The sequence below is a fragment of the Streptomyces megasporus genome (genome assembly GCF_000718985.1).
Lineage (GTDB): Bacteria > Actinomycetota > Actinomycetes > Streptomycetales > Streptomycetaceae > Streptomyces > Streptomyces megasporus.
The window spans coordinates 56314-112460 of the sequence record NZ_JODL01000007.1 but is presented as its reverse complement, the minus strand read 5'-3'; the positions used below and the strand labels follow the sequence as shown (position 1 = coordinate 112460).

Annotated in this window: 54 protein-coding genes, 2 pseudogenes and 1 riboswitch (2 of these 57 only partly in view); of the genes and pseudogenes, 17 read left to right on the top strand and 39 right to left on the bottom strand. The window is 71.3% G+C overall.

Annotation, left to right across the window (positions count from 1 at the left end; all coding sequences use genetic code 11):
* The 11 genes and pseudogenes from IF47_RS0109180 to IF47_RS0109130 all read right to left on the bottom strand — a co-directional run.
* Positions 1-75, bottom strand: partial view of a hypothetical protein gene (locus tag IF47_RS0109180; RefSeq protein ID WP_342667248.1) — the beginning only. 477 nt of this gene lie to the left of the window's left edge; the window shows 75 of its 552 coding nt (coding positions 1-75); it begins with the start codon at positions 73-75; its stop codon lies beyond the left edge, outside the window.
* A gap of 40 nt (positions 76-115) precedes the next feature.
* Complete coding sequence (locus tag IF47_RS0109175) at positions 116-595, bottom strand: hypothetical protein (RefSeq protein ID WP_031507949.1); 480 nt, start codon at positions 593-595, stop codon at positions 116-118.
* 126 nt (positions 596-721) lie between these two features.
* Positions 722-1129, bottom strand: a complete 408-nt coding sequence (locus tag IF47_RS0109170) for a hypothetical protein (RefSeq protein ID WP_157839934.1) — start codon at positions 1127-1129, stop codon at positions 722-724.
* 424 nt (positions 1130-1553) lie between these two features.
* Positions 1554-2093: an SMI1/KNR4 family protein gene (locus IF47_RS0109165; protein WP_031507946.1), complete on the bottom strand. Its 540-nt coding sequence runs from the start codon at positions 2091-2093 to the stop codon at positions 1554-1556.
* A 33-nt stretch (positions 2094-2126) separates the two neighbouring features.
* Positions 2127-2972, bottom strand: coding sequence for a transposase family protein (locus tag IF47_RS0109160; protein ID WP_031507943.1), 846 nt, complete (start codon positions 2970-2972; stop codon positions 2127-2129).
* Positions 2973-3194: 222 nt separating this feature from the next.
* A complete protein-coding gene (locus tag IF47_RS0109155) occupies positions 3195-3836 on the bottom strand; it encodes a hypothetical protein (protein WP_031507941.1) in 642 nt (213 codons plus the stop codon).
* A gap of 444 nt (positions 3837-4280) precedes the next feature.
* Positions 4281-4800, bottom strand: a pseudogene (locus IF47_RS31435) (RHS repeat-associated core domain-containing protein); the annotation flags it as partial.
* A 518-nt stretch (positions 4801-5318) separates the two neighbouring features.
* Positions 5319-5795: a hypothetical protein gene (locus tag IF47_RS0109145; RefSeq protein ID WP_031507938.1), complete on the bottom strand. Its 477-nt coding sequence runs from the start codon at positions 5793-5795 to the stop codon at positions 5319-5321.
* Positions 5783-10561, bottom strand: a complete 4779-nt coding sequence (locus IF47_RS0109140; protein ID WP_245641060.1) for a DUF6531 domain-containing protein — start codon at positions 10559-10561, stop codon at positions 5783-5785. The genes IF47_RS0109145 and IF47_RS0109140 overlap by 13 nt, the downstream gene beginning before the upstream one ends.
* Positions 10562-10776: 215 nt before the next feature.
* Positions 10777-10983, bottom strand: coding sequence for a DUF397 domain-containing protein (locus IF47_RS0109135; protein WP_031507936.1), 207 nt, complete (start codon positions 10981-10983; stop codon positions 10777-10779).
* Positions 10980-11855, bottom strand: coding sequence for a helix-turn-helix domain-containing protein (locus tag IF47_RS0109130; protein WP_245641059.1), 876 nt, complete (start codon positions 11853-11855; stop codon positions 10980-10982). Before IF47_RS0109130 ends, IF47_RS0109135 begins: the two co-directional genes overlap by 4 nt.
* 326 nt (positions 11856-12181) lie before the next feature.
* Between IF47_RS0109130 and IF47_RS0109125 the strand changes: the two genes are divergently transcribed.
* On the top strand, positions 12182-12427 hold the full coding sequence (locus tag IF47_RS0109125; protein ID WP_051717297.1) for a WhiB family transcriptional regulator: 246 nt from the start codon (positions 12182-12184) through the stop codon (positions 12425-12427).
* A gap of 17 nt (positions 12428-12444) precedes the next feature.
* Here the strand turns inward: IF47_RS0109125 and IF47_RS0109120 are convergent, their stop codons facing one another.
* The 4 genes from IF47_RS0109120 to IF47_RS0109105 form a co-directional block, all read right to left on the bottom strand.
* Positions 12445-12927 (bottom strand): hypothetical protein, encoded by a 483-nt coding sequence (locus IF47_RS0109120; protein ID WP_037732274.1) that lies wholly within the window; start codon positions 12925-12927, stop codon positions 12445-12447.
* 236 nt (positions 12928-13163) lie between these two features.
* Entirely contained in the window at positions 13164-13505 is a 342-nt protein-coding gene (locus tag IF47_RS0109115; RefSeq protein ID WP_051717295.1) for a trypco2 family protein, read from the bottom strand.
* An 85-nt stretch (positions 13506-13590) separates the two neighbouring features.
* Positions 13591-14769, bottom strand: a complete 1179-nt coding sequence (locus tag IF47_RS0109110) for an MAB_1171c family putative transporter (RefSeq protein WP_106982525.1) — start codon at positions 14767-14769, stop codon at positions 13591-13593.
* Positions 14766-15317 (bottom strand): hypothetical protein, encoded by a 552-nt coding sequence (locus IF47_RS0109105; RefSeq protein WP_031507927.1) that lies wholly within the window; start codon positions 15315-15317, stop codon positions 14766-14768. The genes IF47_RS0109110 and IF47_RS0109105 overlap by 4 nt, the downstream gene beginning before the upstream one ends.
* 329 nt (positions 15318-15646) lie before the next feature.
* On the opposite strand from IF47_RS0109105, the gene IF47_RS0109100 reads away from it, so the two are divergent.
* Entirely contained in the window at positions 15647-16087 is a 441-nt protein-coding gene (locus IF47_RS0109100; RefSeq protein WP_051717291.1) for an endo alpha-1,4 polygalactosaminidase, read from the top strand.
* 102 nt (positions 16088-16189) lie between these two features.
* On the opposite strand, the gene IF47_RS30615 is transcribed toward IF47_RS0109100, so the two are convergent.
* From IF47_RS30615 to IF47_RS0109080, 4 genes are all read right to left on the bottom strand, one after another.
* Positions 16190-16690 carry a hypothetical protein gene (locus IF47_RS30615; protein WP_157839933.1) on the bottom strand — a complete coding sequence of 167 codons (501 nt, stop codon included), beginning with the start codon at positions 16688-16690 and terminating at the stop codon, positions 16190-16192.
* 26 nt (positions 16691-16716) lie between these two features.
* Positions 16717-18177, bottom strand: a complete 1461-nt coding sequence (locus IF47_RS0109090; RefSeq protein WP_031507922.1) for a hypothetical protein — start codon at positions 18175-18177, stop codon at positions 16717-16719.
* 19 nt (positions 18178-18196) lie between these two features.
* Positions 18197-18670, bottom strand: coding sequence for a hypothetical protein (locus IF47_RS0109085; RefSeq protein WP_031507921.1), 474 nt, complete (start codon positions 18668-18670; stop codon positions 18197-18199).
* 331 nt (positions 18671-19001) lie between these two features.
* A complete protein-coding gene (locus IF47_RS0109080; RefSeq protein ID WP_031507920.1) occupies positions 19002-20639 on the bottom strand; it encodes an acyl-CoA dehydrogenase family protein in 1638 nt (545 codons plus the stop codon).
* Between the two features lie 135 nt (positions 20640-20774).
* Here IF47_RS0109080 and IF47_RS0109075 point away from each other — a divergent pair, with 135 nt between their 5' ends.
* Complete coding sequence (locus IF47_RS0109075) at positions 20775-21554, top strand: PaaX family transcriptional regulator C-terminal domain-containing protein (RefSeq protein WP_031507918.1); 780 nt, start codon at positions 20775-20777, stop codon at positions 21552-21554.
* 87 nt (positions 21555-21641) lie between these two features.
* Here the strand turns inward: IF47_RS0109075 and IF47_RS0109070 are convergent, their stop codons facing one another.
* A complete protein-coding gene (locus IF47_RS0109070) occupies positions 21642-22622 on the bottom strand; it encodes a DUF3048 domain-containing protein (protein ID WP_031507916.1) in 981 nt (326 codons plus the stop codon).
* 267 nt (positions 22623-22889) lie between these two features.
* Between IF47_RS0109070 and IF47_RS0109065 the strand changes: the two genes are divergently transcribed.
* Together IF47_RS0109065 and IF47_RS27625 are read left to right on the top strand one after the other, a co-directional pair.
* The gene (locus IF47_RS0109065) at positions 22890-23711 is read left to right on the top strand and encodes a GNAT family N-acetyltransferase (RefSeq protein WP_031507915.1); all 822 of its coding nucleotides are present in this window, start codon (positions 22890-22892) and stop codon (positions 23709-23711) included.
* Positions 23712-23718: 7 nt separating this feature from the next.
* Entirely contained in the window at positions 23719-24774 is a 1056-nt protein-coding gene (locus tag IF47_RS27625) for a lysophospholipid acyltransferase family protein (RefSeq protein ID WP_078591668.1), read from the top strand.
* Here IF47_RS27625 and IF47_RS0109055 read toward each other — a convergent pair.
* The 7 genes from IF47_RS0109055 to IF47_RS0109025 all read right to left on the bottom strand — a co-directional run bounded on the left by IF47_RS0109055 (position 24687) and on the right by IF47_RS0109025 (position 33296).
* A complete protein-coding gene (locus IF47_RS0109055) occupies positions 24687-26087 on the bottom strand; it encodes a GH1 family beta-glucosidase (protein WP_031507913.1) in 1401 nt (466 codons plus the stop codon). The two genes, IF47_RS27625 and IF47_RS0109055, sit on opposite strands and share 88 nt — an antisense overlap.
* Complete coding sequence (locus IF47_RS0109050; protein WP_051717289.1) at positions 26084-27130, bottom strand: ABC transporter ATP-binding protein; 1047 nt, start codon at positions 27128-27130, stop codon at positions 26084-26086. Before IF47_RS0109050 ends, IF47_RS0109055 begins: the two co-directional genes overlap by 4 nt.
* Positions 27127-28179 carry an ABC transporter permease gene (locus tag IF47_RS0109045; RefSeq protein WP_031507910.1) on the bottom strand — a complete coding sequence of 351 codons (1053 nt, stop codon included), beginning with the start codon at positions 28177-28179 and terminating at the stop codon, positions 27127-27129. The genes IF47_RS0109050 and IF47_RS0109045 overlap by 4 nt, the downstream gene beginning before the upstream one ends.
* A 4-nt stretch (positions 28180-28183) precedes the next feature.
* Positions 28184-29164, bottom strand: a complete 981-nt coding sequence (locus IF47_RS0109040) for an ABC transporter permease (RefSeq protein WP_031507908.1) — start codon at positions 29162-29164, stop codon at positions 28184-28186.
* Positions 29161-30303, bottom strand: a complete 1143-nt coding sequence (locus IF47_RS0109035; protein WP_037732271.1) for an ABC transporter ATP-binding protein — start codon at positions 30301-30303, stop codon at positions 29161-29163. The genes IF47_RS0109040 and IF47_RS0109035 overlap by 4 nt, the downstream gene beginning before the upstream one ends.
* A 178-nt stretch (positions 30304-30481) precedes the next feature.
* Positions 30482-32167 (bottom strand): ABC transporter substrate-binding protein, encoded by a 1686-nt coding sequence (locus tag IF47_RS0109030; RefSeq protein WP_031507906.1) that lies wholly within the window; start codon positions 32165-32167, stop codon positions 30482-30484.
* Positions 32168-32294: 127 nt separating this feature from the next.
* Entirely contained in the window at positions 32295-33296 is a 1002-nt protein-coding gene (locus IF47_RS0109025) for a LacI family DNA-binding transcriptional regulator (RefSeq protein ID WP_031507904.1), read from the bottom strand.
* 525 nt (positions 33297-33821) lie between these two features.
* On the opposite strand from IF47_RS0109025, the gene IF47_RS0109020 reads away from it, so the two are divergent.
* Positions 33822-35168 carry a glycoside hydrolase family 16 protein gene (locus tag IF47_RS0109020; protein ID WP_031507903.1) on the top strand — a complete coding sequence of 449 codons (1347 nt, stop codon included), beginning with the start codon at positions 33822-33824 and terminating at the stop codon, positions 35166-35168.
* 137 nt (positions 35169-35305) lie between these two features.
* On the opposite strand, the gene IF47_RS0109015 is transcribed toward IF47_RS0109020, so the two are convergent.
* The gene (locus IF47_RS0109015) at positions 35306-35632 is read right to left on the bottom strand and encodes a GNAT family N-acetyltransferase (protein ID WP_031507902.1); all 327 of its coding nucleotides are present in this window, start codon (positions 35630-35632) and stop codon (positions 35306-35308) included.
* Positions 35633-35759: 127 nt separating this feature from the next.
* Positions 35760-35978 carry a dodecin gene (locus IF47_RS0109010; protein WP_031507900.1) on the bottom strand — a complete coding sequence of 73 codons (219 nt, stop codon included), beginning with the start codon at positions 35976-35978 and terminating at the stop codon, positions 35760-35762.
* An 86-nt stretch (positions 35979-36064) separates the two neighbouring features.
* Positions 36065-36171: riboswitch (ZMP/ZTP riboswitch) on the top strand.
* A 30-nt stretch (positions 36172-36201) separates the two neighbouring features.
* Between IF47_RS0109010 and IF47_RS0109005 the strand changes: the two genes are divergently transcribed.
* The 3 genes from IF47_RS0109005 (at position 36202) to IF47_RS0108995 (ending at position 39099) form a co-directional block, all read left to right on the top strand.
* A complete protein-coding gene (locus IF47_RS0109005; protein WP_031507899.1) occupies positions 36202-37653 on the top strand; it encodes a glycine hydroxymethyltransferase in 1452 nt (483 codons plus the stop codon).
* 218 nt (positions 37654-37871) lie between these two features.
* Positions 37872-38303, top strand: a complete 432-nt coding sequence (locus tag IF47_RS0109000; RefSeq protein WP_031507898.1) for an SCO4225 family membrane protein — start codon at positions 37872-37874, stop codon at positions 38301-38303.
* Between the two features lie 133 nt (positions 38304-38436).
* Positions 38437-39099: a DUF1707 SHOCT-like domain-containing protein gene (locus IF47_RS0108995; RefSeq protein WP_031507896.1), complete on the top strand. Its 663-nt coding sequence runs from the start codon at positions 38437-38439 to the stop codon at positions 39097-39099.
* 36 nt (positions 39100-39135) lie between these two features.
* Here the strand turns inward: IF47_RS0108995 and IF47_RS0108990 are convergent, their stop codons facing one another.
* Positions 39136-40551 (bottom strand): CoA transferase, encoded by a 1416-nt coding sequence (locus IF47_RS0108990; RefSeq protein WP_031507894.1) that lies wholly within the window; start codon positions 40549-40551, stop codon positions 39136-39138.
* Between the two features lie 135 nt (positions 40552-40686).
* On the opposite strand from IF47_RS0108990, the gene mmpA reads away from it, so the two are divergent.
* Positions 40687-40842: a morphogenic membrane protein MmpA gene (mmpA, locus tag IF47_RS30610; protein ID WP_157839932.1), complete on the top strand. Its 156-nt coding sequence runs from the start codon at positions 40687-40689 to the stop codon at positions 40840-40842.
* A 25-nt stretch (positions 40843-40867) separates the two neighbouring features.
* Here mmpA and IF47_RS0108980 read toward each other — a convergent pair whose 3' ends face one another.
* Complete coding sequence (locus IF47_RS0108980) at positions 40868-42070, bottom strand: saccharopine dehydrogenase family protein (protein WP_031507892.1); 1203 nt, start codon at positions 42068-42070, stop codon at positions 40868-40870.
* 72 nt (positions 42071-42142) lie between these two features.
* On the opposite strand from IF47_RS0108980, the gene IF47_RS0108975 reads away from it, so the two are divergent.
* Entirely contained in the window at positions 42143-42568 is a 426-nt protein-coding gene (locus IF47_RS0108975; RefSeq protein WP_031507891.1) for an MmcQ/YjbR family DNA-binding protein, read from the top strand.
* Between the two features lie 59 nt (positions 42569-42627).
* Here the strand turns inward: IF47_RS0108975 and IF47_RS0108970 are convergent, their stop codons facing one another.
* The 7 genes and pseudogenes from IF47_RS0108970 to IF47_RS32110 form a co-directional block, all read right to left on the bottom strand.
* The gene (locus IF47_RS0108970) at positions 42628-44205 is read right to left on the bottom strand and encodes a PQQ-dependent sugar dehydrogenase (protein WP_031507890.1); all 1578 of its coding nucleotides are present in this window, start codon (positions 44203-44205) and stop codon (positions 42628-42630) included.
* A gap of 154 nt (positions 44206-44359) precedes the next feature.
* A complete protein-coding gene (locus tag IF47_RS0108965) occupies positions 44360-45583 on the bottom strand; it encodes a hypothetical protein (RefSeq protein ID WP_031507889.1) in 1224 nt (407 codons plus the stop codon).
* Between the two features lie 121 nt (positions 45584-45704).
* Positions 45705-45884: a DUF397 domain-containing protein gene (locus IF47_RS0108960; RefSeq protein ID WP_211257177.1), complete on the bottom strand. Its 180-nt coding sequence runs from the start codon at positions 45882-45884 to the stop codon at positions 45705-45707.
* A gap of 2 nt (positions 45885-45886) precedes the next feature.
* Positions 45887-46786 carry a helix-turn-helix domain-containing protein gene (locus IF47_RS0108955; RefSeq protein ID WP_031507887.1) on the bottom strand — a complete coding sequence of 300 codons (900 nt, stop codon included), beginning with the start codon at positions 46784-46786 and terminating at the stop codon, positions 45887-45889.
* A 322-nt stretch (positions 46787-47108) separates the two neighbouring features.
* The gene (locus IF47_RS0108950) at positions 47109-47606 is read right to left on the bottom strand and encodes a VOC family protein (protein WP_245641057.1); all 498 of its coding nucleotides are present in this window, start codon (positions 47604-47606) and stop codon (positions 47109-47111) included.
* A 116-nt stretch (positions 47607-47722) separates the two neighbouring features.
* On the bottom strand, positions 47723-48535 hold the full coding sequence (locus IF47_RS31035) for a Gfo/Idh/MocA family protein (protein WP_425423565.1): 813 nt from the start codon (positions 48533-48535) through the stop codon (positions 47723-47725).
* A gap of 6 nt (positions 48536-48541) precedes the next feature.
* Positions 48542-48907, bottom strand: a pseudogene (locus IF47_RS32110) (Gfo/Idh/MocA family protein); the annotation flags it as partial.
* Between the two features lie 280 nt (positions 48908-49187).
* Here IF47_RS32110 and IF47_RS0108940 point away from each other — a divergent pair.
* Positions 49188-50414: an MFS transporter gene (locus IF47_RS0108940; RefSeq protein ID WP_245641056.1), complete on the top strand. Its 1227-nt coding sequence runs from the start codon at positions 49188-49190 to the stop codon at positions 50412-50414.
* A gap of 134 nt (positions 50415-50548) precedes the next feature.
* Here the strand turns inward: IF47_RS0108940 and IF47_RS30600 are convergent, their stop codons facing one another.
* The gene (locus tag IF47_RS30600) at positions 50549-50755 is read right to left on the bottom strand and encodes a peptidoglycan-binding domain-containing protein (RefSeq protein WP_051717282.1); all 207 of its coding nucleotides are present in this window, start codon (positions 50753-50755) and stop codon (positions 50549-50551) included.
* Positions 50756-51247: 492 nt separating this feature from the next.
* Here IF47_RS30600 and IF47_RS0108930 point away from each other — a divergent pair, with 492 nt between their 5' ends.
* The 5 genes from IF47_RS0108930 to rbsD all read left to right on the top strand — a co-directional run.
* A complete protein-coding gene (locus IF47_RS0108930) occupies positions 51248-52165 on the top strand; it encodes a ribokinase (RefSeq protein WP_031507882.1) in 918 nt (305 codons plus the stop codon).
* Positions 52162-53163: an ABC transporter permease gene (locus tag IF47_RS0108925; RefSeq protein ID WP_031507881.1), complete on the top strand. Its 1002-nt coding sequence runs from the start codon at positions 52162-52164 to the stop codon at positions 53161-53163. Before IF47_RS0108930 ends, IF47_RS0108925 begins: the two co-directional genes overlap by 4 nt.
* 109 nt (positions 53164-53272) lie before the next feature.
* Positions 53273-54295 (top strand): sugar ABC transporter substrate-binding protein, encoded by a 1023-nt coding sequence (locus tag IF47_RS0108920; RefSeq protein WP_031507880.1) that lies wholly within the window; start codon positions 53273-53275, stop codon positions 54293-54295.
* Complete coding sequence (locus tag IF47_RS0108915; RefSeq protein ID WP_051717279.1) at positions 54295-55854, top strand: sugar ABC transporter ATP-binding protein; 1560 nt, start codon at positions 54295-54297, stop codon at positions 55852-55854. Before IF47_RS0108920 ends, IF47_RS0108915 begins: the two co-directional genes overlap by 1 nt.
* A 73-nt stretch (positions 55855-55927) precedes the next feature.
* Positions 55928-56147, top strand: partial view of a D-ribose pyranase gene (gene rbsD / locus IF47_RS0108910; protein WP_031507878.1) — the start only. 236 nt of this gene lie beyond the right edge of the window; the window shows 220 of its 456 coding nt (coding positions 1-220); it begins with the start codon at positions 55928-55930; its stop codon lies beyond the right edge, outside the window.

Genomic DNA, 56147 nt, shown 5'->3' with positions numbered 1-56147 from the left:
CGGTGGGGCCGACTCGGCGTCCGGCCGGCGCCGCAGGCGCTCGAACTCCGCTGCCAGGCTTTCCTCGCTGTGCATCATCGAATGGTCGCTGTCGTTCCTTCGTGGCCGGGGAGAATCATGGGCTCGGGGGGACGTCACAGAATTCGAGGGCACTGACCGTCCAAGGGGATTGACACACGCGGCACGACCTCTCGAAGGAGTGCGTACGTGAGCGCCTCACCGCGTCGGCGCCGAAGAGGAGACTCGTGACCACGTTCTCATACGCGACGACTCGCAGGATGCCATGGCATTCGAGGCAGGTGATACCGCGCATCTCGCCCACCACGGCCCCCGAGAAGTAAGCGGGATCTCCTTGGCCGGTGGTGATCAGTTCATCGAGGACGGAGAGGTCGCTGCCGTCGCTCCAGTGCAGGAGGTAGTAGGCGGCCTGCCGCCATCGCGGAAGCAGGAGCAGCACCCTGCGCATGCGCTCGTGGCGGGCCAGGAAGCGATCCTCCGATTCGCCGAAGTTCCCCGCCGGCCGAAACGACAGAGGAGCGCCGGCCGGAAAGTAGCGGACCTCCCACTCGCCGAACCGCAGATTTTGTCCGTCCACTCCTCCACCTTGATCGCATGAGGAATCGGAGCTTCACGCTCACCCGCTCTTGGCAAGTGCTCTGCGGAGGCGGCCGCCTCGGTGCGTGGGCCACTCGGGCTTCGGAGGCCCCCGGCCATCGCTGCTTCATAATGCCCGACCGACCCGCGCGGTCGGGCGCACGCCCAGGCAAGCGATGACCTGTGTTGCCTCCGAGTCGAGGAAAACTTGAAAATAGAAGCCGTTCTGGGGGCGATCGTCCACATAACCGATGAGAACGTGTTCGCCCGTATGGGCACGCAAGTCGGCGACCGCTTCGGGGAAACCAAGGGAAGGTTGTCCGACTTTACGTGTACGACGCTCCCGCCTGGTGTAGACGGCAGTGACGCGGTCGGTTCTGGTCGCCTCTTCCCAGATCATGAATGTCGCGCCCCTCGACAGCGCCTCCGCGCAGAGAAGTTCGACCTCCCTGCCCCCGGCCCGCAACAGCCGCTCCAAATCCTCCCTGATCCTCGTCACGAGACCACCGGGCCCGAGTTCGTCCGCGGCGTCCAAGGCGACATCCTCGTAGTCATGGGTCCATGAGGCGAACACGCTATCGGTGTTGCCGCCGGCGTGCCGCCCCGGGGCATCGTGTCCCCGACGGTCGCCGGGTGGGCCGGGGGCCTGAGGCGGCCGGCGGGCGAGGACGACGGTGCGATGTCGGCGAGTTGGCCCGGAGTGGTGGGGATGAGCGGTGATGAGCGGGCAGGCACGGTCTTCGTTGTGGTGATCAGGGATGTGACATCTCGTGATCACTGGAGGTCGTGCCTGCCTCCGTTCCGCCTCGAGGCACCTGGGCGCGAAGCATCCCGAACCACCCGATCATCCATCAAGCCGGTTGTTCTGCGAGGACGACGCAACCCTGGCCTGCCTCCACCAAGCGATGGGCGGAAAGGTCGGTTCTTCCATGCTCACGTCACGCAGGGTGAAGGCCACATCAGAGGAAGTCGGCGCTCGCCCGGAAATCGTGTTCTTCGAAGGGCATGTCGAAGAAGATGTCGGACTCGACTCCTCCGGTCAAGAGGATGGACCTGAGAAATTCGGAACACGACATCGGGTGACTTTCCCATTCGGGGCCGCGTCCTTCATTGATCATGATCGTCCAGTCGCCAGGTTGCCATCCGGGGTGGGCGAGCCAGAAGAGGTACTCGCCATTCTCCGTGACCGCCCATGCGACGAGCTTGCTCCCTTCTTCATGGAGTTCCGCAGGATTGGGTTCTCCTGACTCCCACAGGGACTCCAGTTCCCCCGGACGGTTCTTGTTCTTTGTCAGCAGGTCGTAGTGGATGTTGGCGCAGTCGGGTTCCAGAAGCCAGATGGTGTCGTCGAAGACACCTCCGCCGTAGATGTCGACGAGCTGCTTGTAGTCCGCCGGGAGGACGGTGCCGAGCCGGCTTTCGACCTGTGTCCAGTCCTTGGGCCGGACACCGGTGGGAGGAGGGATTTCCTCCACGATCCGTGCGACGTCGGGGTTCACTCCTGCTCCTTCTCCGTTGTCAGTGAGGTTTTCTCAGCGCTTTTCGTGCCATGCATTGTTGAGGACGAGGGCGGCCTGGGCGACGGCTCCGATCCGGCTGGGACTGATCGTCACGTGCTGGAGGGCCCGCCAGCGCTGCTTGAGTTCGGCGGCGGCGCGTTCTCCCCGGGCACGGATGCCGCGCAGGAGCCGGTTGTGGGTCCGGTTGTCCGCTGCCAGCGGCGAGGAGATGTCCGGATGCGGGCGGAAGGGTGTGTGCACGCCGATGCCGGCGCCGGTGTAGCCGACATCGGCCAGGGTCGGCAGTCCGGCGCGGGCCGCGGCGTACAGCGCGGGCAGCGCATGGATGCGGGCGGCGCGCAGGTCGTGCACCGAGCCGGGCTCAACGTCGGAGACCCGTCCCCAAGCTCTGCGAGCAGGGGATGCCCCATGCAGCGAGCCGTCGGGAGCCGCTATGAACTGCAGGTTTCCGGCGAAGTGCCGCCCCTTGCCGGAGTACCACAGGTCGTTGCCCTTCTCGGTGGTCCCGGCCACGCGATCGCAGGGAATGAGCGTGCCGTCCAGCACCACATGGCTCAGACCCCGCGCCCGGCAGCGCTCCAGCACCTGGTGCAGGTCAGGGGCACACTCGGCGAGGACGTCGATGCCCTCGTGGAGATACCGGTAGCCGGTGGCCTGGGAGATTCCGGCGTCGCGGGCCAGGCAGTGCACGCAGGTGCGGTGGCGGAACCAGCGCAGCACCAGCACGGCCTGGCGGAACGGGCCCGGCGCCCGCGAACCGTGCGGGGTGCCGATCTTCCGCCGGTGGGCAGCCGGCAGGCGCGCGAGGAAAGCCACCACCGGGCGCGGGACGTCGAGCATGGCAACATGGGGGACCAACGTGAAGCCTCTGGTGTCGCAGGACGATCTTGTGAGAGAGGACCGTCCTACCAGGGGCTTTACGTCTGCCGCCACCGGGGCAGGGCTGCCCGAATCGTCCGGACACCAGAGCCTCATCCGACTTCGCGCAGATCATTTCGCTGAGAAAACCTCAGTGGACATGTGACCGTGCACTCCCCCCGGAGCCCGTGGGACGGGAGACCACCGCGTGCACCATGGAGGTCAATTCGAGCGGATCTCCCACCCGCGGAGTTCGGCCACCTCCTTGGCCGCGTGTGTAATCCGTTCACGGACATCGAGGCAGGAGTCGCGCATCTCCTCGATTGTCGCGTTGCGGAGGAGGTCGCCGGTTCCGTTGACGTAGGATGCCAGGAATCGAGTCTGGGCTTCTTGCTCCAGCCGTTGCAGGTTTCCGACTGGGGAGGGTTCCCCGGCTCTGATGATTACCGCACGTTCTCCGCCGAGCTTGAAATCGAAACCGGCCAGGAAGGTCTCCATGGTCTGCCCCGACATCTCGGCCCGCCCAGGAGAGGGATTGGCGTAGACGGAAAGGGTGTTGACGGCAAGTAGCAGCGACTGGGTAGCGTGAAACTCCTGACTCTCGGTGTCGTCTTCCTCGTCGCTGTTTTGGGCCAGTAGATCTTCCGCTTCTTCAAGGAGCCCGATCACGGCCTCGTCGTCGACCGCACCGTGGGCGGCGTCCCACCCGAGGGACAGTGCCTCCTCGAACAGCGCGGCCCCTTCCGATGCCCCCAGGAGCTTGTGGATGCCGCTGCCCCGTTCGGCGCATGCGGCGCAGAAGGCCACGAGTTCCGGATGGGCCGCGGTCTGCAGAGTGCGGTACAGCTCACTGTTGCGCGCCATGGTCGAAATTATTCCCTTTCTGCCCAGAAGAGAGTTTAAGGAAGAGAGTGTAAGGCGAATTTTGTGGCTTGTGTCCGCGCATTCCTACGCCGCCCAATTCTATGTCACGAGTATTCACCAGTGGGAGGCATCTGTCGTTGCAGAAGTTCCGTGAAGCTGTTCCGAAAACTGCGTGTTAATTTTCTCTGAGGGAATTGAAAATGCCCTCCTCTGCGTGACCGGGAGCCTGGACGAATTCTTCGCCCGGTCGCAGTTGCCAGGTACTCGGCATGGGGCCGTCTCCATTGATGCCTATCCTGATCACGTACTCCTTCGACTCCGAGTTGAACACGCCGATGACAGCGGTAGTGCCCTTGACATCCGTCATGAAGTAGTCGTTCCGGAGGGATTGCAGCTCCTCCGCACGGTTCAGGGCGAGGCGCGCGTCGTCCTCGGTTCCGGGTGAGCAGGGTGCGAGGCCGAGTACATCGGTCCAGGTATGGGGGTTGTGGACGTAGGCGACCGGGTTGGGCGCGGGGGCGAGGCCGAGGGGGTCGGGGGTGGTGTAGCGGGCGGTGTCGGGGTCGTAGTGGCGGAAGTAGTTGTAGTGGAGGCCGGTTTCGGGGTCGGCGTACTGGCCGGGGAAGCGCAGTGGGGTGTGGGTGGTGGCGCCGGTGTTCCAGGTGGTGGTGCCCCACAGCGTGGTGCGGGCGTGCCAGGCGATCTCGCCCGTGGCGTCGATGAGTTCGGTGGGGGTGCCGACCAGGTCGGTGACGATGGCGAAGATCCGGCGGTCGACCTCGGCCTGAGTCGCCTGATGGGTGAGGCGCTCGGTCTGGGCGACCGGGGTGAAGCCGGTGTGGTCCCAGGTGAGGGTGACCGGGTGGGGCAGGTCGGGGGCGGTGGTGGTTTGTTCGATGAGGACCGGGCCGTCCCAGGTGAAGTCCACCTGTTCCACGACGGTCTCACCGTCCGGGGGCAGGCGTTTCCGACGATCGTGTGACCCAGTGGACCACCGACCCAGTACGACGAACCGAGCATCGAGCCGGCCTGGCCACCATGTCTCGCTCCGCCAGGGTCCGATGCCGCACCTTCTGAAGGGCACCTCCCTCCGGGAGAGCCCGGAGGGATGGCTTCTCCTGCTGCTGGCTCCCATGGCGCAGAAGCACACCGGCCGAGTATCAGGCGACGTCTCCAAGCCGGTCCGGCGCACGCCCTACAGGCGGTCCGGTGACGACACGGCGCTGCGGAGCTGTAAGCCGGAGGGCCTGGCAGGGCACGGCGCCGGTCGCTGACTCCCGCTCGGTGGTTCCTGTCCGTGCGGGCAGGAACCACCGAGCGGATCCGGCTGGGCCACGGGCAGGGCATGCCCGCACCTCAAGGGTGATCGTGTTGCAACCCGTCCTCGGGCTCCGCGTTCCCGGCGACCTCTTCCCTCGGCCGGTGGCCGGGACAAGCCGTATGGCTCCACGCCGATCAGCGGCGCGCCGACCGCCCCCCGTACTAAGGCTGTTCCTCCAGCACGACGACAACCTGGACCGGGAGATCGGTGTCCTGCTGAACGACACCGGCGACCAACGTCCGGCCGTTCAGGGACCACTTCCGGAACGCAATGTACTCGTCGGTGTCCTCCGCCGTCCCCTCGACGTCGACCAGATGGGCCGAGAGCGCGGAGGACTCGATCTCCGGGAGGAAGTCGGCCAAGACCCGCTCCCCCTCCGCGTAGACTGCCTCCAGATCCTCGAAGTAGCCCGTGTCCTCGTCCACGTCCCGCATCCAGACGGTGAACTCGACTCGAATTCCGCCCGAATAGAGGTGGATCCAGCCGAGAATGCCGTTCTTGCGCCATGACGTCTCGAAGCCGTTCTTCGGCCGCCCCTCGGCCTCCCAGCCCTGGGCCTCGAACTGCGCCGCCACACCCTCGCCGGTCAGCGGAGAGAGACTCCGGATTCCCTCCAGCAACTCAACTACTTCAGCCATTCGCTCATTCCACTCATGCCATTGCCAGGTACGTGGTACGCCCTGATCTTTCCACTGGCGAACGCTTCGGGGAACGTATCGGCCAGAACCTTGTTCACATGCGCGGCACCCCACTCATTGGACACCATGTAGCGCACTCCCTTGCCGCCCAGCGCCTCGTCCAGCGCGAGCAGCTTCTCCGCCTGATTGGTGATCCTCGATTCGCTGTAGTGCCTGTGTCCGGGGTTGTACTGCGACTTCTCCCACTCCGTGGGCCGGTCACCGCCGGTCCATTTCGCCTCCGTGATCCACCCATCCGCCGGACCTCCGTCGACGTGGACCTCCCGTCCGTCCGGCAGGATCCACTGCTGTTCGTAGTCCTGGTTGGTAACGGTTCGCTGATACCGAAATGAGGGGCGTTCGAGCAGTCTGTCCGTGAGCCACCCCAACCCCTTGAACCGAGGGCAGGGGGACAGCCCGAAGGGATCGCAAAAGGTGTACGGGTTGTGGACGTAGGCGACCGGGTTGGGCGCCGGGGTCAGGCCGAGGGGGTCGGGGCTGGTGTAGCGGCCGGTGTCGGGGTCGTAGTGGCGGAAGTAGTTGTAGTGCAGGCCGGTCTCGGGGTCGGCGTACTGGCCGGGGAAGCGCAGCGGGGTGTAGGCGGTGGCGTTCCGGTTCCAAGTGGTGGTGCCCCACAGCGTGGTGCGGGCGTGCCAGGCGATCTCGCCTGTCTCGTCGATGAGTTCGGTGGGGGTGCCGACCAGGTCGGTGACGATGGCGAAGAACCGGCGATCGACCTCGGACTGGTCGTCGGGGTCGAGGAGGCGCTCGGTCTGGGCCAGCGGGCGGTGGCCGTCGTGGTCCCAGGTCAGGACGGTGTGGGCGGTGGTGTTGGTCTCCTCGGCCAGGCGGGTGCCGTCCCAGGTGAACCGGATCTCCTCGGCGACCTCGCCGTCGGCGGTGAGGCGTTGCTTGGCGGTGCGGCGGCCCAGCGGGTCGTAGCGGTAGCGCCAGACGGTGCCGTCCGGGGTGGTGACGGAGGTCAGACGGTCCTCGGCGTCCCATTCGTAGTGCCAGGTATCGGGCTTGCGGGACAGGCGGGTCTTCTGCCGCAACACGATGCGGCCGGCTCCGTCGTACTCGTAGCGCACGCGACCGGCTCGCATCAGGCGGGTGCCGTCGTAGGTGCGGGTGCCGCGGGCCTCGGGGTGCGGGGCGGCGTCGGGCCAGTGGGCGGATGTCTGGTTGCCCGCCGCGTCGTAGGCGTAGGACTCGCTCCAGCCCTCGGCGGTGACGGTCAGTGGGCGACCTACTGAGTCGAGACCGAAGTTCCGAGTGGTGCCGGTGAGGTGATCGGTGGTCGAGGTGAGATAGCCGTCGGGCCGGTAGGCGTAGCCGCGGGACAGCAGAGTTCGCCCCTGCGTGGTGAGGGTCTGCACGGTCGGGCGGCCGAGGGGATCGAAGACGGTGGCCAGGGTGACCGGCTGGCCGGCGGCGCCGAAGGAACGTTCCAGCTCACGCCCGAGCGCGTCGTGGGCGAAGGTCAGGGTGTGGCCGGAGGCGGTCAGGGCGGTGCGGTGGCCTGCCGCGTCGTAGGTCAGCTCGGTGACCGCGCCGCCGGGGGTGGTGCGGGAGATGCGGCGACCGAGGAGGTCGTAGGTGTAGCGGACGGTGCGGCCGTCGACGGTCTCGGCCAGGACGCGGCCGAGGGCGTCGCGTTCCATGGTGAGGGTGGAGGTGGGTGAGGCGGCACGTATCAAGTGGCCCGCCTCGTTGTAGATGTACTCGGTACGCGCCCCCTCGACGTCTTTGGTCACCAGGCGGCCGAGGACGTCGTGTTCGTAGCGGATCTCGTGGCCGAGTGCGGTGGTGCGGGCGGTCAGGCGGCCGGCCGCGTCGTGGGTGTAGCCGATGGTGCGGCCGTCGAAGTCGGTCTCGGATATCAGCCGGCCGAGCCGGTCGTAGGCGTAAGTCCAGGTCAGGCCCTGGGGGTTGGTGACCTGGGTGAGGCGCAGCTCGGGGTCGTAGGCGAATTCGTAGCGTGCCCCGTCCGGGTCGGTGCGGGCGGCAAGCTTGTCGAAGTGGGTGTGCTCGAAGCGGGTGGTGCCGCCGCACGGATCGGTGTGGGAGGTGCAGTTGCCCTCGCCGTCCCACGTCCAGGACTCGGTGCTGCCGTCCGGCGCGGTGCGGCGGGCCGGGTGCCCCTCGACCGTCCACTCCAGGCGGGTGACCGCGCCGATAGGGGTCTCCCCGCCGGAGGCAGGGGAAGGGTCGGTGACGGTGACGGGGCGACCGAACGCGTCACGGGTGACGGTCGCGGTGTGGCCGCTCGGGTCGGTGACCGCCAGCGGCAGCCCGGCGGCGTCGTTGGTCACGTACTGGACCGTTCCGGTCGGGTCGGTGACGGCCACCACCGCGCCGCGATCGTCGTGGGCGAAGGTGGTGGTCGCCCCGTCCGGGGCGGTGACGGAGGTGAGGTTGCCGCGCTCGTCGTACTCGTGCCGCCAGGTGGCGCCGTCCGGACCGGTGATCTCCACCGGCAGGTTGAGGTCGTTGTAACGGGCCGTGGCGGTACTGCCGTCGGGCAGCGTGATCGCGGTGACGTTGCCCGCGTCGTCGTATGTCCAGCTCGTGGTGCGGCCGAGCGCGTCGGTGCGGGACAGCAGGTTGTCCCACCGGTCCCACTCCTGCCGGGTGGTGTGGCCGAGGGCGTCGGTCCGCGCGACGACCTGGCGCAGCCCGTTGATCTCCAAGGCGGTGACCGCGCCGGTGGCGTCGGTGTAGCGGGTGACCTGGTTCCCGGCCTCGTTTGTGCCGTAGTCGAAGGTGGAGGACAGGAAGCCGTCGGGCCCGACCGTCTCCACCACCCGGCCGGCGTCGTCGTAGACGTACCGATAGGTGGAGTCGTTGCGGTCGGTCCAGGAGGTGATGCGGGCCGCGTCGTCGTAGGTGAAGCGCAGCGGGAGGCCGGAGGAGTTGACCACCGCGTCCAGATGCCCGGCCGGGTCGTAGCCGTAGGAGAGGACCGGCACCGAGCCGCCCGGGGCGTCGGGGTCGTGCAGGGCCAGGCCCGTCACCCGCACCGGACCATCCCCGCCCAGGCGGGCGGTGGCGATCTGAACCTGGTAGCCGCCGGAGTGGACCACCGCCGTCGGCGTGCCGTCCGGGTCGCGGACGACGTCCACCCGGTTGCCGTTGCGGTCCTCGACCGCGACCAGCCGGCAGAACGCCGGAGCGTCGAAGACGCCGCCGGGCAGCTCGGCCGCGGCGAAGCACCGGGTGACGCCGGTGTGCGGGTCGGTGACCGCGAACGCCACCCCCGGCTCGTCCACGACACGGGCCAGCGGCAGCCGCGGCCCCTCCACCGGCCGCACCGGCTCCCCACCGACCTCCGGCACCGCGGGGTAGGTCAGCAGCGAGCCGTCCTCGCGCGCCCAGATCACCGTGCCGTCGCCGTCCACGTGCAGCCGCTCGTCCAGCGTGGAGGCCCAGGAGCGGCCGAACCAGTGCCCCCACCGATAGTTGGACAGATGGGTGCGGCGCAGCACCAGCGGCAGGATGCCGGGCAGCTCCAGATCGGTCTGGGCCAGGATCATCTCGCCGGTGGCCACGTCGACGGGGTCGGTCGCGCACTCGGTCTTGTTCAGCGGGATGCTGTTGGTGCGCGGATCGGACTTCACGGTGCGCAGCGAGTCGGGCCTGGTGTGCGGATTTCTCCCGTCGCCGTCGCGCCGGGAGGAGGAACCGTTCGGGCCGCCGCCCTTCCCGCCGTCGCCGGTGTCGGGCTTGGTGAGTGCGTCGAACTTGTCCTTGGTGTGCTTCTCGTTGGTCTTGTGGGAGTCGGAGATGTTCCGCACGCCCTTGGGCAGCGCCCCGCCCAGGTGGTCGCCGAGCTGTTTGGTGGCCTTCTCCAGGGAGCCCATCATCTTGTCGGCGACCGCGTCGATGGCCTGGGCAATGTCGTCCCGGCCGCGGGTGCGGTTGTGGCTGGCCTTGGCCTTCGTCAGCTTGCCGGTGGTACGGCCGTTGAGCGAGGTGCTGACGCCGTTGAGCTTGACCGCGGCCCGGTCGTGTTCGGCCTCGTCGACGTCCAGGGTGCCGATCACCCCGCCCAGGTGCGGGACGCCGTCGGCGGAGGCCAGGTTGAGGCCGTCCTTGAGCCCCTCCTTGCCCGCCTCGCCCACCTTGTTCAGGTCCACGCCGTCCTGCAGGCCCAGCCCGTCGGCGGCGAGCTGGACCACCAGCTCGGCGGCCATGTTCTCCAGCGCGGCCGCCGCCGGTTCGGTCATCGCGGTGACGATCTCCTGCACCGCCAGGTCCAGCATCTCCTTGATGGCCCGCTTGACCGCGATCCGGCAGGCTTGGATGGCGCCCGCGCCGATCAGGGTGGACAGGCCGGCGGTGAACGGGGCGGCGGCCAGCGAGATCCCGGCCGAGGCCGCGCACGCGGTCAGCTCGCCGATGGCCACCCACTTGCGGGCCTCGATGATGTCGGCGGCGGCGTCCATCGCGCCGGCGAAGATCCGGGCGGCGTCGGCCAGGTCGGTGAGGTGTTTGTCCTTGACCTTGCCCCAGTAGCCGTTCAGGGCGGTGAGTGCCTCGCTGTCGCCCGAGGAGATCAGCCGCTGCATGCTCTGGTGGGCGGCGTGCGCGTCCTCGTCGACGTCGTCGGCGAAGTCCCGCAGATCGGTGGCCATGTCGCGGTAGGCGTCCTCGTCGACGTTGGGCCAGCCCACCCCGATCAGATCCAGGATGGCATCCACACCGTCGGGCAGCACCACAGCCACGAGACGTCCCCCCTCGCCGTCCGAACCAGCCCCGCAACGGTCAGCCAACTACTGTTCCACAGACGCGAGTTGGCCATCGAACGGTTTCCGAACACCCGACGCACGGAGCCTGCGGCAGACCACGACAGGTGCTTCACGGCGTCAGGCTCGAATCGGTGCGGACGGAAGGCGGGGGTACCGCTGACGGCAGCGGTACCCCCGTGTGAACAGCCGGGTCAGCGCTCCCTGGCGTGGGCGACGAACGCGGCCCACCCCTCGGCGGGGAAGCGGAGCACAGGGCCGTGGGTGTTCTTGGAGTCGCGTACGTGGACGGTGCCGGGGACGGCGGCCACCTCGACGCACTCGCCACCGCTGGTGCCGCTGTAGCTGCTCTTGAACCATGGCAGATCGGCGAGACGGTTCATGGAGTGTTCGTTGCTCATAGCTCTCCCGCTGCGCGCTCGATGAGACAGACCGACTCCTCAAGGTTGAGGGCCTGCGATCGCAGCATTCCATAGCGCAGCCAGAAGTCGCTGACCTGATCCGGTTCGGAAGCAAGCGAGCCGATGTCCTGTGATTCGGTGTACGCGATCCTGCGGTGATCGGTGGTCTCCAGCAGCACCATCGAGCCATTGAGGCCGGAGTGCGCGCCGAACGAGGTCGGCATGACCTGGAGTTGGACGTTGGGACGCTTCGCCTGTTCCAGCAGCTTGTGAAGTTGTGCTTTCATCACCTCCCGGCCGCCCACTGATCGGTGCAGCACGACCTCCTCGATCAGGAAGGTGGCCACAAGTGGAGGGCAGGTTCGGGACAGGAGCGCTTGGCGGTCCATCCGGGCGGCGACCCGTTCCTCGACCGTCCGCTCGTCCAGCGGTGGGAAGTGAGCATTGAGCAGGGCCCTGGCGTAGTCCTCGGTCTGGAGCAGGCCCGGAATGACGTAGCCGCCGTACCAGCAGAAGCTGATGGCGTCCGCTTCCAGGCTTGCGAAGTCGTGGAAGAAAGTCGGCAGCCGGGCCATGTCGACCTGATCCTGAAGGGCGAGGAGGGTGCCACCCGCCTCCAGGGCGTGTTCGACGGCTCGGGTGAAGGCGAGTTTGGCCGGGCGCCGCCCCTGTTCGACGGAGGCGACCTGCTCGGTGGAGTAGCTGATGGCAGCGGCCAGTTGCTCCTGGGTCATCCCGGCTCGTCTGCGGTGGAGCCTGAGCAGTTGGCCGTAGCCGAGCCAGATGCCGGGCGGATCGTCGTGGTTGGCGGCGCCCCGCCGCCGTCGCGGCTTGTCGGTCATGCGTTCCGTACCCCCTCGCGGTTGGTCCACCCGGACCAACCGCGAGGCCCACCCCTGGTCACGGCCCCGACCCGTACAGAACCGCGCCCGCCCCGTACACGAACCCGGCGGCGGGTCATCCCTTGGCGGGACGGATGCGGGCGAGTGGTCGTCGGTGCGCTGACACGCCCGGAGGCGCGGACCGTGGTGGACGGCCGGCCCGAGGTGGGAAGGTGGGTCGTCAGCGGTGAGGTGCCGGCCGACGGGCCGGAACCGGGGCCGGGCGGGGGAGGGTTTCGAGGGACGCTGGACGGGGAATCGCCGCGCGTTGATGGAACGTTGATGGTTCGTTGATCGCCGGTGGGCAGGGTGGTCGTATGGCGATCGATTTCTCCGGCCCAGTCAGGCAACTCCCCGGATGGTGGGAGCGCGCGCTGTGCGCGCAGATCGGCTCCGAGCCGTTCTTCCCGGAGCCGGGCAGGACACCCGCCGAGGCCAAACGGATCTGCCAGTCGTGCGAGGGACGTGTCGAGTGCCTGGAGTACGCCCTCACCAACGACGAGCGCTACGGCGTGTGGGGCGGGCTCTCCGAGGAGGAGCGCCGCAGACTCAAGCGCGCCTGACGCGGCCGCCGGCCGCGTCAGGCGGCGCGGTAGCCGTCGACGGCCTCCGCGTAGGGCCGCAGGTGCGGGGCGAGTTCGCGCCCGATCAGCTCGGCGTCCGCCGGGGGAAGCGTCAGAACGGTCCGACGCAGGCGGACGCTCCACGAGGCGGGATCGGGGAAGACCGACAGACGCCGCACCAGGTCGCGCAACACCAGCCCCTGGCGGAAGGGAGCCAGGGCCTCGATACGCAGCTCGCAGCCCTCGGTGAACTCGCGCTCGCCGAACCGCACCGGCTCGGGCAGAGCGCGGACGGGACCGGCGACGCGCGCCCGCGCCATGATCCGCCCCAGGTCACGGGTCGGATTGCGGAAGCAGCCACGGGTCGTGTAGATCAGCAGCTCGTCGCCCTCGGCGAGGGAGGACGGGGCCCGGCCCCGGGGGAAGGCCATGCGCTGAGCCGTGAGCACCCAGGTGAGCGGCTCCCGGTCGCCGATGATCAGAAGGTGCGTAGCTGCCACGGGCAAACCCTGGCGCGGGCCCGACCGCCCCGTCCGCACCCGTCGCGCGCCACTCACGACCGCCCTGGTGGACGCGGACGAGCGCCACGCCGGTCTCGGTGTGGTGTTCCGGCCCCGACTTCCCCTGAGCGGCTCCGCGACGTGGCTCGTGCCGCCGACGCCGCCCGCCGTGCTCGCCGGGGCGATGGGGCCGCGTTCGCCACGGCTGTCCGGCGACTGGCGGAGGAGGGGAAACCCTAGTCGCAGGGTTCGCCGCCGACGTGGAACGTGCCGCCTCGGTGTCGGGGGACCAGCTCGACCTGGACGCGGTGGGTGGCGCCTCCTCCGTCCCCTCCGCCCCCACCGTCCCGGCCGGCCGGGACGACGCCGATGCGCAGGCCCGTGCCGTCGGTGCCCTCCCGGTGGACCCGGACGGTCATCTCCAGGTTCACCCGGCCCACGACGAAGCGCGGATCACCGCCCCGGGCCTCGCTCTCACGCTGTGCCGCCGCCAGATCCGCGCGGACCTGGCGGATCACGTCGATCAGCCCGATGTCCCCGATGTCGCCGTCGTCCGAGTTGGAGCGTGCGTCGGTCACGGCCGTTCCCCCTGCCTTGTGGGCGAGTTGACGGCAGAGAGGCTACCGAGGGGGACGGGCGGCGCGGTATGCCGCCGGGGCGCGCTCACGCCGGTTCCGCGCCCTCCCGGGCCCGCAGTGCCTTCGACAGGGCGACCAACTGCCGGACGTCGGCGTCCAGGTCGCCCTCGTCCGGTACGACGACGGCCACGGCGGAGGTGGACACCGGGCGGCCCTCGGCGTGTGCGCGCAGCGCCTGCCGCAGTCGCGACGCCAGCTCCTCCGGGGCGGCGTCCGTCAGGCGGGCGCTTCCGCCGCCGTCCGCGTCGAGCGCGGCGAGGTAGGGGCTGACGCGGACCAGACCGTCCCGGCACTCGATGGCTCGGCGGTAATAGCGGCGGTGCACCCCGCGCAGGCTCAGCGCGTCGCGCCAGGGCCGCACGGGCAGCCGGTGGAGCGCGTCCTCGGGGAAGTGCCGATGGAGGGTCGTCCACAGTGGTTCCAGGTCGCGGTACGCCCGCAGGTGCCGCCACCACACGCGCAGCGCGGTCAGCCGCATGGCCGCGGCCGGGTAGATGATGCCGACCAGGATCAGCACGATGCCCGGCAGGAGGAAGAAGACCGCGCCGAACCAGCCCAGCGTCGTCTCGGCCGCCCCGGCCGTGTCCAGCGACTCGGACGCCCGGTCGCCGCCGGCCCAGCGCATCACCACCGCGGGGACGAACAGCGCGTTGGCCACGACGATCGCCGCCATGCCGACGGAGGTGGTCCGCAACCCCCGCGCCAGGCGGGGCTCCGCGCCGCGTGCGAGCCGTCGGGTCCACACCCAGCCGAGGGCGAAGCCCACGGCGAGGTAGAGGTCGGCCGTCACGAAGAACACCGCCACGCCGGTGACGGTGTGGTCCCGGGTGCGGACCCCGTCGGGCGTCGCGGCGGTCGCCGCGGTCAGGACGGTGACCGCGAGCAGCAGCGCCAACCCGTACCAGGCCGCGCGCCCGCGGGCCTCGGCCGGTCGCAGCGCCGAGAAGAGGTAGAAGTAGACCATGCAGTTCACCGCGGCCAGCACCAGCAGGTGTTGGAGCAGCCGGGACGTCATGGGGGCCAGACCCAGGAAGATCTCGTTCCGGTCGGCCGCCAGCCCGAAGGGGTACGCGGTGGCCCAGCAGGCGACCAGGCCGGTGACGGCCCACAGGGGCAGGTCGCGCGGCGCCCGCGCCAGCCGGTGGGCCAGCCACGCCAGCACCAGGAGCGATCCCGCGCCGTACAACGTCAACAACAGGCTCACAGCCACCCCAGACGGTCGCCGAGGGAGGTGCCGATGCGCTGCGCCGCGGCGTCGGCGGACGCGCGGGGAGCGACGTGGTCCAGGACGGCGGCCCACTCCAGGATGATCGTGGCCACCGTCTCGGCCTCCCTTTCCTGTTCGCTGTCGTAGGCCGTGCGCCGCAGGGCCCGCCGGACGACGTCCGGGTCGAGGTCGAAGAATCCCGCTTCGGGCGGTAAGCCCTCGGTGCCGCGGCGCAGTTCGGTCAGCAGTTCGTCGCCGTGCTCGTCGCCGCGGTGGTCGGCCAGGATGTGTCCGAGCTCGTGCAGGATGATGTGCCGCTGGTGGGCGCGGCTGGTCTCCTTCTGGAAGACGATGTAGTCGGCCGTGGGGGCGCCCACCCACATGCCGAACGGTCCCGGAACGGGGATCGGGTAGGGCACCAGCCTCAGGGGCCGGCCGCGTCGTTCCTCCACTCGGCGGCAGAGTTCGGCCACGTCCAGGGGCGGCCTGATGCCCAGTTCGTTCAACAGCCGCCGGCACCGCCGGCGCAGTTCCCGTTCCCTCACGGTGTCCGCTTTCCCTCCTCCGGCCGGTGCGGTCCGCGTGCCGCCGCCCCATGATCCGCCCCGGCTTCCTCCGTGGGGACCGAGGGTGGCAGGAGCGGGAAGACGAGTCCAGTGACGTGGCGGGGTGGGTCGGTGGTGGTGATGTGTCCGAGGTGTGCGGTCGTGGCGGACGGGCCTGATCGGCGTGTCGGGGGCAGACGAACGCCTTCCCGAAACAGGACCGACAGACCTGACAAGAAGTGAAGCGAACCACCGTCGTTTGGCCGGTTTTCGGGTGAGCGCGCGCCGGAGGCGCCCTCTGTCCAAGGGCGGTGCGACCCGCTCCGGAATTGGTTTGGGTCAACGCCGACGCGTGGGAGGACTTCCGGCCCGACCGCGACGCCTACCCGCCCTCCGTCCTGGGCCGCGGCAACGGCCGGCCCGGCGAACGCCGGGTGGACATCCGCCGCCTGGACGTGCTGCGTCCGATCCTGGCCGCCCGGATGGACATGTGCGCGGAGAAGGGCTTCGACGCCGTCGACCCCGACCTGTTGAAGAACGACCTCGACCAGATCCCGGCGCCGGTGGACGACTTCGACTTTGCCGTCAACGAGAAGTGCGCCGAGTTCGACGAGTGCGCCAAGCTCGTCCCGTTCGTGGCGAGCGGCAAGGCCGGCCTCCACGCCGAGTGCTCCTTTTCCGCCGACGAACCCTGTGGCACCGCAGAGGAGTTGGTCCTCGACGCGATCCGCAAACGCCTCGACCTCGATGTCTGGCGCCGCACCTGCTGACGGATCAGCTTCCGGAGACGATCGGAGTGGGCAGGGGACTCACGCTCGGTTCGATGGTCGACCGCAGGTGGATCGGGTGCTGCCCGGTTCGGAGCCATGTGTTCAGTCGCTTCCCGCGAGATAGACGCGGCTGGTGTTGTCATCGAGCCGGTGTACTGCCACTCGCAGGAAGTTCAGTCCTCCATTGCAGGGCGCGCATACCTGCGCTTCCCGGACGTCAGGCAGAGCATCGGGTTCCTCAAGCCCCAGATGGGAGAACGGTGTCATGGGGGTGGGGACCTCCGGACGGGGTGCGGCACGGTACCGGAGTTCTTCCTCGGACTCGAGTTGCTCGACGAATGCGTTCACTTCCTTGGTGGGGAGGACGAAAGTCAGCAGCAGCCCATCGTCCTGAAAACCATGCTGGTACGCGGCCCTGCGATCGGTGGCCTCGGTGGGGATTTTCACATACAACTGTTTGGCGACTGATGCCGGAGTGGCGTTCTCGTCCCACCGGGGCACCTGTGTGAGCCTGTCCGCCGATGTGCTCTCGGCGGACGACGAGCACGCTGCCAGGAGACCGATGCACAGTGTCAGCGCGCCGGCAGCCAGGGTGGTGCTCATCGCTCGGGTTCGAGGCCTGCTCCGCATTATCGTGCGTCTCCGTTGCGTCCGATGTCTGTACGCGTTCCATCACGGCCGGGGTCGACCGGATCGGGTGGGCCGCTGCTCGAATTCATGTCGTGGTGCTGTACCGATCCGCTGCCGCGCATGTCGAATTCCTGAGCCAGCCCGGTGACGTGCAGACGAGCTAGGTCGGCGTCGGTCACTTCGGTCGGACCGATCGGGGTCTTCTTGCCCGGATCCCAGTTGTACCGGTCCCACACGTTCACCTGGTAGTCGAGGCTCACGCGCGGCTCGCCGTCTTCGCCGGGTGTGACCGTGACGACGCCCGTCGTGTTCGCCATACCGCTGCCGATGGCCAGATACCAATTTCGATCACCGTGAGTATAGCTCTGTGGAGAGGTCTCCACCGGAATGGCGACTGGTTTTCCTCCGGACTCCTCGAACGCTTTCAGCGCTTGCAGTCGCCACTTTTCCTGTTCGTCCGCCACCGCGTTTTTCATAGTCGTCCTCAGCACGGAGTCATCCGTCAGCATGCGATCCACGTCCAGGTCCAGCGGAGTTCCGAGCCCCCGCAGGTAGTGGTCCATATGGCGGGCGGCATCGACGTGTCCGATGAAATCTCCCGTGTTCGACATGGCCAGGGCCTGCACCTGAACCCAGTGGTCGCGTGCTCCGGGCGACTCTGTGTCGTACGTTCCCGCCCCGCGGTCTGCGGAGACGCGTTTCGACTGTGGGGTAAGGATCCCCGCCGCCAGCAGGTCGTCCTTGTGCTTCGTCCACAACTGGGCCCGTGCCTCGGGGCTGAGCGACTGCCACAGCCGTCGCAACTCGGCCCGTTGCTTGTCGTTCGCGTCGTCACCGAGCGAGGCGAGCTTCATGGCACGCGGCAGTTGGTCCTCGTCGAGCGAGGTGTACCTGGAGTGTCCGGCGTTGTACGGGTCGCCGCCGTGGCTTCTCTTCAGGGCCCGGGTGACGGCGGCGTCCACCTCGGCGGCGTGGGTGACCAGGCCCGTGAGCGTGTCGGCGTACCACCGCATCCGGTCCTTGATGCGCTGGGAGGGGCCCTTCGCGTCGCAGACGGCCTCCATCACTTTCACGGTGCCGTCGCCGCCGTCCATCACCAGCAGGGGCGGGTCCGGCTCGGGAGACCGGTTCGGCTCCCCTCGGCGGGCCTCGTCGGTCAGGTCCATGGCTCGTTTCTGGATGTGCGAGAGTTCGGTATGCGCGTCGGCCAGGACGCTGTGGATGCTCTGCGCCTCCAGGTGCAGGTCGTCGAACTCCTTGGTGGTCTTGCGGACGAACTCCCTGGTCACGGTGGCGTCGACGCCTTCCCACCGGGCTTTTTCGGACTTCTTCAACAGGCCGTCGCGGGCGTCGTCCTTGAGCTTGGCGAGTTCGCCGACCATGGTATTCCAGTCGGTGACCGCGGCGTTCAGCTTGCCGAGGTCCAGGGTGATGAGGTCGGAGTACGTGAAAGCTCCCACGGTCTGATCGCTCCTCCGGTCACTTCACGTATCGGGAGATCTCGGAGACCGACATGGCCGAGCCGTCCCGGTGCCTCATCGAAGCCTCGATCCGCTCCTCGTTCCGCGCGTGGGACTTCTTCGAGTAGTCAAGGTGGTTGGAGATGTGCGCACACATCTGCAGGACCGTCTTGACCTGCGAGTCCCAGATCGAGAGCGTGGTGGACAGTTCGCCACCCATGGTCATGTTGTGGCTTGACAGCTCCTTGGCGGCCTGCGCCGTCGACCCTGCTCCGCCCTTGTCGCCACCCGCGCCGGCGATGTCCGCGCCCTTCCGTAACCGGCCGTGCAGCCGGAACGCTTCACTGCCGACGGCGCCCAGGTCGTCCTGGGTGACCACCAGATCGTGATCGGAGCCGCCCGGCCCCGGGGCGGCCTGGTTGAGCCGCACCCCGACCTGTTGCCTCTCCCTGGCCGCGGAGACCAGTCCCGTCCACTCCTCGTCGAAGGTCATGCGCGCCCCCGTTCCGCGGTTCCTCGTGGACTACCCGCTCTGACAGCGGAATTGGTGCCACCATGTCAGGACGAGGAAGAGTGAGGGCGCGGTTGGGTTCGAAACCGGCCAAGGGCGTGTGCACGGCGGGTGGCGCGTTCCTCGGGACGCGCCGTGCCGACCCTCGTCCGCGACGAAGCGGGCCGCGCGGGAGGTGCGAACCGGGTTCGGGCGGGACCGGGTCCGCGAGTCGCGGCGGTGGCGGCGCTGGTCCTGGGCACGATCGCGCTGCTGATCGGGGTTTGACGGACCCGTCCGCCGGAGCCGACCGCTCTGGCGGACGGGCGCGCCGTTACTCGGTGCGGGCGCGGGTCAGGATCGCGTCGAGGTCCGCGCCGGGCGGGAGGGTGCCGAAGGCGTGGCCCCACTCGCCGCCGAGCCGGGAGGCGCAGAAGGCGTCGGCGACGGCCGGGTGGCTGTGGCGCACCAGCAGGCTGCCCTGGAGGACCAGCGCCAGCCGCTCGGCCAGGACCCGGGCGCGGAGCTGGGCGGTCACCGGGTCCTTCAACTCCGGCAGCATGGTCCGCACCCCGGCGACGGCCGCGTCCAGCCGGGCGTCGGCGCCGGAGGCGGCGTCCGCCTCGGCCAGGACGGCGTCCAGGGAGGCCGGCTCCTTGGTCAGGGCGCGTAGCACGTCGAGGGCGACGACGTTGCCCGAGCCCTCCCAGATCGACAGCAGCGGCGCCTCGCGGTACAGGCGCGGCATGCCCGACTCCTCGACGTAGCCGTTGCCGCCCAGGCACTCCAGCGCCTCGGCGGTGTGCGTGCTGCCGCGCTTGCACACCCAGTACTTGGCCACGGCCAAGGCCAGGCGGCGGAAGGCCGCCTCCGTCTCGTCGCCGGCCTGGGCGGCGTCCACGGCCGCTGCCAGCCGGAGCCCCAGGGTGGTGGCGGCCTCCGACTCGATCACCAGGTCGGCCAGGACGGAGCGCATCAGCGGCTGGTCGATCAGCGCGGCGCCGAAGGCCCGTCGGTGGGTGGCGTGGTGGAGAGCCTGCCGCAGCGCGGCGCGCATGCCCGCCGCGCTGCCCAGGACGCAGTCCAGGCGGGTCATGTTGACCATCTCCACGATGGTGCGCACCCCGCGGCCCGGCTCGCCGACCGGCCAGGCCAGGGCGCCGTCGTACTCCACCTCGGAGGAGGCGTTGGAGCGGTTGCCCAGCTTGTCCTTCAGCCGCTGGAGGTGCATGGCGTTGCGGGTGCCGTCGGGCAGGACGCGCGGCAGCAGGAAGCAGGACGGGCCCTCCTCCGTCCGCGCCAGCACCAGGAAGACGTCGCTCATCGGCGCGGAGGTGAACCACTTGTGGCCGGTGAGCCGGTAGCTGCCGTCGCCCGCCGGAACCGCGCGGGTGGTGTTGGCCCGCACGTCCGAGCCGCCCTGCTTCTCCGTCATCGACATGCCCGCGATCAGGCCCGTCTTCTCCAGCGGCGGACGCAGCCCGAAGTCGTAGGAGCGGGCGGTCAGCAGCGGCTCGTGGACGGCCGCCAGTTCGGGCTGGGCGCGCAGCGCGGGGACGGCGGCGTACGTCATGGAGATCGGGCAGCCGTGCCCGGCCTCGGCCTGGGACCACAGGTGGAACTTGGCGGCGCGCACCAGGTGGGCGCCGGGGCGGTCGTCGGCCCAGGGGGCGGCGTGCAGTCCGTGCTCCACGGCGGTCGTCATGAGGTGGTGCCAGGCGGGGTGGAACTCCACCTCGTCCACGCGGTGGCCGTAGCGGTCGTGGGTGCGCAGGCGGGGCGGGGTCTCCTCCGCCATCCGGGCCCACTCCTGGACCTCGGGGGAGCCGGCCAGCGCGCCCAGCTCCCGCACCTCCGGCTCGGCCCACTCGGCGCCGTGGCGGCGCAGCGCCTCCACCACGGCGGGGTCGTCGGCGGCGGTGAAGGACGTCAGCGGCGGGGGCTGGTTGATCACGTCGTGGGTGGCGCTCACGGCGACCTCCGGCGGCAGAAGCGATGGGGAGAAGCGATGGGAACTGCGGTGTCCGTGCTCCGAACTCCGACATTACAGTTCTCGGACGCGCGGCGGAAGGCTGTAACAGCGTCGCCGGCTAGGATGGTGTCGCTCATGAACGGCACAGACGGCACCGACCGCACAGACGACCCCGGCCCGCTCGCCCTGCGGCCCCTGACGGCCCGCTCGATCGTGCTGAGCACCCTGCTCGGCCACCACCCGCCCGCCCTGCCCGCCAAGGCCCTGATCAGGGTGGGCGAACTCTTCGGAGTCGCGGAGGGCACCGTGCGGGTGGCGCTGTCGCGGATGGTCGCGTCCGGCGACCTCGCCCAGCGCGCCGACGGCACCTACGCCCTCACCGAACGGCTGCTCGCCCGCCAGGCCCGCCAGGACGACAGCCGTACCCCCCGCAGCCGCGACTGGCACGGCGAGTGGGAGATCGCCGTCGTCACCGCCGAACGCCGCGCCGCCGCCGACCGGGGCGCGCTGCGCCAGGCCATGACCGCCCTGCGCCTGGCCGAACTGCGCGAGGGCACCTGGCTGCGCCCCGCCAACCTGGTGCGCCCCCGCCCGCCCGTCGTGACCGAACAGTGCACCCTGCTCACCGGGGCCCCCGAGGGGGACCCGGCCGCCCTCGCCGCCACCCTGTGGGACCTGGCCGGCTGGGCCGCTCGGGCCCGCGCCCTGGTGGCCGCCGCCGACGCCGCCGAGGAGGCCGGTGACCTGGCCCGACGCTTCACCGTCGCGGCAGCCGCCCTGCGCCACCTGCTCACCGACCCCCTGCTGCCGGCCGAACTGCTGCCCGACGACTGGCCGGGCGCGGCACTGCGCGGACGCTACGACGCCTTCGAGACCGACCTCCGCACCGTCCTGCGGCGCCACACCACGCCCTGACCGACCGGCCGGAGAAGCCGGAGAAGCCGGTGCGCCGGGACGTCGGACCACCGGGGACGCGACCGCGTGGCGGTCGGCGCGTGGCGGTCAGCGCGGGGCGAGGACCACCCACACCGGCCCCTCGGCGAAGTTCACCGCCCCGCCCTCCGGCGTGGTGAACTCCGTGTCGCCCTCCGGCGCCGGCCGCGACCAGCGCGCCTCGTACGCCCGCCCGCCGCGCAGCACCGTCGCCTCGCCGGAGCCGACGGTCTCGGAGTAGGGGGTGATGTTGCCGCCGCTGTCCCGGAAGCGGGAGTCGCGGATCGTCACGTGCTGGACGACGACCGTCGGGGCGCCCAGCCGGTCGCCGTCGGAGGTGGCCGCCGCCGTGCCGTCCATGGACACCAGCCAGCGGTCCTCCTTGTCGGACCAGGTGAAGGAGACGGTGGCGTTCGGGAAGCGGACGGTCTCCTCGCCGGTGGCCCGGCCGCCCTCCGGCGCGGCCCCGAAGCGGAAGCCGATGTCGTCGGCGCCGCTCACCCCGTCGGGCGCGGCGTCCAGCGCGGCCTTGGGATTCACGTAGAGGTTGTGCGGGGCGGGACGGTCCGCGCCGCGCGAGTACGCGTCGGGGGCCGCGCTCGGCGACAGCAGGTGGAGCGGGGAGTCCTCCAGCACGGGGATCAGTTTGGACTGCACCCCGGAGTAGGCCAGTGCCGGTTCGCCGAACTGCCGCAGCAGTTCGATGTCGGACTCCCGGGCACTGCGCACCGGCCCCACCGAGGGCGGCAGGTCGGAGGAGTACACGGCCAGCAGCCGGGTCAGCCCCGCCTCGACCTGCTCCACGTACACGATGTCGGCCCGCTCCAGCCCCGTGGGCGGTCGCGCGGCCGGCACGTTGTCGACCTTCACCACGAGCACCGGCGCCGTCGGGTCCTCGACCCGCTCGCCGGTGAACGGCGAGCGGCCCTCCCGCGTGCCGTCGCCGTCCCCGCCCAGGCAGCCCGTCACCACGGCGATCAGCGCCAACAGCACCACCGAGAGCCACACGGTCCGTTTCCCGGCCCTCTTCCCGGTCCGTTCGCCCACCATCGCTCGCCGCCCTTCCGGCCGGACCCGCCGCGCGGCCCGGCCCCTCTCTTCTCATCCCTTGACCACGACGGGCGGTTTCATGTGCGTTCGTTCCGACTTGGCGACGGCGTTCCGGGGCGGGGTGGGGCGTGTGTTCAGACGGCGCACACCCCGGCTCCCCGAAGCGGTCACGCGGACGCCGTCCGGCGCGGCGATGAAGGAGGGGAGCCGGGCGGCGCGAGCGGCGGCCCGGCGAACCGTCCGCCGTTCGGACCAGGAGGACCCGCCGTGTCCGTCCCCACCGCCCCCGTTCCCGTCCCCGCCGTACCCGCCGTCCCTCCGCCCGCGCCCGCCCCGGCCGCCGAGCGGGACACCGGCGGCTACACCGTCCACCTGGCACGCGACGAGGCCGAGGTGCGGGCCGCGCAGCGCCTGCGCCACGAGGTCTTCGCCGGCGAGCTGGGCGCCCGGCTCACCGGCCCCGAACCGGGCCTGGACGTCGACCCCTTCGACGCCTACTGCGACCACCTGCTGGTCCGCGAGCGGGCGACCGGCGCGGTGGTGGGCACCTACCGGCTGCTGCCGCCGGAACGGGCCCGCGTCGCCGGGCGGCTGTACTCCGAGGGCGAGTTCGAGATGGACGGGCTGCTGGACGGCGCCGGGCTCCGCGACGACCTGGTGGAGGCGGGCCGCTCCTGCGTCCACCCCGACCACCGCGACGGAGCCGTCATCGCCCTGATGTGGGCCGGCATCGCCCGCTACCTGGTGAGCACCGGACACAACTGGCTGGGCGGCTGCTGCTCCCTGCCGCTGGCCGACGGCGGGGCGCTGGCCGCCGGGGTGTGGGAGACCGTCGCCGAACGTCACCTCGCGCCCGCCGAGCACCGGGTGCGGCCCCGGCTGCCCTGGCGCCCCGAGGAGGCGCCGCGCGCCGCCCACCGCCCCGGGCTGCCGCCGCTGCTCCGCGGCTACCTGCGGCTGGGCGCCAAGGTCTGCGGCGAACCCGCCCACGACCCGGAGTTCGGCGTCGCCGACCTGTACGTGCTGCTCTCGCTGCGCGACACCAACCCCCGCTACCTCCGCCACTTCCTCTCCCTCCTCCCGGAGTGACGGACGCATGGGACACCCGGGGGGAGGAGCGGCGGGCGCCGGGCCGTGGTCCCCGATCTCGCCGTGCACCGTCGCCGGCTGCCTGCCCGACCGTCCGGCGGTGGTGGGGCCGCTGCGGCGCGCGGCACGTTGGGCGGCCCTGACCGCCGTGCTGGCGGCGGGGGTGGCGCCGGCGCCCGCCGTGCGCCGCTCGGCGCCGGCCCGGCGGGAGCGGTGGGTGCGGCGCTGGGCCGGCGCGATCACCGTCGCGCTCGGCGTGCGGGTCCACGTCACGGGCGCGCCCGAGGCGGGGACGGAGGGCGCGGCGCTGGTGGTCGCCAACCACGTCTCCTGGCTGGACGTGCCGCTGCTGGCCTCCGTCACGCCCGGCCGGATGCTGGCCAAACGGGAGATCGGCGACCAGCCGGTGCTGGGCCGGCTCGTCGCCCGCGGCGGCACCCTGTTCATCGACCGGGAGCGGCTGAGAGCCCTGCCGGGGACGGTCGGCGCGATCACCGAGGCCCTGCGCGCCGGGTCGACGGTGGTGGCCTTCCCCGAGGGCAGCACCTGGTGCGGCCGGCGACAGGGCGTGTTCCGGCGGGCGGTGTTCCAGGCCGCGATGGACGCCGGGGTGCCCGTCCGGCCGATGGCGATCCGCTACCGGACGCGCGACGGGCGGCCGGCGGCGACCGCGTCGAGCACCCCGGCCGGCACCCCGGCCGCCTTCGTCGGCGACGACACCCTGGTGGCCTCGCTGCGCCGGGTGGTCGCCGCCCGCGGTCTGGTCGCCGAGGTGACCGTCCTGCCGCCGCTGCCGCCCGGCGCCCACCCCGACCGACGCGCGCTGGCCCGCGCGGCTCAGGAGGCGGTGGCGGGGGCGGCGGCCCCGACGACCCCGACGACCCCGGTGGACCCGGCGGACCCGACGGAGCGGAAGAGGGCGCCGGCCGGCACCCCCCGATGCCCGCCGGCGCCCTCACCGGACCTCTCGCCCCGTCAGCCCTCGGCGGCCCGTCGGGTGAGGCGGACGGTGTCCCGGTACCACAGCCCGCTGTCCTTGACCGTGCGGCGCTGGGTGGCGTAGTCGACGTGAACCAGGCCGAAGCGCTTGGCGTACCCGTAGGCCCACTCGAAGTTGTCCATCAGCGACCAGGCGAAGTAGCCGCGCACGTCGGCCCCGGCGGCGCGGGCCGCCGCCACCGCGCGGATGTGGTCGGCCAGGTAGGCGGCCCGGTCCGCGTCGTGGACCGCGCCGTCGGCCGCCGGCACGTCGTCGAAGGCGGCGCCGTTCTCGGTGACCACCGTCGGCAGGCCGTAGTCCTTCTCCAGCCGCACCAGCAGCTCGGTCAGGCGCTCGGGGACGATCTCCCAGTCCATCGCCGTGCGCGGCCGGCCCTGCGGGACGATCCGCGCCACCGGCAGGCCGTCCTCGCCGGTGGTCGAGCCGTCCTCGGTGACCCCGGAGAAGACGTGACCGGTGTAGAAGTTGACCCCCAGCACGTCCAGCGGTGTGGAGATCGCCTCCAGATCGCCGTCCTCCACAGGGAGGGTCACCCCCCTGGCGGACAGGTCGTCCAGCACGTCCTGTGGATAACGTCCCCGCACCAGCGGGTCCAGGTAGATCCGGGCGCCCAGCCCGTCGGCGCGGCGGGCGGCCTCCCGGTCGGCCTCGCTGTCGCCGGCCGGGGTGGAGGTGCCCAGGTTGAGCGTGATGCCCAGCTCCTCGGGGGCGTTCGCCGCGGCCCGCAGCCGCCGCGCGGCCAGCCCGTGGCCCAGCAGCAGGTGGTGGACGGCCCGCATGGCGTCGCCGAAGTCGCGGCGGCCGGGCGCGTGCACCCCCTGCTCGTAGCCGAGCATCGCCGAGCACCACGGCTCGTTCAGCGTCGTCCAGTGCCCGATGCGGTCGCCGAGGGCGTCGTGGGCGATCTCGGCGTAGTCGGCGAAGCGGTACGCGGTGTCCCGCTCCGGCCAGCCGCCGGCGTCCTCCAGCTCCTGGGGCAGGTCCCAGTGGTAGAGGGTCACCCACGGGGTGATGCCGCGCTCCAGCAGCTCGTCGGTCAGCCGGTCGTAGAAGGCGATGCCGCGTGGGTTGGGCTTCCCGCGCCCGCCCGGCTGGATGCGCGGCCAGGCCAGCGAGAAGCGGTAGGTGTCGACGCCGAGGGAGGCGATGAGCTCCACGTCCTGCGGCATCCGGTGGTAGTGGTCGCAGGCCGTGTCGCCGTTCTCCCCGCCGACCACGGCGCCGGGGACGCGACAGAAGGTGTCCCAGATGGAGGCGGTGCGGCCGTCCTCGGCGACGGCGCCCTCGATCTGGTACGAGGAGGTGGCCACCCCCCAGCGGAAGTCCGCGGGCAGTCCGGTGATCGGCGCCACGGCGGGCGTGGGGATGGTGGTCATGCTTCTCCAGATCGACGGTCGTCGTTCAACCAACAGGCGACGCTGCGGTCGGTGTCCGTGCCCACGGGCGCCAGGCGGGGCACCCGCCGGTCGCAGGGGTCGAAGGCCTTGGGACAGCGGGGGTGGAAGGCGCAGCCGGGCGGCATGGCCTTCAGGTCGGGCGGGGAGCCGGGGATGCCGGTCAGCTCGCGGCGCGGGCCGCGCAGCGCGGGGAAGGAGTGCAGCAGGCCGTCGCTGTACGGGTGGCGGGGATCGCGGTAGATCTCGGCGGCCCCGGCCTGCTCCACGATCCGGCCGCCGTACATGATGGCGATCCGGTCGGAGAACTCGATCAGCAGCGAGATGTCGTGGGTGATGAAGACGACCGAGAAGCCCAGCTCCTCGCGGAGCCGCACCAACTGCCGCAGGATCTGACGCTGCATCACCACGTCCAGCGCGGTGGTCGGCTCGTCCATGATGACGACCTCCGGCTCCAGGGCCAGCGCCATCGCGATCATCACCCGCTGCCGCATCCCGCCCGAGAGCTGGTGCGGATAGGCGCTCAGCCGGTCGGGGGAGATCCCCACCAGCGACAGCAGCTCCCGCGCGCGCTCGACGCGCTCGGTCCGGGACATCCCCGGCCGGTGGGCCTTGAGCACGTCGGTGAGCTGGGTGCGGACGGTGTGGACGGGGTTGAGGGAGTTCATCGCCCCCTGGAAGACGATGGAGATCTCCTGCCAGCGGAAGGCGCGCAGCTCCTGCGGGGTCATGGCCAGGACGTCCACCGGCTCGCCGCCGCGCGGGTGGTAGCGGACGTCCCCGCCGGTGATCACCCCGGGCGGGGAGAGCAGCCGGGTGACGGCGTAGGCGAGGGTGGACTTGCCCGAACCGGACTCGCCCGCCAGGCCCAGCACCTCGCCGCGGCGCAGGGTCAGGTCCACGTCGTGGAGGGCGCGGACGGCGCCCTGACCGACGCCGTAGTCGACGCACAGGGAGGAGATCTCCAGCACCGGGGGCGCGGTCGCCACGTCGGTGGTCACCGGAGTGGTCTCGGGCGTGCTCATGCGGGGGTGCCCTCCGTCCTCTCGGAGCCCTCGGAATCCTCGGGGGCCTTGGATCCCTCGGAAGCCCCGGCGCCCTTCGGGACCGGGCGCGGCGCGCGGGCGACGGGGGTGAAGCCCACCCGCATCCGGATCGCGCCGCGGACGCGGGCGGCGGTGCGCAGCCGGGGGTTGACGAACTCGTCGATGCCGAAGTTGATCAGGGACAGCGCCGTGCCGAGCAGCGCGATGCACAGTCCGGCGGGCACGAACCACCACCACGCGCCCTGGCCGAGCGCCTGGTTGCTCTGCGCCCAGAACAGGATGGTCCCCCAGTTCCAGTGGGAGATGTCCGCGACGCCGATGAAGGCCAGGGTGATCTCGGACAGCACCGCGAAGATCACCGTTCCGACGAAGCCGGAGGCGATGACGGCGGTCAGGTTCGGCAGGATCTCGAAGACGATGATCCGCCAGGTGGACTCGCCCGTGGCACGGGCGGCCTGGACATAGTCCCGGCCGCGCAGCGACAGCGTCTGCGCGCGCAGCACCCGGGCTCCCCAGGCCCACGCGGTGAGGCTGATGACCACCGCGATCACCACGTCGCCGGAGTCCGGCAGGAAGCTGGCGATGATGATGATCAGCGGCAGGCCGGGGATGACCAGGAAGATGTTGGTGAACGCGGAGAGCAGCTCGTCGGCGATCCCGCCGAGGAAACCGGCGCTCACCCCGATCAGCACGGACAGCAGCGTGGCGAAGAAGCCCGCGATGAAGCCCACCACCAGCACCCCTCGGGTGCCGACCAGGACCTGGGAGAAGATGTCCTGCCCGGTCTGGGTGGTGCCGAACGGGTGCTCCAGGGAAGGCGGTTGGAGGACATCGTCGCTCATCGCGGACGGATCGTGAGGAGCCAGCCACTGCCCGGCGACGGCGAGCAGGACGAACAGGCCCAGGATCGCCAGCCCGGTCGCGGTCTTGCCGTTGCGCAGGAAGCGCAGCCGGTCGCGGCGGGCCGCGGGGGGCGCGGCGGTCTCCGCGGGGACGCCCCCGGCGGGGTCGGTCGCCTGGACGGTCATCGGGTCAGCCCTCCTTTCGGGTGCGCGGGTCGAGGAGCACGTAGAGCAGGTCGGCGAGGAGGTTCGCGGCCAGGACGGCGAGCGTGATGATCAGGAACACGCCCTGCATCAGCGGGTAGTCCTTGGCGTTGACGCCCTGGAAGAGGACGTAGCCGATGCCGGGGTAGGAGAAGACCATCTCCACCAGCAGCGTGCCGCCGACGATGAAACCGAGGGAGAGGGCGAAGCCGGAGACGTTCGGCAGGATCGCGTTGCGGGCGGCGTAGGAGAACATCACCCGACGCTCCGGCAGGCCCTTGGCCTGGGCGACCATCACGTAGTCCTCGGAGGAGACGGTCACCATCATGTTCCGCATCCCCAGGATCCAGCCGGCCATCGCGCTGAGCACGATGGTCACGCCGGGCAGCACCGCGTGGTACAGCGCGCTGGAGAGGAACGCCGCGTCGAGACCGGGGACCAGGCTGGTGTCGTAGCCGCCGGCCGCCGGGAAGATCGGCCACTGCACGGCGAACAGGGAGATGGCGATCAGGCCCAGCCAGAAGTAGGGGATGGCCGAGATGAAGGTGGTCACCGGCAGCAGCCCGTCCAGCCAGGAACCGCGCCGCCAGCCGGCGAAGATGCCGATGCCGGTGCCGATCAGGAAGCTGATCAGGGTCGTGGTGCCGACCAGGGCCAGCGTCCACGGCAGGCTCTGGGCCATGACCTCCGAGACGGGGGTGGGGAAGAAGGTGAACGACAGCCCCAGGTCGCCGCGGGCCAGGTTCGCCCAGTAGTCCAGGTACTGCTGCCACAGCGACCGGTCCTGGTCGAGCCCGAAGAGGGTCTCCAGGGAGGCGATGGACTTGCTGGAGAGCTGGCCCTGGTAACGGGCGATCAGCGACTGCACCGGGTCGCCCGGCATCAGACGGGGGATCAGGAAATTGATGGTGATGGCCGCCCACGCGGTCAGCAGGTAGAAGGCCAGGCGCTGGAGGACGAACTTCACGACGCGGCCTCCGATCCGGTCCCCGGTGCCTCGGCCGTCCCGCCCGTTCTCCCGGCGGGGACGGCGGACGGGGTGTCGTACAGCCAGCAGGCCGCCCACTGGCCGTCGTCGAGGTCGAAGCGCGGCGGCGTCTGGGTGCGGCAGCGCTCCATCGCCATCGGGCAGCGCGGGTGGAAGCGGCAGCCGGGAGGCGGCGAGATCAGGCTGGGCGGCTCGCCGCCGGCCGGGTCGGCGTCCTCGGTCGGCTCGTCGGCCCGGCCCTCGCCGCCGTCCTCGCCGTCCTCGCCGTCCGTGACGCGGTCCGGGTCGGGGGCGGAGGCCAGCAGCAGCCGGGTGTAGGGGTGGGCGGGACGCTGGGTGACGGTCTCGCTGTCGCCGCCCTCGACCATCCGGCCCGCGTACATCACCAGGGTGGTGTCCGCGAAGTAGCGGGCGGAGGCGATGTCGTGGGTGATGTAGAGGATCGCCAGGTCCAGCCGCTCCTTGAGGTCGCGCAGCAGGTTGAGGACCCCCAGACGGATGGAGACGTCCAGCATCGAGACGGGTTCGTCGGCCAGCAGCACCCGGGGGTCGGCGGCCAGGGCGCGGGCGATGGCCACCCGCTGGCGCTGGCCGCCGGACAGCTCGTGCGGGAAGGAGTCCAGGTAGCGCCCGGCGGGGGTGAGCTGGACACGGCCCAGCAGCTCGGTGAGCGCCTCCTCCAGCTCCTGCCGGCTGTTCCCGGCCCGGTTGTGGATGCGCAGCGCCCGGGTCAGGTGGTAGCGGACGGTGTGCACGGGGTTGAGGGAGGCGAAGGGGTCCTGGAAGACCATCTGGACGTGCCGGCAGTACGCGCGGAACGCCCGCCCCCGGCCCGCCCGCGCGGGCTCGCCGTCCAGCAGGATCTCCCCGGAGGTCAGCGGGTAGAGCTGGGCGAGCAGCCGGGCGACGGTGGACTTCCCGGAACCGGACTCGCCCACCAGCGCGGTGACGGAGCCGCGGCGCAGCCGCAGCGAGACGTCGTCCACGGCGTGGACCGCCGGGCGGGGGCCGCCGAGCAGCGAGCGTGGACCGCGCCGTACGGGGAAGTGCTTGCTCACCCCTCGGGCTTCCAGCACCACGCGCTCGTCGGCGGGTCGTGCGGTGTGTTCTTCGGACATTGCTGGTTCTTCCTGCCGGTGGCTGTCGTTCCTGCGTCCTGGGTGGTCGCTCGGTGGCCCTCGGGCGTGGTCGTCGTCGCCGAGGGCCGCCGGCGGCGGGGTGTGGTCCGCCCCGCCGCCGGTGCGGGGATGGGATCGGATCGCGCGGCGGGGCGGACGGCTCTGTCGCTTCCGGTCGTCAGGAAGCGGGCCGCAGGTGCAGGACGACGTCCAGCGAGTTGGGCTGGGTGGGCTGCGGCGGGGCGTACGGGTCGGACTCCGACGGCCAGCCGACCCAGTTGCGGGTGGTGTACTCGGCGCCGATCGGGGCGGCGGCGGTGGCCACGAGCGGGACTTCCTCGACCATGATCCGCTGGAGTTCGTTCAGCGCCTCGGTGCGGGTCTTCTCGTCGCTGGCGTTCGCGTACTCCTTGAGAGCCTTGGTGGCGTCCTCGTTGCGGAAGCGGCCGAAGTTGCCGCCGGGGGAGGCCTTGCCCAGCGGCTGGTACAGCTCGCCGTCCATGATCTGCTGGTACATGTCGTACGGGGTGGCGCCGCTGTTGGTCCAGCGCAGGGTGGCGTCGAAGTCGCCCTCGTTGAGCGCGGTGGCCCAGGCGTCCGCCGTCTGGGTCTTCACCTTGGCCTCGATGCCGATCCGCTTGACGTTGTCCTTGATGATCGACAGGCCGGTGAGGTAGTCGGACCAGCCCGCGGGGTCGGTGAGCGTCATCGTCACCGGCTTGCCCGAGGGGTCCTTCAGGACGCCGCCGGAGAGGGTGTAGCCGGCCTCCTTCAGCTCCTTCTTGGCCGCCTCGACGTCCACGGTCTGCTTGACGCCCTTGTACTCGGGCGCGAGGAAGGGCTCACCGGCCGGCAGCGGCATGCCCGTGACGCTCTCGATCTTCGGGTAGAGCGTGGCCTGCGCCCGCACGTGGATGGCCTCGCGGTCGATCACGTGGTTGATCGCGCGGCGCAGCGCCGGGTCGTCGAAGGGCTTCTTGGCGGTGTTGAACCACAGTCCGTGGACGCCCAGCCCGGAGGGGAACCAGAGCTTGTTGTGCTTGGGGTCCTTGTCGACGTAGATCTTCTTGTAGTCCGGGGTGAAGACGAAGGACCACTCGCAGGTGCCGTTGGCCAGGGCCGTGGTCTGCGCGTTGTTGTCGTTGTAGGAGGTGTAGCGCAGCTCCTTGACCTTCGGTTCCTCCTGCCAGTAGGTGTCGCGGGCGGTGAGGGTGACGGTCTGCGGCGTGAAGCTCTTGAGCGTGTAGGGACCGGTGCCGACGGGCTCCTTGTTGGGCCAGGTCTCCGGGTTCTTCACCTTCGACCAGATGTGCTCGGGCACCACGAGGGTGGTCAGGATCTTGCTCTGGTTGACGAACTGCGGTTCGGGGAAGGTCAGTTCGACGGTGTCGCCCTTGCGGCTGATGCCGTCGTAGGGGACGGCGTGGAGGTTCAGCGTCTGGTTCTTCTTGAGCAGTTCGAAGGTGAACGCCACGTCCTCGGCGGTGAACTTCTCGCCATCGGACCAGGTGGGCCCGGACCGGACGGTGAGCGTGAGCTTCTTGTAGTTGTCCGACCACTTCCACTCGCTGGCCAGCCAGGGCGTGCCCTTCTCGGCCGGGCGGACGCCGTTCACCATGACCAGCGGCTCGTACATCATGTAGCGGTAGCCCAGGGAGGCGCCCGCGGAGGTCTCCAGGAACGGGTTGCTGTTGTTGGTCTGCGGGCCGTTGGGCATGCCGACGGTCAGCACGCCCTTCTCCCCCTTGGCCTGCGTGCCGGCCTGGCCTGCGCCGGCGCCGCAGCCGGCGAGCAGGACGGTGGTGCTCAGAGCCGCCGCGGCGGCGGCTCTGGCCCGGTTTCCGGTCCGGTTGGGGACTCTCATGGCGTCTCCTCCATGGGCTTTTCCGGTTGTCGCGGTGTGTGTCCGCTTTGGCGCCCTCGGTCCTGAGAGCGCTCTCACGAAGGGGTGGAGCGGTGGATCTCGTTCTTCGAGGACGGGGGTGGGGCTGTTACGGATGGGGGGCCGAGGCCCGGACCACCAGTTCGGTGGGCAGGACGACGGGGTCGTGGGTCGGCGGGTCTCCGCCGATGTGGGCGAGCAGCAGGTTCGCCGCCGCTTCGCCGATCGCCCGCAGGGGTTGGCGGACGGTGGTCAGGGGAGGGGTGGTGTGGGTGGCGAGCGGGATGTCGTCGAACCCGATCACGGCGACGTCCTCGGGCACCCGCCGGCCGGCGGCGCGCAGGGCCCGCAGGGCGCCCGCCGCGCTGAGGTCGTTGTGCGCGAAGACGGCGTCGACGTCGAGGCCGTCGGCGAGGAACTTCTCCACCGCCTCCTCGCCGGACCGTTCGGTGAAGTCGCCCTCCACCGTGCGGCGCGGGTCGTGCTCGACGCCGTGCCCGTCCAGGGCGCGGACGAAGCCCGCCAGCCGCTCGCTCACGCAGCCGAAGTGCGGTGGGCCGGTGATCACCACGGGCGCGCGGCGTCCCAGCGCCAACAGGTGACGCGCCGCCAGCTCGCCGCCGAGGTCGTTGGTGGTGGACACGGACGGGAACGAGAGGTGGCGGGCGCGGTCGTCGACCAGCACCACGGGCAGGCCCGCCCGGCGCATCGGGACGACGGCGTCGATCTCGTCCTCCGGCTCCACCACCAGCAGTCCGTCGAACGCCCGCGCCGAGACCTGCTCGGCGAACTGGACCATCGACTCCCTGCCGCGGTGGCAGGTGAACAGCAGCAGTCCGTACCCGGCCGTCTCCACGGCGTCCACCGCGCCCTGGAGGACCTCGGACATCCAGGGCCAGGTGAGGGAGGGCGCGAGCATGCCGACCGTGCGGGTGCTGCCCCGGGCCAGACCGACCGCGCGTGAACTGGGCACGTAGCCCAGGCGCGCGATGATCCCGCGCACCCGGTCGGCGGTGCCCGGGTCCACCTCGCCCTTGGCGTTGAGCACCCGGGAGACGGTCGACTTGCTGACCCCGGCCGCACGGGCGACATCGGCGATGGTGACGCGCATGGGCACTCCTCACTCGGGTTCGACGCGGACAGGCGGACGGGTGGGCGGGCAGATGGGCAGGCGGGGGTGGGGACACGGGTGGTGCGGGGAAGAAGCGGAACCGGTTCCGGGACCGGTACCGGACATGGGCAGGGAGTCAAACGGCCTTGAGCGGCTACGTCAAGACTTCACGCCAGAATTGAAGCAGATGTTCTGAGAGCGCTCTCAAGAGCGCTCTCGTGTTCAAGACTTGAAGCGGATTGGTCTCGTCCAAGCCCTTGACGGGCCGCTCACCGTGGGAGTTGACTCACGGCTTGAACTGAGCCTGGGGAGCGGGCGGTTGACGCACGAGCGCTGACCGTCCGTCCTCACCGGCGCACGCCCCCACCGTGGACGAGGCGGGCCCGCGCCCCCGCACGGCACCCGGCCCGTCCCGCCTCCCCGCGGACCCGGCCACGCCGTGACCGGGCGGCCGTGGACGCCTCGCCACCGGTGGACGGCGCACCCCCACCCGGAACTCCCGGCCGACAGACGGAAGTGAGCTCCATGAGACCCACCCCCCACACCGACGGACCCCCGCCCCGCAGACGGCGCTCGTGGGCGTCGGCGGCGGCCCTGCTGGGCCTGACCCTGACCCTGGCGGTCACCGGCACGGCCGCGGCCGGACCCGTGACCGACCGCGCCACCCCGGCGAAGGCCACCGAGACCAGGACCGCCGAGGCCGGGACCACCGAGACCCGGCCCATGGCGGTGCTGTTCGAGGACACCTTCGACGGTCCCGCCGGATCGGCCGTCGACGGCCGCAAGTGGCAGATGGAGATCGGCGACAACAGCGGCAACAACCACGAGCGGCAGTACTACACCCCGGGCAACGCCAACGCCGCGCTCGACGGCAACGGCAACCTGGTGATCACCGCCCGCAAGGAGAACCCGGGCAACTACCAGTGCTGGTACGGGCGGTGCGAGTACACCTCCGCCCGGATGAACACCGCCGGGAAGTTCACCACGACCTACGGGCGCATCGAGGCCCGCATCAAGATCCCGCGCGGCCAGGGCATGTGGCCCGCGTTCTGGATGCTCGGCGCGGACATCCACAACCCCGGTGTCGGATGGCCCAACAGCGGCGAGATCGACATCATGGAGAACGTCGGCTACGCGCCCGGCACGGTGCACGGCACCATCCACGGCCCCGGCTACTCCGGCGGCGAGGGCATCGGCGCCGCGTACACCCTGCCGAACGGCCGGGCGTTCGCCGACGACTTCCACACCTTCGCCGTCGACTGGGCGCCGAACTCCATCACCTGGTCGGTGGACGGCCAGGTCTACCAGCGCCGCACCCCGGCCGACCTGGGCGGCAAGCGCTGGGTGTTCGACAAGCCGTTCTTCCTGATCCTCAACCTCGCCGTGGGCGGCGACTGGCCGGGCCTGCCCGACAACAGCACCGTCTTCCCGCAGCGGATGGTCGTCGACCACGTCCGCGTCACCGGCGGCGACAGCGGCGGCGGGAGCGGACGCACCGGCACGATCACCGGCCTGGCGGGCAAGTGCCTGGACGTGGCCTGGGCGAACAACGCCAACGGCACCCCGGTGCAGATCCACGACTGCAACGGCAACGCCGCGCAGCAGTGGACGGTCGGCGGGGACGGCACCATCCGGGCGCTGGGCAAGTGCCTGGACGTCTCCGGGGCCGGAAAGGCGGACGGCACACCCGTCCAGCTCTGGGACTGCAACGGCACGCCCGCCCAACAGTGGGTCGTCACCCCGGCGCGGGACATCGTCAACCCCAATGCCGACAAGTGCCTGGACGTGAAGGACAACAACTCCGCCAACGGCACCAAGACCCAGATCTGGACCTGCTCCGGAACGGCCAACCAGAAGTGGAACACACCGTGACCCGGTCCTGACGGTCCCGATCCCGGTCCCGGTTCCTTCGGAACCGAACGGAACACGCTCCGGCCGCGGCCGGCGGGGGCGGCGCACCGGCGCCGACCACCCGCCGGCCGCGGCCGTTCACGTGTCTCACACGTGTCTCACGTGCCGCCCGGGCTCGCCGCGTCCACCGGGACCAGCTCCCGGTACTCGGGGTGCAACTCGATCCACCGCTCCACGAAGGCACAGGCCGGACGGACCCGCAGGCCGCGTCGCCGCGTGTCCTCCAGGGCGACGTGGACGAGCAGGTCGCCGATGCCCCGGCCCAGGAAGGGCCGGGACACCACGACCCTCGGACAGGTCACCAGACCGTCGGCGCGGCGGTAGTCCGCGAAACCGACGAGTGTCACGCCGATCCGCGCCTCGAACCGGCCGCGGGTCGGCGCGTCGACGATCGTGACCGGGCTGTTGAGGGCTGCCGTGGGCATGCCGCGTTCCTCCCGGAATGACCGAAACACGGGGTGTTCCGGTCGGCCGAGTGCCACGCGACGGTGCTTCTACCCCTTCGCCCACGGGGCCGAGGGCGTGAATCCGGGCCCGGAGGGGCCGGACGGATCAGCCCTCCGTGTCCTCCAGCCGGAAACCGACCTTCAGGCCGACCTGATAGTGCTCGATCCGGCCGTCCGTGATGTTGCCGCGGACCTGTGTCACCTCGAACCAGTCCAGGTGCCGCAGGGTCTGCGAGGCGCGCTCGATCCCGTTGCGGATCGCCTGGTCGACACCCTCGTGCGAACTGCCGACGATCTCGGTCACCCGGTAGACGTGGTTGGTCACGGTGGCCTCCTGTGAGGGATGGGTCACGAAGGGTTCTCTCCCGTCCACCGTGCCCCAGGCCGGTCGGGCGCGCGAGTGCTAGGCTCCGACCGGGCCGTGACTGGCGCGTAGAGATGGGATCGACCATCGGGGAGCGGCCCTCGCCACGTGCGACACCACGTGCGACAAAGAGCCGCGCGCCTGGGCCGCCACACCGTCGTCGAGGACGTCAAGGAGCGGCCCCATGGCCACCGAAGCCACCCCGAACGCCACCGCCTCCACCGCCTTCAACAGCGCCTTGGAGGTGATCCGGGGCGTCGAACCGCGCATCGCCGACGCCATCGGCGCCGAGATCACCGACCAGCGCGCCTCCCTCAAGCTGATCGCCAGCGAGAACTACGCCTCCCCGGCCGTGCTGCTGGCCATGGGCAACTGGCTCAGCGACAAGTACGCCGAGGGCACCGTCGGCCGCCGCTTCTACGCCGGGTGCCGCAACGTCGACACCGTCGAGGGGCTCGCCGCCGAGCACGCCCGCGAGCTGTTCGGCGCCTCCCACGCCTACGTCCAGCCGCACTCCGGCATCGACGCCAACCTGGTCGCCTTCTGGGCCGTCCTCGCCCAGCGGGTGGAGAGCCCGGCCCTGGAGCGCGCCGGGGCCAGGCACGTCAACGACCTGACCGAGGAGGACTGGGCGGCGCTCCGGCGCGAATTGGGCGAGCAGCGGATGCTGGGCATGTCCCTGGACGCGGGCGGCCACCTCACCCACGGTTTCCGTCCCAACATCTCCGGCAAGATGTTCGCCCAGCGCAGCTACGGCACCGACCCGGCCACCGGCCTGCTCGACTACGACGCGGTGCGCGCCGCCGCCCGCGAGTTCCGCCCGCTCATCCTGATGGCCGGTTACTCCGCCTACCCCCGGAAGGTGAACTTCCGGATCATGCGGGAGATCGCCGACGAGGTCGGCGCCACCCTGATGGTCGACATGGCCCACTTCGCCGGCCTGGTCGCGGGCAAGGTCTTCACCGGTGACTTCGACCCCGTGCCGCACGCCAACATCGTCACCACCACCACCCACAAGTCCCTGCGCGGCCCGCGCGGCGGCATGGTGCTGTGCGACGAGACGCTGGCCGAACACGTCGACCGCGGCTGCCCCATGGTCCTCGGCGGCCCGCTGCCCAACGTCATGGCCGCCAAGGCCGTGGCACTGGCCGAGGCCCGCCGGCCCGCCTTCCGCGACTACGCCCGCCGGGTGGTGGAGAACGCCGCCGCGCTCGCCGAGGGCCTGATGCGCCGCGGCGCGACCCTCGTCACCGGCGGCACCGACAACCACCTGGCGCTCATCGACGTCACCGGCTACGGACTCACCGGCCGGCAGGCCGAGGACGCCCTGCTGGCCTCGGGCATCGTCACCAACCGCAACGCCGTGCCGCGCGACCCCAACGGCGCCTGGTACACCTCCGGCATCCGCATCGGCACCCCCGCGCTGACCACGCGCGGCCTGGGCACGGCGGAGATGGACGAGGTCGCCGACCTCATCCACACCGTCCTCACCGCCGCCGAGCCGGGCACCACCGCGGCCGGAACCCCCTCCAAGGCGCGGTACGCCTTGGAGGAGAAGGTCGCCGAGTCCGTCGCCGGACGCGCCGCCGACCTGCTGGCCGGACACCCCCTCTACCCGGGGATCGACCTGGCCTGAGGGAGCGCCACGGAGCGCCGCCCGGTCCCCGGACGGAAGGCGGCGGCCCGGTCGGGTCCGTCGGCTTCAACGCCCGGGTCGCTCCGGAACCACCGATGCGGGGACGGGCACGGCCGCCGCGGGCCGGCGGCCGTGCCCGGAAGGGAGGAGGAGGCACCCCGGCGCCACGGACGGGGTGCCGCCCCTCCGCACGGAAACCACGCAGAACAGGAACTCCCGTGAAGCCGAAAGAGAAGCCCGGCCGCATCGTGTCGGAGGCCACCGGCAACCGGACGTCGCGCGTCTACCTCGCCGTGGTCGCCGTCCTGGCGCTCTGGGCGTCGGCCGACGCGCTGGGCGTGGTGGACGACCCCGACTCGACGGCCCGGTTCCTGGCCGTCGTCCTGTGCATGCCCTGGACACTCGTGGTGTACCTGGTGGTGTGGGTCGTCCGGGTCGACCTCTGGCTCGGGTACAACGTCTACTTCGAGTCGCCCACCTGGCTCTTCGAGCCGCTGTGGACGGTGTTCTGGCTGCTGGCCGCCCTGGCGAACGCGAGGATCATCGCGGCCCTGTCCCGGTCCGCCTCGCGGTCCGGGCGCTCTTCCTGGGCCGTTCCCCTCGGCGTACCGGTGTTCTTCACCCTGATCATCGTGATCTGGCGCGTCTGAGCGACAGGAACCGCCGCGTCCTTCCGGCGGTACTGGTGACGGGCGCCCAGGCCTGTTCCGAATCGTCTCCGGGCCGGTGGCCGGTGGCCGGCGCGATCGGCCCGCGGGCGGGCCCGGCCGGTAGCCTGCCGTCATGACCGACGACCTGCCCGAGATGAGGGCCTCCGACGCGGACCGGGAGCGTGTGGCCGAGGTGCTGCGGGACGCGGTGGCCGAGGGGCGACTCGACATGGAGGAGTTCCAGGAGCGGCTGGACTCCGCCTACCGAGCGCGCACCCAGGGGGAACTGGTGCCGCTGGTGAGAGACCTGCCCCGGACCGCCGAGCAGCGGGAGCCCGAGAGGCCGGGCCGCCGCCGGTGGGCCGGCCGCTTCGGCGGCACGCCCACCTCCCGAGGCGGAGTCGCGATCATGGGGGCCTTCATCCGCAAGGGACCGTGGACGGCGCCCCGCCGCTTCACCGGGTTCGCCTTCTGGGGCGGCGGGGAGATCGACCTGCGCGAGGCTCGCTTCGAGGACCGCGAGGTGGAGATCCGCTGCTTCCCGATCATGGGCGGCATCCACGTCACCGTTCCGCCGGAGGCCGAGGTCGAGGTGCGGGGCATCGGCATCATGGGCGGCTTCGACCACAGCGCCGCCGGCTCGGGCGAGCCGGGAGCGCCGCGCGTGGTGATCACCGGCCTCGCCTTCTGGGGCGGGGTCGGGGTCGAACGCAAGCCAGACGAGCGGGAGTTGGAGCGGCGCAGGCGGGAGGGGAAGGAACTGCGGCGCGGGGGGACGGACGGCGAGGACGACTGAGCCGCCCCGCCTGCCCGCCCGCCCCGCCCGTCCCGCTCACCGCCAGACGGGTTCGTCCCCGCCCGGCCGCCCCGGCGGGCGGGACCAGCCCTCGGGCCCGCCCTCGTAGGACACCGGGGGGACGGCGTGGCGCAGCCGCCCCAGCGGGCCGTCCGTCTCGGTGAGCCAGTCGGCGGGGTCGTACGGCTCCCACGGCCCGCCCCTCCCCTCCGGCCCCTCGGAACCCTCGGGCGCCGCCGACTCGTGCACCAGCCAGTGCGCGGTGCGGGCCAGCGTCAGACGGACGCGCCGGGTTCCGCCGTCCCGGTGCCGCTCGACGAGCGACCGCAGCACCGCGGCGGCCAGCAGGTGGCCCGTGCCGTGGTCGAGCGCCTGGGCGGGCAGCGCGCCCGGCCGGCCGTCCTCGCCCGCCTCGATCACCGCGATGCCGCTCGCGGCCTGCACCAGGCTGTCGAAGCCCCGCCGATCGCCCCACGGTCCGTTCCCCGCCCCGCCCCAGGCGTTCAACTCCGCCACCACCAGCCCCGGTCGCCGCACGGCCAACTCCCGGGCCGACAACCCGAAGCGGTCCAGGGCGCCGGGGCGGTAGCCGGTGATCACCACATGGGCGGCCGAGAGCAACTCCTCGAAGGTCCGACGGCCGGAGCGGGAGGCGAGGTCCAGCAGCGCCGACCGCTTGCCGAAGCCGGTGTCGGCGTGGGCGTCCACACTCTCGGGCAGGTTCGGCGAGTCGATCCGCAGCACGTCGGCGCCCAGCAGCGCGAGGGTGCGGCCGGCCACGGGGCCGGCGATGACCCGGGTGAGGTCCAGCACCCTCGGGCCGGTCGGGGGCAGCGGCAGCGGCGGGGTCTCGTCCAGCCGCTCGCGTCCCACCAGGGGGAGCCGCGCCACGGCCGCGCCCTGCGGGTGCGCCGCCCACCGCCGGGGGGTGCGGACGGCGACGGCGAGACCGCCCGCGGCGTACACCGCCTCCTCCACGTCCTCGGCACGGCGACCGGCGAGTTCGGCGGCGACCGCCTCGACCAGGGCTTCCTCGCCCCCGTTGCCGTCCCCGCCGTCGGACAGGCCGAGGACGGACAGCAGCCGGGCGCGGTGGTGCGGATAGTTGGCGTGGGTGCGCAGCCATCCGCCGTCGGTGCGCCAGAAACGGGACAGCGGCGCGAACGTGCCGGCCGGACGGCCGTCGATCCGCAGGTGCCGCTCACTGGTGAACGCGGTGGCCACCGCTCCGTCGTCGACCCGTACGGCCGGGACGCCGCCACCCGAGCGCAGGGCCGCCGCCTCGGCCGCCGCCAGGGCGCACACCGCGACGGTGGACCGGGCGAGTTCCCGCACCGGCAGCCGCGCGGGCAGCACGGTCGCCGGGTCGCGGGGGTGAAGGCGGACGCGTTCGAGGAGTGCGGGCTCGCCGCCCAGCGCGGCCCACATCCGGGCCCAGGACCGTTGCTCCATGCACGCATTGTGCCGCCCGAAGTTTCGAACCGCGCTGTCAGTGGAGGCAACTAGCTTGATCGACAACGCATCTGAGTAGACGTACGGATGTTTGAAAGCCGTTGTGGACGGCACCATGAGGACATGGAGAGGATCATGCAGAACGCACACCGCACCACGGCCCCGACCCCCGGCCTGACCTCGGACTTCGGGCGCGGTCCCGCGCTGGCGTTCGGGTTCGCGGGCACACTCGCCCTGGGCTGGCTGATCGCCATGATCTGGGTCATAGCGTCCTGGGTGACGGGCGCCTGACGGCCCGCCCGGCCCGTCCGCCCCCTCAGCCGCGCCCCGGGACGGCGACGACGCGGAAGCCGATCCCCGCCCGGCTCAGCCGCTCGATCAGCGCGTCGCCCATCGCGACCGCCGTGGTGACCTGCCCCGAGGTCTCGGGCAGCTCGTCCAGAGCCAGGCACAGCGCCGACTCCGCCAGCATCTTCGCCGTCTCGCCGTACCCCGGATCGCCGCCGGAGACCTCGGTGATCACCCGCCGACCACCGCCCTCCCCGAAGAAGCGGACGGCGAACCAACTCTTCGCGCGCCGCTCCGGACTCGGGCCCTCGCCCGGCGCCAACCGGGCCGACAGCGCGCGGCGGGCGGCCGGCACCAGACCGAGAGCGAGGAACGCCCCGGCCACGGCGATGCCTCCCACGGCGACGGGCAGCCGACGGACGGCCGCGTAGTGGCGGTAGCGGAAGTCCGGTCCATAGCGCTCCAGGGCGGCGGCCGACCGGGCGACGACCTGCGGGTCGAGCGTGGGCAGCGGCACCGCCCACGCCCCGGCCTTGGCGCTGCGACGCGGCAGGTCCGACGGCGTGCTGATCCGACGCCCGGCCGGTCGGGGCTCGACGCGCCGCCGCTCCCGGGCCACGGCCCCCGTCTGCCGCTGCCGGGAGGCGACGGTCAGCACGGAGGCGAGCGTTCCGCCGGAGATGGTGCCGGACGCGCGGACGTAACCGTCGATCCGCAGCGGCACCCCCTCGGGCAGGTGCTCGACGGTGTACAGCACACCCAGGTCGTGCGGCACCGAGTCGAAGCCGCACGAGTGCACCAGCCGCGCACCGGTCTCCCGGGCCCGCTCGTGGTGGCGCAGGTACATCAGGTCCACGAACTCCGGCTCGCCGGCCAGGTCCACGTAGTCCGTCCCGGCCTCGGCGCAGGCGGCCACCAGCGGCTCACCGTGCCGGATGTACGGGCCGACGGTGGTGGCGACCACACGGGTGCTCTCGGCGACCGCGCGCAGCGAGGCGGGGTCGTCGGCGTCGGCGTGCACCAGCGGCAGATCGGCGCAGGACGGATCGGTTTCCGCCAGCCGCTCGCGCAGCCGCAGCAGCTTGTCGCGGTTGCGTCCGGCCAGCGCCCAGCGGCAACCGTCGGGGGCGTGGGCGGCCAGGTACTCGGCCGTCAGCCCGCCGGTGAAACCGGTCGCGCCGAACAGCACCACGTCGTACTCGCGGCCGTGTTCGCGGTCGTTGCGGGACACTCTGCGCCTCCTGGGAACGGAAGGGGGAGCGGGTCGAATCCCCGTGTCGGTACCCGACCCTACGGTGGGGGCATGGACGAGCGCGCGAGGAAACGGGAGGCGTCGGCGGTGCGCGAGCGGGTGCGGCGGTTCGCGCTGGGGCTGCCGGGCGCGTACGAGGACTTCCCCTGGAACGAGTGCGTGATCAAGGTCAACCGGAAGATCTTCGTCTTCCTCTTCCTCGGGCACCTCGTCGCCGGGCGGGGCGACTCCCCGCCCACCGTCACGGTGAAACTCGCCGATCCCCAGGCGCACGCCCACGCGCTGTCCGCCCCGGGTGCCATGCCGACGGGGTACGGGCTCGGCCGGGCGGGCTGGGTGACGGTCCCGCTGGGCGAGCCGGGCGCACCGGGCGCCGAGCCGCTGTGCGACTGGGTGGAGGAGAGCTACCGCACGATCGCCCCCAAACGGCTGGTCGCACAGCTCGACACCGAACGCACTCCGCCGCCTGGCACCTGAACGGCGGCGAGCGGCGGCGGGGCGGCGACGGTAGGGCGGGCGGGAGCGCGCGGCGGGGGTCAGCCGCCGATGGCGCAGGCGTCCCCGTTGAGAGTGAACCTCTCGGGCGGGGACGTGTCACCGGTGTGGCGGGCCACGAAGCCGACGGTGACACTGCCGCCCGGGGGGATCGTCTCGTTGTACGGGGCGTTGGACACCTCGACGGTGTCGGCCTCGGCGAAGGTGCCGTTCCAACCCGAGATGATGTCCTGGCCGGCGGGGAGGGCGAAGGAGAGCGTCCAGCCGGTGACCGGCTCGGCGCCGGTGTTGGTGATGGTGATGTCGGCGGTCAGGCCGGTGCCCCAGACGGTCGTCTCGTAGTCGACCCGGCAGGTGGGGACGGACTCCTCGGCCTCCTCGAAGACCACCCGGTGCAGCCCGCCGGGCAGGTCGTTGACGGCGTAGAGCTCGCCCTCCGGCGTGGTGCCGATCGCCGTCACCTGGGTGGCCGTCTTCCCGATCCGGGCGTGGAGATAGCCGCCGTCGCCGTCCTCACGGAGTGCCCACACGGTGGACGAGCAGTAGTCGGTGGCGATGTAGGTGCCTCCCACCAGGTCGGCGAACTCCTCGCCGCGGTAGACGTGTCCGCCGATGACCGCGCAGTTGCCGTCGACGCTCAGGGGGTAGGTGAAGACCGGCTCGGTGTACTCCGTGTCGGGCAGACAGTGCTCCTGCTCGAACACCTCCAGGCCCTCGTAGCAGGACCAGCCGAGGTTCGCCCCGCCCTGTCCGGGCGTGAGGTGGTTGATCTCCTCCCAGCGGCCTTGGCCGACGTCGCCGATCCACAGCGAGCCGTCCGCGCTGTCGAAGGAGAACCGCCAGGGGTTGCGCAGCCCGTACAGCCAGATTTCCTCACGGGCGCCCTCGACGCCGACGAACGGGTTGTCCTCCGGTACGCAGTACGGAAGATCCCCGCAGCTCCTGCCGACGTCGATGCGCAGGATCTTGCCCAGCAGGGTGTCCAGCCGCTGTCCGCTGCGGAAGGGGTCCCCGGACCCGCCGCCGTCGCCGATGCTCCAGTAGAGGTGGCCGTCGGGACCGAAGGCGAGCTGGCCGCCGTTGTGGTTGCTGTACTCGGCGTGCTCCTGGGACAGCAGCACGTCGAGTTCGCCGCCGTCGAGCCGGTAGCGGGCCAGGGTCACCGCGCCGTCCGGCAGCGCGGTGTACGCCAGGTACAGCTCCTGGCTGTCGACGAAGTCGGGCGGGAGGGCGATGCCGAGCAGCCCGCGCTCGTTGCCCGAGGCGTCCACCACCTCGCCGATGTCGAGCAGCGGGTCCGCCGCGAGGCCGGTGTCCGGATGGTAGACGCGGACGCGGCCGAGCTTCTCGGTGACGAACAGCCGCCCCGTCCCGTCGTCGGGCGCGACGAGGGCGGTGGGGCGGCGCAGCCCGGAGGCGACCTGGACGGTGGACGCGGTGACGTCCTCCAGGGGCACCGAGGCGGTGCCGGTCCGCCGCGCTCCGCCGTCCGCTGCCCCGTCCGCCGTGGCGGCGGGCTGTGGAGGCGGTGCGGGCGGAGCGGCGGACGCGGCCGGGGGAGCGGCCAGGGCCAGGGAGAGCGCGAGCAATAACGGACCGATCCAGCGGCGTCTCGACATGGGATCTCCAGGGTGTGGGGGTGTGGGGCAGACCGGAACCGGTGGAGTCGACGCGAACTCCACGTTCCGATGCGCCTGTTGGGACCGTACCGACTCCCCTCGGCCCCCACCAGGTTCCACCGCGACATCCGGCCTTCCGGACGGCGGGCGGAGATCAGGCCCCCGGCGCCAGGTCGGACGGCAGGAGCTGCTCGGTCAGCAGCCGCCGCACCCGCTCGTTCCGGTCGGGGGCGGCGAGCCAGCCGTCCAACAGCCGCCGGCCGTGGAAGTAGGCGAAGATGTACAGCGCCATGCCCGTCGCCTTCAGCGAACCGAGCGCCGCCGCCGTCTCGGCGCCGGACATCAGCGCCCAGCGGGACAGGTAGGCGGCGACCTCGCCGTCCGGTCGGCCCTCGGCGGCCAGCAGCGCGGCATTGGCCCACACCCCGAACAGCAGGTTCTGCACCCGGTGGATCGCGGCGAAGTCGCTGCCGTCCGGGGCCATGCCCTCCCCGGCCAGGACGTGATCGGTCAGCCACCGCTGGGCCTCGTCGCCGGGGAAGACGATCTCCTGCGCGTGCAGCCCGAGCCCCTCGCTGATCACGAAGGCGGGCGCCAGCATGAACCGCACCTGCTGGTCGAGGAATCCTCTCCCCTCCACCAGCGCGCGTTCCTTGAGCAGCGACTCGGCGATGTGGCCGGGGTGGCCCTCGTGCGCGACGACGTACAACAGATCGGCCAGGTTGAACGGCCGGCCGCCGCCGATGTAGAGCGTCGACCGCAGCCCGCCCTCGTAGTCCCCGGCACCCCGGAACAGCGCGTCGGGCACGATCCGGCAGCGCACCTCCTCGCCGTCCGGCAGGGGCACGATGGCGCTGGTCCGCCGCCGGGTCTCGGCGACGGCTCGGTCCACCAGAGGCGGCAGCCGCCGCTCCAACCGCTCCGGCGGCAGCGAGTGGGCCGCCTTCCACGCCGCCAGCCGCTCGGCCACCGAGCCGGTGCCGCGCGGCAGCGCGGCGTCCAGGCGAGCGTGTGCCTCCTCGAACAGCTCCTCCGGCAGCCACCCCACCGACACGTCCAGGCACTCGCGGGCGTGCTCCGGCAGCGGCAGCTCCTCCCCGGCCAGGCGCCGGGCGACCGCTCGCATGGCCCGCACCTGGGCGGTCAGGTAGCGGACGCGTTCGGGCGGGAGCGGGCCGCCGTCCAGCCCGTCCAGCAGCGCCTCGGCGTCCTCGGCCAGCCGCCCGGGCGGGACCGGCTCCTCGGCCTCGACCCGCTCGCTCCACTGACGCGGCCCCCGGTAGACGAGCACCGTCCCCGTGGCGGCCCCCGCCATGTGCCGGTTGACGCGCAGGGCGAGCAACGCGTACTCCCTCAACCACTCCTGTCGCGGCGTCATGGCCACCCGTGTCTCCCGTCTCGTCGTCGCGTACGGCTTCCTGTACGGCGTACGGACGGGAGGCGGAAGAGGTGCCCGCCCCGGACGCGTTCCGGGGCGGACGCTTACGCGTGCGGCGGGTTCAGCCCTGGGCCGCGTACGAGAGGAAGCGGCTCCAGGCGTCCGGCGCGATGGTGAGGTGCGGGCCTTCTTCGTCCTTGGAGTCACGGACACGGACGGTGTCGGGGCAGGAGGCCACCTCGACGCAGTCGCCGTCGCCACTGCTGCTGTAGCTGCTCTTGAACCAGGTCAGGTCGCTCATGCTCACTGTGCTCCTCGCATCCGCTGCAACAGGCTCACGGAATCTTCGAGGGGGAGAGCCTGTGAGCGCATCCTGGCATACCGCATCTGGAGAACGCTCAACTCCTTCGAGTCGCTTACGAAGAGGCCGCCACGTTGGGTCTCGTTGTACGCGAACCACCGATGATCGGCGGTCTCCAGCAGCTGCATCGGGCCCGCGAGCCCAGCATGGGCTCCCCTCGCCTGCGGCATCACTTGTACCTCGACGTTCCGCAGCTCCGCGGCCTCCAACACGTGGTCGATCAGCTCGCGCGTCACCTCCGGGCCGCCCGTCTGCCGCAGGAACAGGTGTTCCTCCAGGATGAAGCTGAACGCCGTGTTGGGGCGCTCCCGCAGCAACCGCTGCCTGTCCGCTCGCGCCATCCACTGGGCCTCGATCTGGTCGTCGCCCAAGGGCGGGAGCCGGTTCACGAACAACGTGCGCGCGTGCGCCTCCGTCTGCAACAGGCCCGGCACCAGTCGGCACTCGTAGGTGTAGAGGTTGATCGCCTCTTCCTCCAACTGGGCCCAGTGTTGGAACCACTTCGCCAACCCCGGCTTGCGCGACAGGTGACGGGCCGCGCCTCGGATCGCGCCGAACGCGTCCAGGACCTCCTCGGCGCGATCGACGAAGGCGTGCGGTGGGAAGCGGCGGCCCTGTTCGATGGAGGCGACCGTCTCCGGCGAGTACTGCACCTTCGGGGCCAGTGACTCCTGCGTCAAGCCGGCCCGTTTGCGGAGCGCCTTGACGACCTCGCCGAACGCCTTGAGGCCCTCCGACGTCTCCGGTTCGCCGACACCCGACCGCTGGGCCGGGGGCTGGGGCCGGGCTTGGTTCCCCACCCCGCCGCTTCCGGTGACCGTACCGTCCGTCATGTTCGTCATCCCTCCCGTACGCCGACCGCCGTACCCGGTCGGTCTCTCCATGCTCACGAGAGGTAACGAGCACTTCCCACCGCACGTACTCGTACGCTGACCCAGCGTAGGAGTTTCCGATCTGACGACCGGATCCAGGACCGACCTTCCACGGCCGACGGTGAGGATGTGCGCGAGCGTTCCCCGGTGGGGCCGACCCGGCAACCGACCGCCCCGGGGACCTCGACGGGATCTGTCAGCTCCGGCCGGGGGAACGCTCACGCACATCCGTCGCACCGGGGACATGACTCCACAAGCGGGGCCGTGCGGGGCCGTGCGCTTCGGAACGGTGTCAGTCGCCGGGCTGGAAGAGGCGGGTCTCGGTCTCGCGTTCGTAGGCCATCCCCGGGGGCATTCTGATGAGTTCGAGCTGCATTCCCCAGGGCGTGAGGAAGTAGACCCAACTGTCGCCCCTGGTCGATCCCGCGTCCAGCGGCTGCGGTTCCCCCAGTACTCTCACCCCGGGCCGGGCGCGCAGATATTCCACCGCCTCGGCCATGTCCTCGACGTAGATGGCCAGGTGGTGGCCGCCCCAGTCACTGTTGCGGGGCAGGTGCCTTCTCTGGTCGGGGGCGGAGTACTCGAACAGTTCGCAGTTGGTCACCGGACCGAGCCTGAGCATCGCCAGGTGCAGCGTCGCGTCCGGGTGGACGCCGAGCTGTCGTCGCATCCAGTCGCTGTCCGGAAACGCCACAGGTCCGAGGCGGTAGGCGAGTTCCGCTCCGAGCACGTCGACGAAGAAGTCGACCGCCTGGTCCAGATCCGGAACGGTGTACGCGACGTGGTGCACTCCTCGTGCGCTGGGAATTCCTCGTGAACGGCCGTGCACGGTTCCTCCGGTCTTCCTCCGGTTCTTCTTCCGGTCTTCTTCCGGGCGCGCCGGTCCTTGCCGGGGCGGGCGAACGGTCATCGTCCGACGACGGCTTCCGCGGTGTGCCGGAACCTGTCGCCCCACAGTCGGGTGGCGGACGGGGAGGGCGCGTCGATCTCCTCGTCCAGGGTCTGCCCCGTGGCGAGCCGGATGCTCACATCGAGGATGTGGAGCGAATACTCCGCGCTCAGCAGTGGCCGGTCCCCCTCCAGCACGGCCCTGGCCAGGTCGGCGACGCCGGCGGCCACCGTCAGGTCGTGCGCGTCGTCGTCGTACCGGTGCTCCAGCGGCGGAAGGACGAAGGGGAGTTGCTCGGGCTCGGCCAGGTACCCGGTGTCCCTGCCGCGTGTTCGCACCCGGCGCCGCAGCGTCACGGGGCTCGACGCCTGCCAGACGTCCTCGACGGACAGCACGCCCTCGTCGCCGACGACGAGCAGGGATTTGTCGGCGGGAGCCACCCAGCCGAGCGTGAGACGGCACACGGTGCCGTCGGCGAAGCGCAGGCAGCCGAGGGAGAAGTCGGGTGCGGCGTCGTCGACGATGCCCGCCCAGTGGTTCGAGAAGGGCGTGACGGCCTGGCTCGACATGCGGACGACGGGGCCGAACATCGCCGTCAGCCAGGTGAGTTGGTAGCCGGCGTGCTCCAGTACGCAGCCGTTGCGCACCTCGTCCTCGTACGGCCAGGGCACCCCGCGCCTGCTCCGCCAGTCCCGGTAGGCCATGAAGGCGAGCGGCCCCATGTCGAGCGAGGCGTACGCCAGCCGTGGTGTGCCGATGAGCCCGTCGTGGACGGCGCGGACGAGGGTCTGCGCCGACCGGCTGAAGACCGTGGCCGGAGCGCTGGACAGCAGAAGCCCCCGCTCCTCGGCGAGCGCGGCCAGTTCCTCCGCTTCCGTCATTTTCGTGGTCAGTGGTTTCTCGCAGTACACATGCTTGCCGGCGAGTAAGGCCGCCTTGTTCACCGAGTAGTGCTCGGCGACCGGGGTGAGGTTCACCACGATGTCGACGGTTGGGTCGGACTACACCTCTTCCATGCTGTGGAAGACTCTTCCGCCGTACTCGGCGGTAAAGCTTTCCGCCCTTTCCCTCCTGGGATCGTAGGCCCCCAGAAGTCTCACCGCGGGGTGGTTTTTCAGGGTGGGTCCGTAGAAATCCGCAGCGTAGCCGCAGCCGAGGAAAGCGACACCGGCCTGCCTGCGGTCCGTGATGGCAGTGGACATGCGTCCTCCGTGGCTTCTGTTGCCCGGTTCGATATGGGATCGGTTCACGCTGACGATGCGCGGGGCAGAAATTAGCAGGCGTCGGAGAGGACCACCAAGGACCGAAAAGTTTTCGGCTGGTTCCGTTCCCTCGTCGGATAAGCCGGTCGGCCGGTTTCCCCTCCGTTCACGGAAAAGGCCTTGCGCGGACAAGAAACGGTGTGTTCAATGACGCCGGCCGTCCATGCGGAGGGCCTGCCTCGCGGTCGCCGGGCAGGCCCGGGAAAGAAAGGAACCAATTGTGACAGCGCATTCCAAGGCCGGGGCGACCTTACGCACCCCGGCCGCGGTGGCCGTGGTCGTGGCGCTGGCGGTGGCGTTGTTCTCCCTGAGCACGGTGGAGACCCTGCCGGTCGGTCTGCTCCCGGTCATCGCGGCCGATCTGGACGTCTCCAGATCGGCGGTGGGCCTGCTGGTGACCGGTTACGGGGTGGTCGTGGCCGTCGCCTCGGTCCCCCTGACCCACCTGGCCCGCCGAGCGCCGCGCCGCGCCCTGCTCATCGGGCTGCTGGTCCTGTTCGTCCTGGCGAACCTGGTCTCCGCCGCGGCCCCGGGCTACTGGGTGCTGCTCGCCGCGCGGATCACGGTCGCGCTGACCCACGCGGTGTTCTGGTCGATCGTCGCCGCCACCGCCGCCGGGCTGTTCCCTCCCGAGGTGCGGGGCCGGGTGGTCGCCGGGCTGTTCTCCGGGCTCTCCCTGGCCGGTGTGGTGGGCGTCCCGGCGGGCACCTGGCTGGGCCAGCAGTTCGGTTGGCGGGTTCCTTTCGTGGTGATGAGCGCCTTCGGGTTCCTCGCCCTGGTCACGGTCACCGCCCTGCTGCCGTCCACGGCCCTGGGGGGCGGTCACGCATCGGTCGGGGCCGAGCCGAGCGCGCGCCGGTTCGCCGTCCTGATGGTGACCACCGCTCTGGTGATCTGCGGGGTGTTCACCGGATACACCTACATCACCGCCTTCCTCACCGACGTGACCGGCTTCTCGCAGGGAGCCGTCGCCCCACTGCTGCTGGCGTCGGGCATCGCGGGCATCGCGGGCACCTATGTGGCCGGCGCCTTCGTGGACCGCCACCCCCGACACACCATGGTGCTGGCCGTGGGGCTGCTGACGGCGACGATGCTGGGGCTGTACCTGTTCGGCGGCGCGCGTCCCGCCGCGGTCTGCCTGGTCGCCCTGCTCGGGTTCTCCATGGCGTCGATGACCACTTCGCTGCAGAGCAGAATCCTCCAAGTGGCGCCCGGCAGCACCGAGATCGCCTCGGCCGTCGGCTCGGCGGTCTTCAACGTCGGCATCGCCGGCGGTTCCCTCCTCGGCGGCCTGCTGCTGCCCACCGCTCTCGGTGTGGAAGGCGCGGTGCTCGTCGGCGGTGTCCTCGCCGTCGGTGCGCTGGCGGTCCTGCTCGGCGAGCCCTGGGTGGCGCGCCGCGAGAAGCCGCGGGCCGACCGTCGGCCGTCGCCGGTGTCCGCGGCGTAGGGCACGGTCCGCGCCACGTCGGCCCACTTCGGACACCGGGGAAGACGCGGGGAGGACCGGAGCACGCGTCCTCCCCGCGGAGCACCGGTCGGACGTGTGAGCTCCGGCGACGGCCTTGTCCGAGTCATTCCGAATCAGTCCCGGGCCGATCCTCGCAGGGCCTTCCAGGTGTGCGGTCCGACGATGCCGTCCACGACCGGGTCGGCCCGTTTCCGCGAACGCTCCACCGCGTGCTGTGTCAGCGGGCCGTGGATTCCGTCGACCTCGCCCGGATCGATGCCCGCCCTGTGGAGCAGGCACCGCACCTCGGCCACCTCCGGCCCCGCGTGGCCCTCCGCCACGAGAAGGCGTCCGGAGTGCGGCCGTTGCCCGTGTACCAGTGGCCGTCGACCCGCTCCACACGGCAGGTGTACGCGGTCGCCGACCACGACGTCGACGGGTCGGCGAGACGAGAGAGGACGCCGTCGCCTCGTCGTCGCCGTCCGTGAGCCACGAGAGCGGGAAGGCCGCCAAGGAGGCGGCCAACACCAGGGCCACCACCCCCGCCACAAGCGCGACGCGCGGTGAACGTTCCCGTGATCGCGTCTCGCGGGAGCCGGGCGGCGGGTCCTCCGGTTCCGCGGCGAGCGTTCCGGGGCGACCGGCTGTGAGGCGCCGTCGTGTGACGTGGGTCGCCCGTCTCCTTCATCGACCGGCTCGGTGCCGGGTCCAGCGGACAGCCGACACGGAAAAGTGACGGATGTTCACCTTTCGGCAACCTATTGACTAGGGACATCCCTGTACCTACGCTCACGGTTGTTCATGGTTGTCCACAGACAAAGCGTGGTGCGTCGATGAAGATCGCAGTTGTCGGGAGTTACGGGGCCGGCCTCACCATGCGGGTACCGAAGGCTCCCGCGGCGGGGGAGACCGTCTCGGGCGGAGCGTTCGACCCCGGCCCCGGCGGCAAGGGGAGCAACCAGGCCATCGGCGCCGCCCGGCTGGGCGCGGAGGTCTCCCTGCTGACCGCGGTGGGCGACGACGACTTCGGCCGGTCCGCACGCGAACTGTGGCGGCGCGAGGGAGTCGGCGCCGACCACGTGCTGACGGCCCAGGCCCCCACGATGGTCGGCTTCATCCTGGTCGAACCGTCCGGGGAGAACCGCATCGCCATCGCCCCGGGCGCCCTGGACGAACTGGACGCCGCCGCCGTCGAACCGTTCCGCGCGGAGATCGCCTCGGCCGACGTCCTGGTCGTCTCGATGGAGATCCCCGAGGAAGCCGTCGTGGCCGCGCTGCGCGCGGGCCGCGAGTCGGGCACGACGACCCTGCTCAACCCCGCGCCCGCCCGGCCGCTGCCCGAGGACGCCTGGCCGCTCATCGACGTGATCACACCGAACCAGACCGAGGCCCCCGTACTCCTGGGACTCGGAGACGGGCACGGGCTCGGGGACGAGGACCTCGTCCGGGCCCTGCGGGAACGCACCGGAGGCGCCGTCCTGCTGACCCGAGGCGGCGAAGGGGCCCTGATCGCACGGGAGTCCGGCGTGACGGCGATACCGCCGCACCCGGCCGGAACCGTCGTCGACACCACGGGCGCGGGCGACTCCTTCACCGCGGCCCTCGCCGTCGCCCTCGCCGAGGGACGCGACCTCGACCAGGCGGCGAGGTTCGCCGCCGCGGCGGGCGCCCACACCGTCACGATCGCCGGCGTCGTCCCCGCCCTGCCCACCAGAGACCAGTTGAACGCCTGGATTGGAAACGCTCCATGACCTCGATCACCGCACCGGCGCGGGAGTCCTCCCTCCCGTTCCGCAGACTGCTCCACGCCCGTGAGTCCGGCGTCTTCGCCGCCCTCGTCCTGCTCTTCCTGCTGGGCGTCGTCCTCTCGCCGAGCTTCGCCCAGTCCGACAACCTGCTCTCGGTCGGCCAGCAGATCGCGCAGATCGGCATCATGGCCGTCGGTGTGACCTTCGTGATCGTCAACGGCGAGATCGACCTGTCGGTGGGCTCCACCTACGCGCTGTCGGCGATCTCGACCGGCATGCTGATCTCGGACGGCTGGAGCTGGTCCCTGGCGATGTTCGTCGGGCTCGCCGTGGGGGCGCTGGCCGGGCTGCTCAACGGGCTGGCCGTCGTGGCGCTCGGCGTGCCGTCGTTCATCGTCACCCTCGGCACGCTCAGCGTCTTCCGCGGCGTCGCCCTGCTCATCTCCGACGGCGCCCCGATCTCCCTCAGCTCCTCCCAGCCCGGAGTCGCGGAGTTCAACCTCCTCGGCCAGGGACGGCTGTTCGGCCTGATACCGATGCAGTTCGTCTTCTTCGTCGTCGTCGCCGCGATCGGCGTGGTGCTGCTGTCCCGCTCGCGCCTCGGCTTCAACACCTACGCCGTCGGCGGCAACCAGGAGGCCGCCCGGCTGGTCGGCGTCAACGTCAAGCGGGTCAAGCTGACCGCGTTCGTCCTCTCCGGCTTCACCGCCGGCCTCGCCGGTGTGCTCGGCCTGTCCTTCCTCTCCTACGTGCAGGGCGTCACCGGCCAGGGGCTGGAACTCACCGTGATCTCCGCCGTCATCATCGGCGGTGCGGCCCTGTTCGGCGGCTCCGGCACCATGTGGGGCACCGTCATCGGCGTCGCCTTCATCGGCCTGCTCCAGAACATCCTCAACATCAAGGGGATCTCCTCCTTCTGGCAGACCGTCGTCACCGGCCTGGTGATCGTCGCCGCCGTCGCGGCCGACACCTGGCAGCGCAAGCGCAAGACCCGGGCCTGAGCCACCCGCTCCCCACCCTCTCCCACGGGAGCGAACGACCGAGCCGACCCGCGGCACGCCCCTTCCGCGGGTCTTCCCCCAGCCACCGGACCACGACGAAGGAACACCGATGTCCCCTCGCACCATCCTCAGAAGCCTCGTCGCCGCGACGGCCGCCGCCGCCACCCTCAGCCTCAGCGCGTGCGGCGCCATCACCCCCGCCGACTCCGGCGGTTCCGCCGACGGCTCCTTCGAACTCGCCCCCCACATCCAGCAGCGCATCGACGACGGCAAGCCGATGCGGATCAAGCTCAGCTACCACGACCCGTCCCTGGCCTTCGCCACGCCGATCGGCGCGGGCATGGAGAAGGCGGGCAAGGAACTCGGCGCCGAGGTCGCCCTCATCGGCCCCACCGGCGGCGACGCGGCCCAGCAGGTCTCCGAGATACAGACGCTGATCCAGCAGAAGGCCGTGGACGGCCTCGCCGTCTCCTCCGCCTCCAGCGACGCGTTGAAGCCGGTCATCAGCCAGGCCCACGACGCGGGCATCCCCATCATCTCCTTCAACACCGACAACCCCGACTCGAAGCAGATGGGCTTCGTCGGCCAGGACCTCAAGGGCTCGGGCAAGGCCCAGGCCGAGCGGCTGCTCGAGGAGCTGGGCGAGACGAACAAGGGCAAGGTCGTCGTCTTCTCCGTGGACACCGGAGCCGGTTGGTCGCACGACCGGTTCGGCGGCTTCAAGGAGGGGCTGGACGGCAGCGGCCTGGAGATCGTCGGACCGGTGAACGTCGGCAACGAGCCCAACGCCGCCTACAACACCGTCGAGTCCACCATGTCCGGCCAGTCCGGCGTCGTGGCCGTCGCCGGCCTCGACTGCTGCTCGACGACCGCCGCCGCCAAGTGGGTGGCGCAGTCCGGCAAGGCGGACGACATCGCCATGGGCGGCTTCGACCTCCTCACCCAGACCGCCGAGTACATCGACCGCGGAGTCCTGAACTTCACGATCAGCCAGAACCCGACCGAGCAGGGCTACCAGGCCGTCAAGGTGCTGCACGACTTCCTCACCGAGGGCACCGAGATCAAGGGCCTGGACACCGGGTCGCAGTTCATCACCCGCGACAACCTCGACGAAGCGACCGTGGAGGACTGATGGCCGCCACCCCCCGCGACACCCTCCGCGCCACTCCCCGCGACACCCCCCGCGGCACCGTCCCGGCCATCAGCGTCCGTGGCCTGTCCCGCAACTTCGGTCCGGTGCGCGCCCTGACCGACGTCTCCTTCGACGTCCCCGCGGGCGAGGTCACCGCACTGCTCGGGGAGAACGGCGCCGGCAAGTCGACCCTGCTCAAGATCCTGGCCGGCCTCCAGCCGCCCAGCGCCGGCAGCGTCACCGTGTTCGGCGAGGAGGTCGCCTCCTTCGACCCGAGCACGGTGCTCGGCCGGCACGGCGTCGCGATCGTCCCCCAGGAACTGTCGCTCCTGCCCGACCGCAGCGTCGCGGAGAACGTCCTCAGCGGCGTCGAGCCGGGGAACCGCTGGTTCCCCTCCCGGCGCCGGATGCTGGAGCGCACCACCGAACTCCTCGCCGAGCTGGACCTCCGGTTGGACCCGACCGCCCCCGTGCGGTCGCTGGACCTCGCCACCCAGCAGCTCATCGTGGTGGCCCGCTCCGTCGCCCGGGGCTGCCGCGTCCTGATCCTGGACGAACCGACGGCGATGCTCACCCCGGCCGAGGCCGAGCGGCTGTTCGCCCTGATGGCGAAGCTCAAGGCGGACGGGACGACCATGCTCTACGTCTCGCACCGCATGCCCGAGGTCTTCCGGCTGGCCGACCGCATCGAGGTGCTGCGGGACGGCGCCCACGTCGCCTCCTGGAAGAGCACGGAGACCACCCCCGACCAGGCGGTCGCCGCCATGGTCGGCCGCGAGCTGGGACAGCTCGCCCGCCGCGCGGAGCGCCGCGCGCACCCCACCGGGGAACCGGCCCTGCGCGTGCGGGAGTTGAGCGGACGGCGGCACTCCGGCGTCTCCTTCGAGCTGCGCCCCGGCGAGATCCTGGGCGTGGCCGGACTCCCGGACTCCGGCCGTGTGGAGATGCTGCACAACATCTTCGGCGGCGACCGGGGGACCGGCGGCACGGTGGAGCTGCTGGGCAGGCCCTACGAGCGGCGCGACCCCATCGCCAGCGTCGAGCGCCGGCTGGCGTTCGTCCCCGGCGAGCGCCGCGCCCAGGGCCTGCTGACCACCATGAGCGTCGGCGAGAACGTCGGCGCGCTGATGACGAAGCCGCTCAGCCGCCTCGGCCTCGTCCGCCGTCGGGCCTTCGACCGGCGGGCCGCCGAACAGGCGAAGCGGCTGAGGGTGAAGACCGCCACCATGACCCAGCCCATCACCAGCCTCTCCGGCGGCAACCAGCAGAAGGCCGTGCTCGGCCGCTGGCTGGCGATCGATCCCGGGGTGCTGATCCTCGACGAGCCCACGCGCGGCGTGGACGTCGGGGCGAAGGCCGAGATCTACGAGCAACTGTTCGAGCTGGCGGAGAAGGGCCTGGCGATCCTGTGCTCCTCCTCCGACCTGCCCGAACTGCTCACCCTGACCGACCGGATCGCGGTGATGAGCGAAGGCCGCCTGGTCGACGTCGTCGAGACCGCGGAGGCGACCGAGGAATCGATCATGACCCTGGCCACCGGGGCCGCGTCGGCCGCCTGACGCCCGCCCCGGCACCCGCTCGGGGCCGATCCCGCACTCTTCCCACCTCCTTCTCCATGGAAAGGAACCCACCATGAAGCGCTCCGGCATCCTGAACGCCGAACTGAGCGGGGCCCTGGCCACGCTCGGCCACACCGACCTGCTGCTGGTCGTGGACGCGGGCTTCCCCATCCCCCGTGACGCGCACCGCGTCGACCTCGCCCTCGCCGAGAACCTGCCGGACCTGCGGACCGTGCTCGGCCTGATCGCCGACGAACTGGTCGTCGAGGGCGTGGTGCGCGCCGAGGACGTCC

Excerpts from the sequence above, each read along its gene's own strand:
- IF47_RS0109005 (WP_031507899.1), top strand. The coding sequence starts at position 36,202 with ATGGCCACCGAAGCCACCCCGAACGCCACCGCCTCCACCGCCTTCAAC.
- IF47_RS0108915 (WP_051717279.1), top strand. The coding sequence starts at position 54,295 with ATGGCCGCCACCCCCCGCGACACCCTCCGCGCCACTCCCCGCGACACC.
- IF47_RS0108920 (WP_031507880.1), top strand. The coding sequence starts at position 53,273 with ATGTCCCCTCGCACCATCCTCAGAAGCCTCGTCGCCGCGACGGCCGCC.
- IF47_RS0108965 (WP_031507889.1), bottom strand. The coding sequence starts at position 45,583 with ATGACGCCGCGACAGGAGTGGTTGAGGGAGTACGCGTTGCTCGCCCTG.
- IF47_RS0108955 (WP_031507887.1), bottom strand. The coding sequence starts at position 46,786 with ATGACGAACATGACGGACGGTACGGTCACCGGAAGCGGCGGGGTGGGG.
- IF47_RS0109035 (WP_037732271.1), bottom strand. The coding sequence starts at position 30,303 with ATGTCCGAAGAACACACCGCACGACCCGCCGACGAGCGCGTGGTGCTG.
- IF47_RS0109050 (WP_051717289.1), bottom strand. The coding sequence starts at position 27,130 with ATGAGCACGCCCGAGACCACTCCGGTGACCACCGACGTGGCGACCGCG.
- IF47_RS0109145 (WP_031507938.1), bottom strand. The coding sequence starts at position 5,795 with ATGGCTGAAGTAGTTGAGTTGCTGGAGGGAATCCGGAGTCTCTCTCCG.
- IF47_RS0109155 (WP_031507941.1), bottom strand. The coding sequence starts at position 3,836 with ATGGCGCGCAACAGTGAGCTGTACCGCACTCTGCAGACCGCGGCCCAT.
- IF47_RS0108930 (WP_031507882.1), top strand. The coding sequence starts at position 51,248 with ATGAAGATCGCAGTTGTCGGGAGTTACGGGGCCGGCCTCACCATGCGG.
- IF47_RS0109025 (WP_031507904.1), bottom strand. The coding sequence starts at position 33,296 with ATGCGCGTCACCATCGCCGATGTCGCCCGTGCGGCCGGGGTCAGCAAG.
- IF47_RS30615 (WP_157839933.1), bottom strand. The coding sequence starts at position 16,690 with ATGAGCACCACCCTGGCTGCCGGCGCGCTGACACTGTGCATCGGTCTC.
- IF47_RS0109085 (WP_031507921.1), bottom strand. The coding sequence starts at position 18,670 with ATGACCTTCGACGAGGAGTGGACGGGACTGGTCTCCGCGGCCAGGGAG.
- IF47_RS0109020 (WP_031507903.1), top strand. The coding sequence starts at position 33,822 with ATGAGACCCACCCCCCACACCGACGGACCCCCGCCCCGCAGACGGCGC.
- IF47_RS0109045 (WP_031507910.1), bottom strand. The coding sequence starts at position 28,179 with ATGACCGTCCAGGCGACCGACCCCGCCGGGGGCGTCCCCGCGGAGACC.
- IF47_RS0108995 (WP_031507896.1), top strand. The coding sequence starts at position 38,437 with ATGACCGACGACCTGCCCGAGATGAGGGCCTCCGACGCGGACCGGGAG.
- IF47_RS0108960 (WP_211257177.1), bottom strand. The coding sequence starts at position 45,884 with ATGAGCGACCTGACCTGGTTCAAGAGCAGCTACAGCAGCAGTGGCGAC.
- IF47_RS0108970 (WP_031507890.1), bottom strand. The coding sequence starts at position 44,205 with ATGTCGAGACGCCGCTGGATCGGTCCGTTATTGCTCGCGCTCTCCCTG.
- IF47_RS0109030 (WP_031507906.1), bottom strand. The coding sequence starts at position 32,167 with ATGAGAGTCCCCAACCGGACCGGAAACCGGGCCAGAGCCGCCGCCGCG.
- IF47_RS27625 (WP_078591668.1), top strand. The coding sequence starts at position 23,719 with ATGGGACACCCGGGGGGAGGAGCGGCGGGCGCCGGGCCGTGGTCCCCG.
- IF47_RS0109015 (WP_031507902.1), bottom strand. The coding sequence starts at position 35,632 with ATGCCCACGGCAGCCCTCAACAGCCCGGTCACGATCGTCGACGCGCCG.
- IF47_RS0108975 (WP_031507891.1), top strand. The coding sequence starts at position 42,143 with ATGGACGAGCGCGCGAGGAAACGGGAGGCGTCGGCGGTGCGCGAGCGG.
- IF47_RS0108990 (WP_031507894.1), bottom strand. The coding sequence starts at position 40,551 with ATGGAGCAACGGTCCTGGGCCCGGATGTGGGCCGCGCTGGGCGGCGAG.
- IF47_RS0109055 (WP_031507913.1), bottom strand. The coding sequence starts at position 26,087 with ATGACCACCATCCCCACGCCCGCCGTGGCGCCGATCACCGGACTGCCC.
- IF47_RS0108925 (WP_031507881.1), top strand. The coding sequence starts at position 52,162 with ATGACCTCGATCACCGCACCGGCGCGGGAGTCCTCCCTCCCGTTCCGC.
- IF47_RS0109070 (WP_031507916.1), bottom strand. The coding sequence starts at position 22,622 with ATGGTGGGCGAACGGACCGGGAAGAGGGCCGGGAAACGGACCGTGTGG.
- IF47_RS0109125 (WP_051717297.1), top strand. The coding sequence starts at position 12,182 with ATGGCGATCGATTTCTCCGGCCCAGTCAGGCAACTCCCCGGATGGTGG.
- IF47_RS0109135 (WP_031507936.1), bottom strand. The coding sequence starts at position 10,983 with ATGAGCAACGAACACTCCATGAACCGTCTCGCCGATCTGCCATGGTTC.
- mmpA (WP_157839932.1), top strand. The coding sequence starts at position 40,687 with ATGCAGAACGCACACCGCACCACGGCCCCGACCCCCGGCCTGACCTCG.
- IF47_RS0109075 (WP_031507918.1), top strand. The coding sequence starts at position 20,775 with ATGAACGGCACAGACGGCACCGACCGCACAGACGACCCCGGCCCGCTC.